This is a genomic window from Enterococcus hulanensis (genome assembly GCF_005405485.1).
Lineage (GTDB): Bacteria > Bacillota > Bacilli > Lactobacillales > Enterococcaceae > Enterococcus_A > Enterococcus_A hulanensis.
In genome coordinates, this window is sequence record NZ_BJED01000004.1 from 1 (window position 1) to 57,671 (window position 57,671).

At 40.6% G+C, this 57,671-nt stretch carries 62 protein-coding genes and 1 other annotated feature (1 of these 63 running past the window's edge); of the genes, 13 read left to right on the forward strand and 49 right to left on the reverse strand.

The genetic code is table 11. The annotated features are described in order from the left end of the window. A partial coding sequence (locus tag FFR60_RS22810) for a helix-turn-helix domain-containing protein (protein WP_212741899.1) occupies nt 1-138 on the reverse strand: 138 nt, incomplete at its 3' end. Between the two features lie 182 nt (nt 139-320). Here FFR60_RS22810 and efaR point away from each other — a divergent pair. Together efaR and zwf are read left to right on the forward strand one after the other, a co-directional pair. Next, on the forward strand, nt 321-968 hold the full coding sequence (efaR, locus tag FFR60_RS05205; protein WP_137663339.1) for a transcriptional regulator EfaR: 648 nt from the start codon (nt 321-323) through the stop codon (nt 966-968). A 145-nt stretch (nt 969-1,113) separates the two neighbouring features. Next, nucleotides 1,114-2,628, forward strand: a complete 1,515-nt coding sequence (gene zwf / locus FFR60_RS05210) for a glucose-6-phosphate dehydrogenase (protein WP_137663340.1) — start codon at nt 1,114-1,116, stop codon at nt 2,626-2,628. 92 nt (nt 2,629-2,720) lie between these two features. Here zwf and ileS read toward each other — a convergent pair whose 3' ends face one another. From ileS to FFR60_RS05295, 17 genes are all read right to left on the reverse strand, one after another. Next, the gene (ileS, locus tag FFR60_RS05215) at nt 2,721-5,507 is read right to left on the reverse strand and encodes an isoleucine--tRNA ligase (protein WP_137663341.1); all 2,787 of its coding nucleotides are present in this window, start codon (nt 5,505-5,507) and stop codon (nt 2,721-2,723) included. Between the two features lie 87 nt (nt 5,508-5,594). Beyond that, nucleotides 5,595-5,808 (reverse strand) — a binding site (T-box leader). Beyond that, complete coding sequence (locus tag FFR60_RS05220) at nt 5,797-6,504, reverse strand: DivIVA domain-containing protein (protein ID WP_088933040.1); 708 nt, start codon at nt 6,502-6,504, stop codon at nt 5,797-5,799. It overlaps the preceding feature by 12 nt. Nucleotides 6,505-6,526: 22 nt before the next feature. Then, entirely contained in the window at nt 6,527-7,309 is a 783-nt protein-coding gene (locus tag FFR60_RS05225) for a YlmH family RNA-binding protein (protein ID WP_088933041.1), read from the reverse strand. 12 nt (nt 7,310-7,321) lie between these two features. Continuing rightward, nucleotides 7,322-7,597 (reverse strand): YggT family protein, encoded by a 276-nt coding sequence (locus FFR60_RS05230; RefSeq protein ID WP_171004873.1) that lies wholly within the window; start codon nt 7,595-7,597, stop codon nt 7,322-7,324. A gap of 13 nt (nt 7,598-7,610) precedes the next feature. After that, the gene (locus FFR60_RS05235; protein ID WP_137663342.1) at nt 7,611-8,246 is read right to left on the reverse strand and encodes a cell division protein SepF; all 636 of its coding nucleotides are present in this window, start codon (nt 8,244-8,246) and stop codon (nt 7,611-7,613) included. Between the two features lie 9 nt (nt 8,247-8,255). Then, entirely contained in the window at nt 8,256-8,933 is a 678-nt protein-coding gene (locus tag FFR60_RS05240) for a YggS family pyridoxal phosphate-dependent enzyme (RefSeq protein ID WP_137663343.1), read from the reverse strand. Nucleotides 8,934-8,947: 14 nt separating this feature from the next. Beyond that, complete coding sequence (gene ftsZ / locus FFR60_RS05245) at nt 8,948-10,186, reverse strand: cell division protein FtsZ (RefSeq protein ID WP_088933044.1); 1,239 nt, start codon at nt 10,184-10,186, stop codon at nt 8,948-8,950. Nucleotides 10,187-10,207: 21 nt separating this feature from the next. Further along, entirely contained in the window at nt 10,208-11,533 is a 1,326-nt protein-coding gene (gene ftsA, locus FFR60_RS05250) for a cell division protein FtsA (protein WP_088933045.1), read from the reverse strand. 166 nt (nt 11,534-11,699) lie between these two features. Beyond that, on the reverse strand, nt 11,700-12,806 hold the full coding sequence (locus tag FFR60_RS05255; protein WP_171004874.1) for a cell division protein FtsQ/DivIB: 1,107 nt from the start codon (nt 12,804-12,806) through the stop codon (nt 11,700-11,702). Between the two features lie 3 nt (nt 12,807-12,809). Further along, on the reverse strand, nt 12,810-13,901 hold the full coding sequence (murG, locus tag FFR60_RS05260) for an undecaprenyldiphospho-muramoylpentapeptide beta-N-acetylglucosaminyltransferase (protein ID WP_137663345.1): 1,092 nt from the start codon (nt 13,899-13,901) through the stop codon (nt 12,810-12,812). A 10-nt stretch (nt 13,902-13,911) separates the two neighbouring features. After that, nucleotides 13,912-15,276: a UDP-N-acetylmuramoyl-L-alanine--D-glutamate ligase gene (murD, locus tag FFR60_RS05265; protein WP_137663346.1), complete on the reverse strand. Its 1,365-nt coding sequence runs from the start codon at nt 15,274-15,276 to the stop codon at nt 13,912-13,914. 14 nt (nt 15,277-15,290) lie between these two features. Further along, nucleotides 15,291-16,253: a phospho-N-acetylmuramoyl-pentapeptide-transferase gene (gene mraY / locus FFR60_RS05270; protein ID WP_137663347.1), complete on the reverse strand. Its 963-nt coding sequence runs from the start codon at nt 16,251-16,253 to the stop codon at nt 15,291-15,293. 16 nt (nt 16,254-16,269) lie between these two features. After that, nucleotides 16,270-18,459 (reverse strand): penicillin-binding transpeptidase domain-containing protein, encoded by a 2,190-nt coding sequence (locus FFR60_RS05275; protein ID WP_088933049.1) that lies wholly within the window; start codon nt 18,457-18,459, stop codon nt 16,270-16,272. Continuing rightward, nucleotides 18,460-18,837 carry a cell division protein FtsL gene (gene ftsL / locus FFR60_RS05280; RefSeq protein WP_137663348.1) on the reverse strand — a complete coding sequence of 126 codons (378 nt, stop codon included), beginning with the start codon at nt 18,835-18,837 and terminating at the stop codon, nt 18,460-18,462. A 5-nt stretch (nt 18,838-18,842) separates the two neighbouring features. Continuing rightward, a complete protein-coding gene (rsmH, locus tag FFR60_RS05285) occupies nt 18,843-19,796 on the reverse strand; it encodes a 16S rRNA (cytosine(1402)-N(4))-methyltransferase RsmH (RefSeq protein ID WP_088933051.1) in 954 nt (317 codons plus the stop codon). Between the two features lie 15 nt (nt 19,797-19,811). Beyond that, complete coding sequence (mraZ, locus tag FFR60_RS05290) at nt 19,812-20,243, reverse strand: division/cell wall cluster transcriptional repressor MraZ (RefSeq protein WP_088933052.1); 432 nt, start codon at nt 20,241-20,243, stop codon at nt 19,812-19,814. 168 nt (nt 20,244-20,411) lie between these two features. Continuing rightward, nucleotides 20,412-20,783: a DUF3397 domain-containing protein gene (locus FFR60_RS05295; protein ID WP_137663349.1), complete on the reverse strand. Its 372-nt coding sequence runs from the start codon at nt 20,781-20,783 to the stop codon at nt 20,412-20,414. Between the two features lie 227 nt (nt 20,784-21,010). Here FFR60_RS05295 and FFR60_RS05300 point away from each other — a divergent pair, with 227 nt between their 5' ends. Then, complete coding sequence (locus tag FFR60_RS05300) at nt 21,011-21,127, forward strand: DUF4044 domain-containing protein (protein WP_088933054.1); 117 nt, start codon at nt 21,011-21,013, stop codon at nt 21,125-21,127. Between the two features lie 26 nt (nt 21,128-21,153). On the opposite strand, the gene recN is transcribed toward FFR60_RS05300, so the two are convergent. From recN to FFR60_RS05385, 17 genes are all read right to left on the reverse strand, one after another. Continuing rightward, nucleotides 21,154-22,824 (reverse strand): DNA repair protein RecN, encoded by a 1,671-nt coding sequence (recN, locus tag FFR60_RS05305; RefSeq protein ID WP_137663350.1) that lies wholly within the window; start codon nt 22,822-22,824, stop codon nt 21,154-21,156. Between the two features lie 29 nt (nt 22,825-22,853). After that, nucleotides 22,854-23,312 carry an arginine repressor gene (locus FFR60_RS05310; RefSeq protein ID WP_137663351.1) on the reverse strand — a complete coding sequence of 153 codons (459 nt, stop codon included), beginning with the start codon at nt 23,310-23,312 and terminating at the stop codon, nt 22,854-22,856. 14 nt (nt 23,313-23,326) lie between these two features. Continuing rightward, entirely contained in the window at nt 23,327-24,142 is an 816-nt protein-coding gene (locus FFR60_RS05315) for a TlyA family RNA methyltransferase (RefSeq protein WP_137663352.1), read from the reverse strand. A 46-nt stretch (nt 24,143-24,188) separates the two neighbouring features. Next, complete coding sequence (locus FFR60_RS05320) at nt 24,189-25,073, reverse strand: polyprenyl synthetase family protein (protein ID WP_137663353.1); 885 nt, start codon at nt 25,071-25,073, stop codon at nt 24,189-24,191. Next, complete coding sequence (locus FFR60_RS05325; RefSeq protein ID WP_010740497.1) at nt 25,074-25,295, reverse strand: exodeoxyribonuclease VII small subunit; 222 nt, start codon at nt 25,293-25,295, stop codon at nt 25,074-25,076. Beyond that, nucleotides 25,295-26,635 (reverse strand): exodeoxyribonuclease VII large subunit, encoded by a 1,341-nt coding sequence (gene xseA, locus FFR60_RS05330; RefSeq protein ID WP_137663354.1) that lies wholly within the window; start codon nt 26,633-26,635, stop codon nt 25,295-25,297. Before xseA ends, FFR60_RS05325 begins: the two co-directional genes overlap by 1 nt. Before the next feature lie 15 nt (nt 26,636-26,650). After that, the gene (locus tag FFR60_RS05335; protein WP_137663355.1) at nt 26,651-27,508 is read right to left on the reverse strand and encodes a bifunctional methylenetetrahydrofolate dehydrogenase/methenyltetrahydrofolate cyclohydrolase; all 858 of its coding nucleotides are present in this window, start codon (nt 27,506-27,508) and stop codon (nt 26,651-26,653) included. Nucleotides 27,509-27,566: 58 nt separating this feature from the next. After that, entirely contained in the window at nt 27,567-28,025 is a 459-nt protein-coding gene (gene nusB / locus FFR60_RS05340; RefSeq protein ID WP_088933060.1) for a transcription antitermination factor NusB, read from the reverse strand. Then, the gene (locus tag FFR60_RS05345; RefSeq protein ID WP_137663356.1) at nt 28,018-28,443 is read right to left on the reverse strand and encodes an Asp23/Gls24 family envelope stress response protein; all 426 of its coding nucleotides are present in this window, start codon (nt 28,441-28,443) and stop codon (nt 28,018-28,020) included. Before FFR60_RS05345 ends, nusB begins: the two co-directional genes overlap by 8 nt. A 122-nt stretch (nt 28,444-28,565) precedes the next feature. Beyond that, the gene (gene efp, locus FFR60_RS05350) at nt 28,566-29,123 is read right to left on the reverse strand and encodes an elongation factor P (protein WP_010745901.1); all 558 of its coding nucleotides are present in this window, start codon (nt 29,121-29,123) and stop codon (nt 28,566-28,568) included. Nucleotides 29,124-29,319: 196 nt separating this feature from the next. Continuing rightward, nucleotides 29,320-30,384, reverse strand: a complete 1,065-nt coding sequence (locus FFR60_RS05355; protein ID WP_137663357.1) for a M24 family metallopeptidase — start codon at nt 30,382-30,384, stop codon at nt 29,320-29,322. Nucleotides 30,385-30,513: 129 nt separating this feature from the next. Beyond that, nucleotides 30,514-30,750 carry a GlsB/YeaQ/YmgE family stress response membrane protein gene (locus FFR60_RS05360; protein ID WP_088933063.1) on the reverse strand — a complete coding sequence of 79 codons (237 nt, stop codon included), beginning with the start codon at nt 30,748-30,750 and terminating at the stop codon, nt 30,514-30,516. Between the two features lie 214 nt (nt 30,751-30,964). Beyond that, nucleotides 30,965-31,666 carry an LCP family glycopolymer transferase gene (locus FFR60_RS05365; protein ID WP_137663358.1) on the reverse strand — a complete coding sequence of 234 codons (702 nt, stop codon included), beginning with the start codon at nt 31,664-31,666 and terminating at the stop codon, nt 30,965-30,967. A 118-nt stretch (nt 31,667-31,784) separates the two neighbouring features. Beyond that, complete coding sequence (locus FFR60_RS05370; protein WP_137663359.1) at nt 31,785-32,564, reverse strand: histidine phosphatase family protein; 780 nt, start codon at nt 32,562-32,564, stop codon at nt 31,785-31,787. A gap of 2 nt (nt 32,565-32,566) precedes the next feature. After that, nucleotides 32,567-33,991, reverse strand: a complete 1,425-nt coding sequence (locus FFR60_RS05375) for a family 1 glycosylhydrolase (RefSeq protein ID WP_137663360.1) — start codon at nt 33,989-33,991, stop codon at nt 32,567-32,569. Nucleotides 33,992-34,003: 12 nt separating this feature from the next. Then, nucleotides 34,004-35,863, reverse strand: a complete 1,860-nt coding sequence (locus tag FFR60_RS05380) for a beta-glucoside-specific PTS transporter subunit IIABC (RefSeq protein WP_137663361.1) — start codon at nt 35,861-35,863, stop codon at nt 34,004-34,006. After that, nucleotides 35,860-36,711: a PRD domain-containing protein gene (locus tag FFR60_RS05385; protein ID WP_088933068.1), complete on the reverse strand. Its 852-nt coding sequence runs from the start codon at nt 36,709-36,711 to the stop codon at nt 35,860-35,862. Before FFR60_RS05385 ends, FFR60_RS05380 begins: the two co-directional genes overlap by 4 nt. Nucleotides 36,712-37,098: 387 nt before the next feature. Between FFR60_RS05385 and FFR60_RS05390 the strand changes: the two genes are divergently transcribed. Together FFR60_RS05390 and FFR60_RS05395 are read left to right on the forward strand one after the other, a co-directional pair. Next, nucleotides 37,099-37,623, forward strand: coding sequence for a PadR family transcriptional regulator (locus FFR60_RS05390; protein ID WP_088933069.1), 525 nt, complete (start codon nt 37,099-37,101; stop codon nt 37,621-37,623). A gap of 109 nt (nt 37,624-37,732) precedes the next feature. Next, a complete protein-coding gene (locus FFR60_RS05395; protein ID WP_137663362.1) occupies nt 37,733-38,950 on the forward strand; it encodes an MFS transporter in 1,218 nt (405 codons plus the stop codon). 25 nt (nt 38,951-38,975) lie between these two features. On the opposite strand, the gene FFR60_RS05400 is transcribed toward FFR60_RS05395, so the two are convergent. Beyond that, nucleotides 38,976-39,821, reverse strand: coding sequence for a MurR/RpiR family transcriptional regulator (locus tag FFR60_RS05400; protein WP_137663363.1), 846 nt, complete (start codon nt 39,819-39,821; stop codon nt 38,976-38,978). Further along, a complete protein-coding gene (locus tag FFR60_RS05405) occupies nt 39,805-41,250 on the reverse strand; it encodes a glycoside hydrolase family 1 protein (protein WP_137663364.1) in 1,446 nt (481 codons plus the stop codon). The genes FFR60_RS05400 and FFR60_RS05405 overlap by 17 nt, the downstream gene beginning before the upstream one ends. Nucleotides 41,251-41,547: 297 nt before the next feature. Here FFR60_RS05405 and FFR60_RS05410 point away from each other — a divergent pair, with 297 nt between their 5' ends. Then, nucleotides 41,548-42,264 (forward strand): glucosamine-6-phosphate deaminase, encoded by a 717-nt coding sequence (locus FFR60_RS05410; protein WP_137663365.1) that lies wholly within the window; start codon nt 41,548-41,550, stop codon nt 42,262-42,264. A gap of 138 nt (nt 42,265-42,402) precedes the next feature. On the opposite strand, the gene FFR60_RS05415 is transcribed toward FFR60_RS05410, so the two are convergent. From FFR60_RS05415 to FFR60_RS05450, 8 genes are all read right to left on the reverse strand, one after another. Continuing rightward, nucleotides 42,403-43,113 carry a glucosamine-6-phosphate deaminase gene (locus tag FFR60_RS05415; RefSeq protein WP_137663366.1) on the reverse strand — a complete coding sequence of 237 codons (711 nt, stop codon included), beginning with the start codon at nt 43,111-43,113 and terminating at the stop codon, nt 42,403-42,405. 68 nt (nt 43,114-43,181) lie between these two features. Further along, nucleotides 43,182-43,994, reverse strand: a complete 813-nt coding sequence (locus tag FFR60_RS05420) for an RnfABCDGE type electron transport complex subunit B (protein ID WP_088933075.1) — start codon at nt 43,992-43,994, stop codon at nt 43,182-43,184. A 12-nt stretch (nt 43,995-44,006) separates the two neighbouring features. Beyond that, on the reverse strand, nt 44,007-44,597 hold the full coding sequence (locus FFR60_RS05425; RefSeq protein ID WP_088933076.1) for an electron transport complex protein RnfA: 591 nt from the start codon (nt 44,595-44,597) through the stop codon (nt 44,007-44,009). Further along, nucleotides 44,597-45,274, reverse strand: a complete 678-nt coding sequence (gene rsxE / locus FFR60_RS05430) for an electron transport complex subunit RsxE (protein WP_088933077.1) — start codon at nt 45,272-45,274, stop codon at nt 44,597-44,599. The genes FFR60_RS05425 and rsxE overlap by 1 nt, the downstream gene beginning before the upstream one ends. Before the next feature lie 12 nt (nt 45,275-45,286). Further along, nucleotides 45,287-45,850, reverse strand: coding sequence for an RnfABCDGE type electron transport complex subunit G (locus FFR60_RS05435; RefSeq protein ID WP_137663367.1), 564 nt, complete (start codon nt 45,848-45,850; stop codon nt 45,287-45,289). After that, nucleotides 45,847-46,788, reverse strand: coding sequence for an RnfABCDGE type electron transport complex subunit D (locus FFR60_RS05440; RefSeq protein WP_137663368.1), 942 nt, complete (start codon nt 46,786-46,788; stop codon nt 45,847-45,849). Before FFR60_RS05440 ends, FFR60_RS05435 begins: the two co-directional genes overlap by 4 nt. Next, the gene (rsxC, locus tag FFR60_RS05445) at nt 46,785-48,110 is read right to left on the reverse strand and encodes an electron transport complex subunit RsxC (protein WP_137663369.1); all 1,326 of its coding nucleotides are present in this window, start codon (nt 48,108-48,110) and stop codon (nt 46,785-46,787) included. Before rsxC ends, FFR60_RS05440 begins: the two co-directional genes overlap by 4 nt. A gap of 292 nt (nt 48,111-48,402) precedes the next feature. After that, the gene (locus FFR60_RS05450; protein ID WP_137663370.1) at nt 48,403-49,779 is read right to left on the reverse strand and encodes an adhesive domain-containing protein; all 1,377 of its coding nucleotides are present in this window, start codon (nt 49,777-49,779) and stop codon (nt 48,403-48,405) included. A gap of 341 nt (nt 49,780-50,120) precedes the next feature. Between FFR60_RS05450 and FFR60_RS05455 the strand changes: the two genes are divergently transcribed. From FFR60_RS05455 to FFR60_RS05480, 6 genes are all read left to right on the forward strand, one after another. Next, entirely contained in the window at nt 50,121-50,504 is a 384-nt protein-coding gene (locus FFR60_RS05455; protein ID WP_249354957.1) for an LPXTG cell wall anchor domain-containing protein, read from the forward strand. Then, nucleotides 50,501-51,127, forward strand: a complete 627-nt coding sequence (locus tag FFR60_RS05460; protein WP_137663371.1) for a WxL domain-containing protein — start codon at nt 50,501-50,503, stop codon at nt 51,125-51,127. The genes FFR60_RS05455 and FFR60_RS05460 overlap by 4 nt, the downstream gene beginning before the upstream one ends. 162 nt (nt 51,128-51,289) lie before the next feature. Continuing rightward, nucleotides 51,290-52,306, forward strand: a complete 1,017-nt coding sequence (locus tag FFR60_RS05465; protein ID WP_171004875.1) for a WxLIP family cell surface protein — start codon at nt 51,290-51,292, stop codon at nt 52,304-52,306. Between the two features lie 246 nt (nt 52,307-52,552). Further along, a complete protein-coding gene (locus FFR60_RS05470) occupies nt 52,553-53,077 on the forward strand; it encodes a PadR family transcriptional regulator (RefSeq protein WP_088933090.1) in 525 nt (174 codons plus the stop codon). A 426-nt stretch (nt 53,078-53,503) separates the two neighbouring features. After that, the gene (locus FFR60_RS05475; RefSeq protein WP_137663372.1) at nt 53,504-54,124 is read left to right on the forward strand and encodes a TetR/AcrR family transcriptional regulator; all 621 of its coding nucleotides are present in this window, start codon (nt 53,504-53,506) and stop codon (nt 54,122-54,124) included. 4 nt (nt 54,125-54,128) lie between these two features. Beyond that, nucleotides 54,129-54,908 carry a M23 family metallopeptidase gene (locus FFR60_RS05480; protein WP_137663373.1) on the forward strand — a complete coding sequence of 260 codons (780 nt, stop codon included), beginning with the start codon at nt 54,129-54,131 and terminating at the stop codon, nt 54,906-54,908. Between the two features lie 232 nt (nt 54,909-55,140). On the opposite strand, the gene FFR60_RS05485 is transcribed toward FFR60_RS05480, so the two are convergent. Further along, nucleotides 55,141-55,524, reverse strand: coding sequence for a hypothetical protein (locus FFR60_RS05485; RefSeq protein ID WP_088933093.1), 384 nt, complete (start codon nt 55,522-55,524; stop codon nt 55,141-55,143). 277 nt (nt 55,525-55,801) lie between these two features. On the opposite strand from FFR60_RS05485, the gene FFR60_RS05490 reads away from it, so the two are divergent. Continuing rightward, nucleotides 55,802-56,215 carry a GNAT family N-acetyltransferase gene (locus FFR60_RS05490; protein ID WP_137663508.1) on the forward strand — a complete coding sequence of 138 codons (414 nt, stop codon included), beginning with the start codon at nt 55,802-55,804 and terminating at the stop codon, nt 56,213-56,215. A gap of 41 nt (nt 56,216-56,256) precedes the next feature. Here FFR60_RS05490 and FFR60_RS05495 read toward each other — a convergent pair whose 3' ends face one another. From FFR60_RS05495 to FFR60_RS05505, 3 genes are all read right to left on the reverse strand, one after another. Then, nucleotides 56,257-56,865 (reverse strand): DUF3267 domain-containing protein, encoded by a 609-nt coding sequence (locus FFR60_RS05495; protein WP_171004876.1) that lies wholly within the window; start codon nt 56,863-56,865, stop codon nt 56,257-56,259. Further along, a complete protein-coding gene (locus FFR60_RS05500) occupies nt 56,855-57,076 on the reverse strand; it encodes a hypothetical protein (RefSeq protein WP_137663375.1) in 222 nt (73 codons plus the stop codon). The genes FFR60_RS05495 and FFR60_RS05500 overlap by 11 nt, the downstream gene beginning before the upstream one ends. Before the next feature lie 457 nt (nt 57,077-57,533). Further along, nucleotides 57,534-57,671, reverse strand: the final stretch of a protein-coding gene (locus tag FFR60_RS05505; protein WP_137663376.1) for a PTS sugar transporter subunit IIB. 177 nt of this gene lie beyond the right edge of the window; the window shows 138 of its 315 coding nt (coding positions 178-315); its start codon lies beyond the right edge, outside the window — the gene reads right to left on this strand; it ends in the stop codon at nt 57,534-57,536.

Below are 57,671 nucleotides of genomic sequence, written 5' to 3' on the forward strand. Positions count from 1 at the left end.
ATTTCGATTCATTTCTCGGCTAATTGTAGAAGGGTTCCTTCGAAGTTGACGGGCAATCTCTCTTATCGTGTATCCTTGCGCATGTAATTTCGCTATTTCTTCTCGTTCGAAAATGGTAAGATGAGTATACTGACTCATAGATATCCTTCCTTTCAATAGTTATCTCGCAATTACTATTTTACAAGGAAATCATCTATGAGTCTTTTTTGTGTTGCACTTAAAGTGTAAATCCGCCAAAGAAAAGACCGATCAAATGGAAAAAACAAAATTTATTTGGTAAACTTAATCTGATATGCTTCGTTATGAAAGGATGAACATCAATGACACCAAATCGCGAAGATTACTTAAAATTAATATTAGAATTAGGTGGCGATAAAGAAAAAGTTAGTAATAAAAAAATCGTTGCTGGTTTGTCCATTTCCGGAGCTTCTGTCAGCGAAATGATCAATAAGCTAGTAAAAGAAGGATTAGTCGAGCATTCTCCTTATCAAGGGGTTCAACTAACACCGGCTGGTCTTGAAAAGGCCAGTACCCTTGTCCGTAAACACCGTTTGTGGGAAGTTTTTCTCGTTGACCATTTAGGCTATTCATGGAACGAGGTTCATGATGAGGCAGAAGTCTTAGAGCATGTGACATCTTCACAATTAGAACAAAAATTGGATAATTACTTGAAGCACCCGACTTTTTGTCCTCACGGCGGAATGATTCCGCAGCAAGATCAAATCGTTCACGAAAAAGATCGTCAGACCTTAGCAAATTACCCGGAAGGTACAATTGTCCGAATCGCTCGTGTCTTGGATGAGAAGGATCTGCTGGATTATTTGATGGATCTTGGTATTAAGATCCACGAAGAATACACGATTACAAATATTGCTGCTTATGAAGGGCCGATTACTTTAGCCAACGATCAAAAAGAAGTGGCTATCAGTTACAAGGCAGCATCAACAATATTTGTCGATACTTTATAAGACGAATCAAAATACCAAACCAACTTTTTGCAGTTATCACAATATAAGTGATAAACTCTTGGGGAAACCTCTTAATTGGATGATTGTAAATTAAACTCGTTTTCCACTTGAAAAATGTAGATACTTTGAAATAGGAGTGAACCATATGGAACAAGCAGCATTATTCACCATCTTTGGTGGAACCGGCGACTTGGCGCAGCGGAAACTTTATCCCTCGTTATTTCGTCTTTATAAAAAAGGCAACCTAGCAAAGCATTTTGCTGTAATCGGCACTGCAAGACGGCCATGGAGCGATGACCATTACCGTGAGATTGTTCGCGAAACCATTAAAGATATCGCGGCGACCGATGAAGAAGCACAGGATTTCTCTGAACACTTTTACTATCTATCACACAACGTCAACGATACAGATCATTATGATCAATTAAAAGTTTTGTCTGACGACTTGGATGAAAAATATGGTCTAGAGGGCAATCGGATATATTACTTAGCCATGGCACCTCAATTTTTCGGTACGATCGTGAATCATTTGAAGTCACAAGAAATTTTAACCACAACTGGCTATAACCGATTAGTGATCGAAAAACCATTCGGCTTTGATTACGATTCTGCCAATGAGCTGAACAATCAAATTCGAAATGTTTTCCCTGAACAAGATATTTTCCGGATCGATCACTATTTAGGAAAAGAAATGATCCAAAATATTTCGGTGATTCGTTTTGCCAATAATATCTTTGAATCTCTTTGGAATAACCGTTATATCGAAAATGTGCAGATCACGTTTTCTGAAGCACTTGGTGTGGAAGATCGCGGCGGCTACTATGAACATAGCGGTGCGCTAAAAGATATGGTGCAAAATCACATTTTACAGGTTGTTGCTTTATTAGCGATGGAAGTGCCGACCTCTTTTTCAAATAAATCAATTCGTGAAGAAAAAGTAAAAGTTTTACAAGCGATTCGCCGCTACAATTCTGAAGAAGTTCTGCAAAATTTCGTGCGAGGTCAATATGACGTTGGTACGTTAGATGATAAAGAATTTGCTGCATACCACGATGAGCCAAATGTTGCCAAAGATTCCCTGATGGAAACCTTCGTTGCAGGAAAATTTTTGATCGATAATTTCCGCTGGTCCGGCGTTCCCTTCTACGTTCGAACAGGTAAACGCATGACTGAAAAAGGAACGCGGATCAATATCGTCTTCAAGCAAGTCCCTGTCAATGTTTTCAACTTTGAACAAGAAGAAGTTGACGGAGAAGAATTACCGCAAAATATTTTAACTATCTATATTCAACCAACTGAAGGATTCTCTTTAACTCTAAATGGAAAGAAAATTGGGCAAGGTTTGAATACTGAACCAGTTAAATTAGACTTCCGTCAAAGCGCTGAGGTCACTGAGAATAGCCCAGAAGCCTATGAAAAATTATTGCTGGATGCCTTAAACGGTGACGGAACAAACTTCTCTCACTGGGATGAAGTGGCCAACTCTTGGGAGATCATTGATCGAATTCGCAATACTTGGGATCAAACCACCCCAGGTTTTCCAAACTATGCTGCTGGAACGATGGGGCCACAATGCGCCTTCGATCTTTTAGCAAAGAACGGACATGGATGGGCTTGGCAGCCAGATCAATGGTACCGTGAGCGTGGAAAATTAAAATAGTTAGATAAGGGCTGGGAGAAATTCTCAGCCTCTTTTTTATACAAAGAAGCCCGTGCCGGTAATTCGACACGGGTTTCTTCTATTATATTATCTTATTCTAGCCCTTCAGCTACTGCTTCTGGATAGTTTTCTTCCACAATATGAGCACATGAAGCACATAATGTTGGCAGCTTTTCATCTTCACCGACTGTTGTACGGACTTGACGACAACGATCGCAGACTTCCCCTTCAGCTTTTTCCACTAGGATCGCCACATCATCAAATGCCAGTGCATTTTCCGGCGCCGCATCCTTCGAGATACTAAATGAATCTGGTGATACGATCAATAATTGAGCTAAGTCAGCATCCAAAGCAGTCAGCAATACTGCGACTTGTTCATTTGGATAGATCGTTACCTTAGCCTCCAAAGATTTACCGATTACTTTTTCGTTACGAGCTTCTTCTAAGGCCTTCAATACTTTATCACGGAAATCCATAAAGGCTTTCCATGTATCTAATAATTCGCCTTGATTAGGATATTCCTCATAGCTTGGCAACTCTGCTAATTGAACATACTCTTCTTCCTCTTTCAAGTATGTCCAGATTTCTTCTGTTGTATGCGGGATGATCGGCGTCAATAATTTCGTCAATGCGACTGCTGCTTGATAGAAAACAGTTTGCATGCAACGACGTTCATAGCTGTCTTCTGCTTGGATGTAAACTACATCCTTCGCAAAATCCAAATAGAATGAAGATAAATCTACGGTTAGGAAGTTTACAACCGTTTTATAAATTTGCGTGAAGTCGTATTTTTCATACCCTTCTTCACGGATCGTTTTGATTACTTCGTTCAAGCGAACCAGCATATATTTATCCACGGAGCGCAATTCATCATAAGCCACCGCATGTTTAGCCGGTTCAAAGTCTGTCGTATTCGCTAACAAGAAACGCATCGTATTGCGGATCTTACGATAAACTTCTGAAACTTGATTCAAGATGTCCATTGATACCCGAACATCCGCTTCATAATCTACACTGCTGACCCATAGACGTAAAATGTCGGCGCCCATTTGTTTGATGACTTTATCAGGAACGATCGTATTCCCTAAAGATTTACTCATCTTGCGGCCTTCGCCATCCAACGTAAAGCCTTGAGAAAGCACAGACTTATAAGGAGCAACTCCATTGATCGCCACACTAGTAGTGATACTTGAGTTGAACCAGCCGCGATATTGGTCAGAGCCTTCCAAATACATGTCAGCTGGGAACGTTAAGTTGTCACGTTGACGCAACACTGCTTCATGAGAAGAACCTGAGTCAAACCAAACATCCATGATATCCGTTTCTTTTGTGAATTCCCCATTTGGTGAGCTTGGATGTGTAAAGCCTTCTGGCAATAAATCCTTGGCTTCACGTTCAAACCAAACATTTGAGCCATGTTCAGCAAATAATTGTGCTACATGCTCTGTTGTTTCCGGTGTGATGATCGCTTCCCCATCTTCACCATAAAAAATTGGCAACGGCACACCCCAAGCACGTTGACGAGAAATTACCCAATCGCCGCGGTCGCGGATCATATTGTAAAGACGTGTTTTACCCCAAGGAATAATCCAGTCGACTTTTTCGATTTCATCTAAGATATCTTGGCGGAATTTATCGATCGAAGCAAACCATTGCGGTGTTGCCCGATAAATAATTGGTTTCTTCGTCCGCCAATCATGCGGGTAGCTGTGAGTAAAGAATTCCAACTTCAACAATGCCCCATTTTTCTCTAACAGCTCTGTCACCATCGGATTGACTTTATCATAAAAGACACCCTCAAATCCGGGAGCATCAGCAGTCATAACACCGCGGTCATCAACTGGCGAAATAATGTCATTACGGTATCTCTTCCAAGCAAAGTAATCATCTTCCCCGTGTCCAGGAGCAGTATGAACTAAACCAGTACCCGCATCTAGCGTGACATGATCCCCTAAAATAACTAATGATTCGCGATCATAGAATGGGTGTTGCGCAGTCATATTTTCCAAATCTTTGCCGCTGACTTCGTTAATGATCTTAGGCTCTGTCCAATCCAATTCCTCCGCAACATTGTCCAGTAAATCTTTCGCAACTACATATTTTTTGCCCGCTGCTTCCACAACCACGTAAGTATAGGCAGGATTAGCAGAAATCCCTTGGTTCGCAGGTAAAGTCCAAGGCGTCGTCGTCCAGATAATGAATGACGTATCAGTATCTAAGATTCCTTTACCATCTTTAACTTTGAATGCCACAAAAATTGACGGCGATTTAACATCTTTATACTCAACTTCGGCTTCGGCTAATGAAGACTCACTTGATGGTGACCAGTAGATCGGTTTCAAGCCTTTATAAATGTAGCCTTTTTCCGCCATTTTTCCAAATACGCGAATTTCAGCAGCCTCGTAATCTGGTGTCAATGTAATATATGGATTGTCCCATTCACCAGCGATCCCTAAACGCTTGAAATCATCCCGCTGCTTATCAACTTGTGACAATGCATACTCTTCACATTTTTTACGATACTCAGCCATTGTCATTTCTTTACGCTTGATTCCTTTATTGGTAAGGACTTGTTCAATTGGCAGTCCATGTGTATCCCATCCAGGAACATAAGGCGCACGAAATCCTGACATTGATTTCGAACGAACGATAATATCTTTACTGATTTTATTTAGAGCATGGCCAATATGAATATTTCCGTTAGCATATGGAGGTCCATCATGTAAAACAAAGGTTGGCTTGCCTTCATTCAATTCCTGACGTTTTTCGTAAATTTTATTTTCTTCCCATTCTTTTTCCCATTGGCCTTCACGATTTGGTAAATTACCGCGCATCGGGAAGCCGGTTTTCCCTAGTTGAAGGGTTTCTTTTGTCTTCACTATCAATCGTCTCCTTTTATCTTAAATTACTAGTAAATATTCCTTGATAAATCAAGAATGAAAAACACAAAAAAACAAGCTTATCCGCAAAGGGACGAGCTTGTCGTGGTACCACCCAAAATTTGAAACTGAAAAAGTTTCCTCTAATCATCGTTAACGTAATGACACGTCGACTGCTACTGATGGTTCACAATCGAATGATCTAGAGGATCTTTCCAACTAGAGGGTCTGCCGAACTCTCACTACCATCGGCTCGCTTAAAGAATCTAATCAGCTTTTCTGTTCTAGATTAATCTTCGTCTGATTTAATTAATTCAGGAATATCAATCGTTAATCCCATATCTTCCTCGTGGGGTTCAGGGGTAATAATTGGTTCATCTGAGTCTACTGCAACCTCAGCATCATTGTCAAGTTCATTAGCCAAAACTTCTCTCAAGACTTCATGGCCATCACCAACATATGAAGACATTGGTTTCAATACTTCTTCCCAGTCGCCGCTGCGTGCTTGATCGATTTGTGTTTCTAACAATAATAGTAATTGTTGATGGAACACACGCGTCTTCTTCTTCAAGTCGTTTGTTTCAGCAGCTAATTGACGTGCTTTAGACGTAGCATCAGTTAAAATCTCTTTAGCTTTGTCTTCAGCAGTTGTTGTCAATAGGTTCGCTTTTTGCATAGCGTTTGAGATTAATTCATCTGCACGATTTTGCGCAGAAGTCACAATTACTTCAGATTCTTTGCTTGCCGAAGATTTTACCTTGTCGGCAGTATCTTGTGCCACGACGATAGATTGGTTCAAGGCTTCTTTCAATTCATTGAAATATTCTAATTTCTCTTCTGAATGCTTCAACGCTTTTTCTAATTCGCGATTTTTTGCAATACTATCCTCGTAATCACGAACAATCATATCTAAGAAATCATCGACTTCATCTTGATTATAGCCACGCATCTTGGTGGAGAAACTCTTGTTTTGGATATCTAATGGAGTTAATGCCATTTTTTTGTTCACCTCATAAAATTTATTTTCGTAAAACGCCTAAGCGTAAACGGAATTTTTCTTTCTTTGTTTTTCCCTCTAAGCCCTGGATTTGGATTCGACCAAACCCGCGAACTGAAACGACATCTAATAAATCAAGCAAGTAATCTGGTCGTTCATTAACTGACCAGTTAACCTTTACCTTGCTAGCTTCAACTAACTGTTTGGAACGCTGACGAGAAATATTATAAACCGTTGAAATAATTGCATCCAATCGCATCGAAGTTGCTGTAGTAGTTTCTTCTACCCAACTATCTTTAGGAATAATAATATCCGTATACGGACGTTCCTCTAAATGAACTGTTACACGACCAATCTTAGTTACCTGATTTACAATATAGCTGGCAGAATCCTTCGCTAAAAAAATTTGCCAACGATCCCCATCAGAAATAATATCACCAAAATAATCGCGTTTGATTCCCGCATTCATTAAAGTTCCCAGAATCTTCCCATGAGATAGTTCTGTAAATTTTTGCGGATAATTAATCTCAATCATCACAAGTTCAAAGTCATCGATTTGCGGTTCATAATAATCCGGATAGATCATACAGCGACAACGTTCAGCATGTTCATAACCGCCATAAAAAGAAAATTTTAATTCGCTATTTTCACGAATCAAAGTCTCTACGATATAAGCTTGGCGCGGGTCTAAAAAATTCGTCAAATAAGGAGCGTACTGGCTTTCAACTTGTTCTAACCAATCGCCAACACTGTCAACAAATGGATGCTCTTCTGGTCTAAAATGTTGATAGACATTTGCATTCATATTGCCACCTCCTTAATAAATAATATTAATCAGAATTTTTTGCAAGACCTCCATTGCAATATTCAATGCTAAAATTGCGGCCATCACTGAAAAATCGATCCCGCCAAACTGTAAAGGCAAGCGCCGAAACAAATCAAGAAACGGCTCACAAATCCGGCCTAAAAGTTGACCAAATTTAGATTGATAGGCTCCAGGGAACCATGACATCAATGCATAAACAACTAAAAGTATCGTATAGAGATAAACTAAACGATTTAAATAGTAAAAAAGTGTAATAAGTAGATTCAACTAAGCGGCTCCTTTACATTCCTAATCCATAAATATCTTCATCAACCATCGAACTCAATGTCGAATTAGTGATTTCAACATTCGTTGGTGTACATAAAAACATTTCATTCCCAACACGTTTGATATCACCATCGATCATAAATACTGCGCCAGTTAAAAAATCCACTACGCGGCGTGCTTTCATTTCATCTAACGATTGGAAGTTGATTAAAACCACTTCACCTTGACCTACACGTTTTGCAATAGTCATTGCTTCGTTGTAAGCTTTTGGTTCCACCACCGAAATGCGGTCTTTTTTCTTTTCTTCCATTCTTGGTGTAAGTCGCTGTGCCCGACTGGTGTTGTTGGGCATTGAGACAACTTTTTCATTTTTCTTAGGCATACTTTCTGCCTTTTTCATAACAGCTTCAGCACGTCGATTTGTTTGAGTCTCAACGACTGGCTGTACTCTTTCTGGTGTTTTTTTCTGCACTCTTTCTTTTGGTCGTTCTTGTTTTTGATATGTAGAACGTGTCGTTACTCGTTCTTTTTTAGGCGCGCTTTGTGGGCGGCTAACCTGCTTCTTTGGGGCAGGTGCTGCTGCTTCTTCATACATATCATCATCTGCTAAACCAAAAAAATCAGTGATCTTTGCTAGACTAATTCCCATTAACTTTACCTAACCTTTCCTAAATAGTGCCGTTCCGATGCGAACAAACGTGGCACCTTCTTCAATTGCCGTTTTGAAGTCTTGGCTCATTCCCATGCTTAATTCTGTACATGGCGCATACCGCAAGTTTTGTTCTTTCACACTTTCTTGAAGTTTTTTCAAGGTAGAAAAAATAGTTTGTACTTCTTGCTGACTAGCCTCATAAGGAGCCATCGTCATCAAACCGATCACATGTATCTTATCTAATCCTTCTAGTTCATTGATAAAGGAATGAAGTTCATCTGGCTTAATGCCATGCTTCGATTCCTCCCCAGAAACATTTACTTCAATAAAACACTTTATTTGATGTTCCGCACGTTTTTGAATTTCTTGTGCCAAACGTAAACTGTCTAATGCATGAAAGTAGTCGATTTCATTTATAATCAATTTTACCTTGCGACGCTGTAAATTACCAATAAGATGCCATTTAATCTGCTGATGTTGTGAAAGACTTTGCCTTTTTTCTAGTAATTTATCTACTCGATTTTCAGCTAAATCCGAAACACCTAATTCGACGAGTTCATTTGCTGTTTTGGAGTCGACACTCTTGGTCACCGCAACCATAGTAATCTCCTGTGGCTTACGTGAAACAAGAGCACACGACTCCTGAATTTCTTGCTCGATTTTATGCAAGTTTTCAGCGATCATGTGCTCTCCCCCTCTTATTTTCTACGGCGAAAGAATGGTGGTGTATCTAGTTCTTCGTCTTTTTCAGGTTTTACTTCTTCACGATTGAATGTTTCGAAATCTTTTTTTTCGATATTATCAAATTGCGTTTCCTCAACTTTTGGACGAATATTTTCTTCTTTACGAATATCCCATTCACCAAAAGCAGATTGACCTTCATTATTTCTTGCAGGTTCAATATCTAAATTTTGTTTTTGTGGAACTGATTGGATTTGACTAGCACGCTGTGTGTTGCGAGTAGCCTTACGCTCCTTTTTTGTTGGATCAATTCCTGTCGCAATTACTGTAACGCGAATTTCATCACCTAATTCTTCGCTGATTGATGTACCTAAGATAATATTTACATCGCCTGTGGCTGCACTTGCAACAATATCAGAAGCATCTTGTGCTTCGAATAAAGTCATATCTAAGCCGCCAGTGATGTTTAACAATACTTGTTCCGCACCATCAATAGATGTCTCTAACAATGGAGAAGAGATCGCTTTTTTCGTTGCTTCAACTACACGGTCTTCACCGCTGGCAACACCGATACCCATCAAGGCAGTACCTTGATTGGCCATCACTGTTTTCACATCAGCAAAGTCCAAGTTGACATATCCAGGAGCTGTGATCAAGTCTGAGATACCTTGAACTCCTTGACGTAAAACATTATCCGCTTCACGGAATGCTTCAAGCATCGGAGTTTTCTTATCAACAACTTCAAGTAAACGATTGTTTGAGATGATTAATAATGTATCAACATTTTCCTTTAATAAGGAAATACCTTCAGCTGCAAAGCGTCCGCGTCTCGGTCCTTCGAAGCTGAATGGACGTGTAACAACACCCACAGTTAATGCACCAAGATCTTTTGCGATTTTCGCAACGATCGGAGCAGCACCTGTTCCTGTTCCACCACCCATACCGGCAGTGATGAAGACCATGTCTGCACCTTCTAATGCATCGCGGATTGCTTGTTCACTTTCTTCAGCTGATTTTTGACCAACTTCTGGCTGTGATCCAGCGCCTAAACCACGAGTATATTTAGGACCTAATTGAATAACTGTTTCTGCTTTTGAATTTTTAAGGGCTTGTACATCAGTGTTTGAAGCGATAAATTCTACGCCTTTGACGTTTTCCTCGATCATGCGGTTGATGGCATTGCCACCGCCACCGCCAACACCGATAACTTTAATAACTGCACCTTCGTTAATATTGTTATCTATTGAGAATTCCATATTTTCTATTCCTCCTACAAATTAGTCAAAAATATTAGAGAAGAAGTCTTTAATCTTCCCGGTAACTTTTTCTTCATTTTTTGGTTTTGTTTCTTCTTCATAATCATTTGATGCTTCATAATCGTCATATACAGGTGCTGTAGAAACAGCGTTTGGTTGTGGGGAAGCAGATAAAGAAACCTTTTCCCCTGTTACAGCCGATTTTGCCAAATGATAAACATCGTTTAACTCAGCTGAGTAATTGACGATACTAATGACATTTGTAAAGACTGGATTTCTCAACCCCATTTGATTTGGCACGTGCAGTTTTACTGTCGTTCCAAAAATATCTTCAGCCAAGTCGACTACACCCGGCAAACTTGCAGCACCACCGGTAAGTACAACACCGCCTGGCAAATCAAGAGCTTCGATTTCATCTAAAGCTTCTTTGGCTTTACGGAAAATTTGTTCCAAACGTGCTTCAATAATTTCAGCTAAATAGCGTTCATCCACTTTCACCGGATCAGTTTTCCCAATCACATCAACTGGAAAGTCCTCATCAGCTGATGTTCTGCTTGGATAGGCATCTCCGTAATTGATCTTTAACGCTTCCGCATTATTAAATGAAGTGTTTAAAACGATCGAAATATCTTTAGTAACAAACTCTCCGCCCTCTTGATCTACATGGGTGAATTTTAATTGTTTGTCATGCATAACTGACGTCGTTGTTTGTCCTCCGCCCATATCAATAACGATCGTACCAAAATCTTTTTCACCATCAGATAGAATAGACTCAGTTAAGGCTAAGGATGTGATCACTGTTTCAGCAACGGATAACCCTGCCTTTTCCACACATTTTGTGATATTATGAATGATTGTTTTAGGACCAGTAAATACTAATCCGAACATTTCCAGTCGTACACCAATCATTCCTCGTGGATCCTTGATCCCTTCAAAACCGTCAACGGTAAATTCTTGAGGTAATAGTGCAACTATTTGTCTTTCAGGAGGAACCGAACGAACCATTGCTGCTGAAGCGACATTACGAACATCATCATCCATAATTTCTTTCGATTCATTGTTTACAGCGATCATACCTTGACAAGGCTCAACTTCTAACAAGTTGGCAGGTAGTCCCACGCTGACACTTTTGATCTGAATCCCAGCTTTTTCCTCGGCCTGTTTTACTGCTCGTTGAATCGCCTGTACTGTTTTATCGATGTCTACGATAATCCCACGATTGATTCCTTCTGATTTTGCGTTTCCAACACCAATGATATTCATTTGGCTATCGATGTACTCGGCTACAACAACTTTTATCGATGTTGTCCCGATATCAAGGCCTACATACATTCCTGCTTTTGCCATGAATGGGATTCCCTCCTATTTTCAAATAAAATGCTTTATTCAGATTTAATATTTTAAGTTACTGTTAAGCATGAAATATAATTTTTTGCAAGTAATTCACTGCTTTCAATTTTAACACATTTTGCCCAGAATGAAAAAGAAGATTCAACATTTTCTTGTAATAAATTTAATCATTTCCAATTGGCGTTTCAGTTTGGTCTGTTGAGACTTGTGTCGAATCCTCAGTAGCTGAATTTTCAGTATAAGGATAGCTGTAAATTCCTGCTTCCATATCAACAACACCCTTAATCTCTTTATCACTCATTTCCTTAGCGATTTGAGGATAATACTTCATTTTACTTGCTAAGTCATTGATACTTATCAAGACCTTATTACCATCATTCATGAAAATTTCCAATAGTTCCTTGTTTTCACTAGTTGGGGCATATTTTATCTGAGAAATACCTTGTTTGACTTCTTCAGATAGCTTTTTATAGCCTTCAAGTACCTTTAATATTCTTTTTGATCCGGTAAAGTTTTCTAAAATAGGCAACTCACCATCACTTTTTTCAACTTCAATCGGAATAATCTTTCCATTTGATATAACGGGAGAATACTTTCCATTACTTTCCAAATAGGCAACTTCGGGATATTCTTTAATCTGCACCTCAAAATGATTAAAGCCATCAATATGCACTTCGGCGTCCTCAATTTGAAGTTCTTGCTTCTTCAAATTTTCAACATTATCCTTGCGGTCAAAATACTGGCTCCATAGATTATCACCAACAGTAAAATTGAGTTCTTTTTTTATTATCTCCGTCGAAATCTTCTCGTTGCCTTTTACACTCACTCCACCTAACTTACCTAACGGTGATATGTAATATAATAGTAATAACGCCGGAATTGAAAATAATCCAATCAAAACTGCGGCTCTTCGTACAAGGCGCTGATTTCGTTCATGTTTGATATTGGGGAGTCGATCTAAAAATGAACCATTTTTGGGTCCTTTTACAGGCTCTTCTTCGTTTTCATCCACTTCATTTTCAATAGCTGTTAGATTTTTTTCATCTGTCTCTTCATTTTTATCGCCGGCAGGTTCACTAGTGTCTATAGTTTCAGCCGTCTGTTCAGAATTATTTAGGAGTGATTCTGGTTCTCCTTTTTCAAGAGCTTTTTGTTTCAAATACTCCATATTGGCTAATTGCCAAGGAGTTAAATTCTCGTGTTTTGGCTTGTCTTCTTGTGTTTTGTTTTCTTCTGGAAACTCTTCACGACTAATGATCCTCACCTCCAAAAATTAATTGACGAGTTCGTTTACCAGTGTCCACAGACGCTCAGCAGCATCAGGGATTCCTTCTTGACGCGAGGCCTTCGCCATCCGCTCTCTTTTTTCCGGATCATTCATAATTTCATCTACTGCTTCTACTAATTTATCACCAGTTAAATCAGCGTCAGCTATCATTTTGACAGCTCCTGCATTAACAAGACTTTGAGCATTTTTTGTTTGATGATCATTCGTAACATAGGGACTTGGAATTAAAATTCCTGGTAATCCCAAAGCAGTAAACTCTGCGATTGATGTCGCACCAGCACGAGCTATCAATAAGTCTACATTTGCCATAACATCAGTCATATTTTTAATATACGGTTGAAGCGAAAGGTTACGACTAATTTTTTCAATATCAAACTTCTCTGATATCTCGTTATAATAACGATCCCCGGATGCATATAACACCTGATATTCTTTTTGAGAAAACTGGGGTAACGCTTGAATAACGGCTTGATTTATTTTAAGCGCACCTTGACTTCCTCCAAAAATCAGGACTGTAGGGATATCCGGCAACAAGCCATATTGTTCCAAAACCTCGGATTTCCCACTAGTGACAACCTCTTGTGCTCGCGGATTTCCCACTAAGACCGTTTTACTTTCTGGAAAATATTGTGCCGCATCAGGAAAACAGATACCAACTTTATCTGCAAAACGACTCAAAAATTTATTGGTAATTCCTGGAACGCTATTTTGCTCATGAACGATTGTTGGTATTTTCATCCTAGCCGCTGCATATACCACTGAACCAGATACATACCCGCCGGTTCCAATCACCACATCTGGTTTGAATTCACGTAAAATTTCTTTTGAACGTTTAATACTTTCAACGAATAATTGAACCGTCTTAATGTTTTCAAACGAAAGCTTCCGTTTAAAACCTTGAATTTTGATTGTTTTAAAAGAGATGCCTGTCTCAGGCACGATTTTATTTTCCAATCCGCGATGTGTTCCTACATACAAGAATTCAGAATCAGGTTGGATTTTTTGGACGTAGCGGATAAATGCTAAGGCTGGATAAATATGTCCGCCCGTGCCACCGCCTGTTACAAGTATTCTCATTTTTATTTCCCTACTTTTCTAATTGCTTCACCGCATGCATGAATTTATCTCCGCGAATCTCAAAGTTCGGATATTGGTCCCAACTTGCATTTGCGGGAGACAATAAGATGCTGTCTCCTGCCTCGCTTTGTTCATAGGCCAAAGGAACAGCCGTTTCAACATTTGAAGTTAAAATAATGGTTTGGATACCTGCTCGTTTTGCTGTATCAGCGAGCTTATCTTTGGTTTCACCAAAGAGTATGATTGCTTTTAGTCCTTCAAGCGAAGGGATTAATTCATCAAAACCATTTCCACGATCTAAGCCTCCAGCCAATAGAATCAAACGCTCATTATCAAAACCGCTTAAGGCCATTTCAGTCGCCAAACTGTTTGTTGCTTTTGAGTCATTATAAAACTTACGGCCGTTGATTGTATCTACATATTGTGTTCGGTGAGGTACACCATGGAAATTACTCAATGCTGATCGGATTCCTTCATTAGTAATACCTTTTAATTTTGCCACGGCGATCGCTGCTAAGGCATTCTCAATATTATGGGTGCCAGGCACTCCCAGTTCAGAAGTGTCCATAATCTTTTCTTCTTTATAATAGATACTATCATCAACTACATAAACACCATTTGCTAATTTTTCCCTCGTCGAAAAAGGAACAATCTGCGCGTTTGTCTGTTTGCTCATTTCCTGCAATTCTTCAGAATTCCAGTTTAAAACCAAATAGTCATCAGCAGTCATATTTTCTTGAATTGCCCATTTGGCCGCAACATAATTTTTACGAGTTTTATGATAATCCAAATGAGCTTCGTAGATATTCGTAATAACAGCTATCTGCGGCTTGAATTCCCTGATGCCCATCAATTGAAAACTTGATAATTCCATAACGATATCATCATCCGCTGACGCTTTAGCAGCTACTTCACTAGCTGGGAAACCAATATTACCCGCCAAATGTGCTTTGCCTGCTGTCCGCTCTTGATTCAACAATAGACCGATCATGGTAGTTGTTGTCGTTTTACCATTCGTTCCAGTAATACCAACGATAGGACATTCTGCGACTTGATAGGCCAACTCCACTTCGGTCAAAATTGGGATATGCAATTCTTCGGCTTTCGCCACTAACGGATTGTCATAAGGGATTCCAGGATTTTTTACCATCAATGAAAAATCTTCATCCAATAATTCAATCGGATGGTGTCCAGTGATTACTCGTACTCCTTGCTCTAATAAGCCTTGTGCTTCTGGATTTTCTTCAAAAGGCTTTCCATCATTTACCGTAACAAGTGCGCCCAAGTCATTCAACAACTTGGCCGCACTAAATCCACTCTTCGCTAATCCTAACACTAGTACTTTTTCATTTTCATATTGTTTGATTTGTTTCATTTCCTAGTCATCTCCTACAGTACGATCAATAAAACAATAATAGATGCAATCAATCCAATTGCCCAGAATACGGTATCTACTTTCCATTCCGACCAACCTGACATCTCAAAATGATGGTGCAATGGTGACATTTTAAAAACACGTTTCCCTGTCATTTTAAAGGAAGTAACTTGAATAATCACGCTTGCTGTTTCAAAAATGTAAACCAGACCGACCAATAGTAACGTCCACTCCTGATGTAAGACGATCGAAACGGCTGCTAATAGCCCGCCTAATGCAAGAGAACCGACATCACCCATAAAAATTTTTGCTGGTTTTTTATTATAAGGAAAGAAACCGACTAACCCTCCCATTACTGCCAGACAGATAATTAGAACTTCATACTGTTGCTGGTTCCACGCGATAATTCCATATGTTGCAAAAGAGATTGTTCCTAAACCGGAAACTAAACCATCTATCCCGTCTGTGAGGTTGACTGCGTTAGAGAAACCAACCAGCCAAAAAATCACGAACAAACCATATATAATATTTAGCGGTAATTCAATACCGAAGAAATTCAAGGTATTAGGATAACCTTCCATTCGAAAGATGACATAAAAGATGATAGCCACAACAACTTGCGCAATAAATTTCTGACTTGAGGTCAATCCTTCATTTTGCTTCTTCGCCAGTTTAATAAAATCATCTAAAAATCCTATGATTCCATATAGTAATAGTACAAATACTAAAATCATCAGCGAAGTTGTCATTTGATGAGTCCAAAGGCTAAACCAAATTGCAGTAATCACTGCTGCAGCTAAAAAACCTAATCCCCCCATTGTTGGGGTCCCAGCTTTGGAATTATGCCATTTGGGCCCTTCATCACGAATTTCTTGTCCTTGTTTCTTCATTCTAAAATAGCCAATTATAAAAGGCATGCCTGCAACAGTAATTGCGAAACTACTGGCAAAAGCGATAAATAGTTGTGCCGGTTGCATTTTATTCTCTCCAGTCCTAACCTAACGTAATTTTCAATTTCTTCTTTGATACTTCTGTGTAAGGAGCAATGTTTTGTTTCGTACAATAGCCATCTCCCTTAAAGCTCACATCAATATCTAGCAGATTAGTCAATTTTAAGATATCTGCTTTCGACCATCCTCGAACATCTGGCATCTCTTTCTTGCCATCTGTTAACAAGATCAAGTGCTCATTCGCCATAACCTGCTCGCCAGGTTTCGCTGATTGTTCGGTGATTTTATCTCCATCACCAACCACTACAGCTGTAAATCCGCGTTTGTTTGCATCTGCCGCTGCTTTAGATGTTGAAAGATTTCGATAATCTTCTACAGTAACCTTAGTATTGCTTTCTTCGTCCGCCGAATCAGTATCATTGTTTTGAAATTCCATCGCACGACTCAACAATGGGTTCGCGATTTCTCCCAAAATACCTTCTTTATTTTCTTGCGGTTGTTTCAACGTTAAATACAAAATATATTCAGGATCCTCTGAGGGAAGCATCAATGCAATTGAATAAATATAGTTTGTTTCACCTGTTAAATATCTGCCATTCTCTGCAATTTGTGCTGTACCAGTTTTAGCAGAAATATTATATCCAGGTACTTTGTATTGATCATAAGCAGAGCCATAGTTTTCACTTTCAACGGTGTCCCGCATATATTCACGGACTTTTTGAGCGGTTTCAGCTGTAATAGGCTCACCAACTACTTCTGGTTTTGTAATAATTTCTTTGCCATTATTAGGATTAGAAATTTTTTCGATATAATGAGGCTGCAACATTTTTCCGTCATTTGCTACAGCAGTAAAACCACGCATCATTTGGAAGTTAGTCACTCCAATTGCCTGTCCATAAGAACTCATCGCCTGGTCAACAATATTACTTGTAGGTAACGTTCCTTTTGACTCGCCTGGTAAACCAGAATAGGTACTTTGGCCAAAGCCGAAACGTTTCACATATTCAGGCCAGCGATCTCCCAGTCGCTCTTCTAATTTGACCATACCAACATTACTAGACCAAGAAAGCGCCTGACGCATTGTCAGAATCCCTTTTTTCCCTAGATCCCAGTCATTAATGGTCGCATCCGCCACTTGTATCTTCCCTGATACATAGCTTTCATTTTCATTAAAGATACCTTCGTTAACTGCCGCGGAAGTGGTAAAAACTTTCATTGTTGACCCTGGCTCATAACTATCTTCTATTAAAAAGTTCCGCCAAGCGTCAGACTCTCCTAACCCTTCTTTAGTTTCAGGATTGAACGTTGGGCGCTGAGACATCGCAAGGATATCTCCTGTTTTCGCCTGCATCAGCATTGCAGTCATCTCAGTAGGCTTAGCTTCTGAATTAACCTTATCCATCAATGTTTCCAAATAACTTTGTAATCCTGCATCTAAAGTAGTATAAATATCCTCACCGTCTACCGCCTTCTTTTCTTCAGCGACACTGCCTGGGATTGGACGTTGGTTTTCATCTTTTTGATATACTACCTTGCCATCTTTTCCTTTTAAGACATCATCATAAGCTGCTTCAACACCCATCATTCCAACTAATGTTTCTTTCTTATCTGGTTGGGCATAACCAATAAAATGAGAAGCAAAGTTTCCATTTGGGTACATCCGATCAGTATGATCGGTAAAATAGAGACCTTTTATTTTGGCCTTTTTCATCGCATCTTCAATATTTTGTTTGGTTTCTTCAGAGATATTTTTCCCCTTATTACCAAATTCAACTTGGTAATACTTACTTGTTCCATCACTATTTATGCCGCTTTCCAGAGTCTTCAACGCTGATTTTTCTTTGATTCCTAAATACTTATGTAAAATAGAAGCTAACTCATCAAAATTTTTCTCTTGGGCATACAGTTTTTCTTTTCCTGAAACATAGCTTTCTGAAAGAATCGCATATACTGAGTAAGAAGTCGCATCTTCTGCTATTACCTCACCATTACGATCGTAGATTGTTCCCCGTTTAGCCTTGACAACTTCACCACCGTGATAAAGTTCTTCGGTTTTAGCTTTTAACGAGGTTCCTGCTACATGACCTCCTGCCACTACATAAATCATGCGAACGGCAAATAAAAAGAACAATCCAATACTCGTAGCAAACAAAATAACGCCTACTTTTTTGCGATTGTTCATCGGAGTCAAATTCTTTTTTCGGATTTTTCTTCTTAGCCTTTTAAAGCTCATTTACTTCACTTTCCTTAAATTCGCGTCATTGATCGAAAGTCCTGCTTTTTCAGCAACTTCTTTTAAACGATCCGAACGAGACAATTCACTTTTTTCTTGTTGTAATTGTGTCGCTGTTTTCTCTTTCGCATCAATATCGGTTTGAATACTAGTAATTTCGTTTTGGGTTTTGCTGATTTCATTACGGTAATTAACCATCACAATCGATAGTCCAATCAACATCACTAAGAAGGCTAACACGGCAAATTTTTCCACTCGTGTAATTTTCTTTAAACGATCTCCAGGAGAAACGAAGACTTTGAAAGAATCTGGCGTTTGGTGAATCTCTTCTTGCTGAGAATCAAATTGAAACTGTTGTTTATTCTTTAATTCTGCCATAATTCCTATCCTTTCTTCACTTTCTCAGCGATCCGTAATTTTGCACTTCTCGCGCGATTATTCTCTTGTAATTCCTCATCTGAAGGAATAATTGGTTTTCGATTAACTAACTTCAATATTGGTTGGAATTCTTCCGGCACCATCGGCAAGCCTGGCGGCATGTCTTTAGGTGTACTAAATTCTTTAAACATTGTCTTAACGATTCGATCTTCTAATGAATGAAAGGTGATCACGCTGACCCTTCCTTCAAGATCCAATATATCGATTGCTTGCTCTAACGAACTCTCAATCGCACCCAGCTCATCATTCACAGCGATGCGAATAGCTTGAAAGACCCGTTTAGCAGGATGTCCGCCTTTTCGTCTTGCCGGAGCTGGGATAGCTTCTTTGATTACGTCGACAAGTTCGCCAGTCGTTTCAATCGGCTTTTCAGCTCGCTTGCGTTCAATCAAACGGGCGATTTGTTTAGAAAATTTCTCTTCACCATAGCGAAAGAAAATTTTTACTAACTCATGATATGAGTAATCATTTACCACTTGGTAAGCACTCAATGAAGCGTCTTGATCCATCCGCATATCTAATGGTGCATCTTGATGGTAGCTAAACCCGCGTTCAGCTTCATCTAGTTGTGGAGAAGAAACACCTAAATCATATAAAATCCCATCAACTTTCGTCACACCTAAGAAATTCAATTCTGTTTTAAGTTCTCTAAAATTAGCTTTAACAAAGGTCACTTGTTTTTTTGCGACATATTCATCTAAACGAACTTTCGCATTATTAATAGCTTTTTGATCTTGATCAAAAGCATACAGATGTCCATCTGCATTCAGCTGACTCAGTAGATATTCACTGTGACCAGCTCCACCTAATGTACAATCAACATAAATACCGTTGGGTTTGATTGCTAGACCATCAACTGTCTCGCGAAGCAAAACGGTTGTATGTTGAAAGTCTGTCATTGATAATCCTCTTCTCTAAAATCCAAAATCGACCATTGTTTCTGCAATGTCATCAAAACTAGCTTCTGTTTCTTTTGTAAATTCATTCCATCGTGCTTGATTCCAAATTTCAATACGGTTAGCTACACCAATGATCACACATTCTTTTTCAAGAGAAGCGTGGTTACGAAGTGACACCGGTATATTAATTCGACCTTGTTTATCAATCTCACACTCGGTAGCTGCGGAGTAAAAGAAACGAACAAATGCACGCGCATCTTTTTTAGAAAGCGGCATTTCATTCAACTTTGTTTCTAATTCGTTCCATTCGGTTAAAGGGTAACCAAATAAGCACCCATCCATACCACGGGTAACAACAAATTTTTCGCCTAATTGTTCACGTAACTTTGATGGAACGATCAATCGTCCTTTTGTATCAATGTTATGTTGAAATTCACCCATGAACATTTAGACTTCACCCCTTTTTACCACCGCATGAGATTAGTCTACCACAATCCCCCACAATCTACCACACTTTCCAAAAAACAAAAATAACAGTTTCCTGACCTTTCCTAACCAAACTGTTTTATTAGGAATTACAGCGGTAATAAAGAGTTTTTTTAAAGTTTTTTTCAATTATAAGGCATTAATAACACTTGCGATAATCAAAATGAAGTAGACTAAAACCGACAACAAAAACGTTAAGCGCCAAAACATTTTAAAGAAGCGGCCGTACATGATTTCGCGATAGCGATAGGCTTGAAAAACAACTACACTAATGCCCAATAATAGAATAGTTAATAAAAAATATGGTAAAATCGAAAACGAACTGATACTTTTTGAAATTTCGTGCATTCCTACAATTAAAAATGGCACAGTGATATCTGGCGTTTTCAAATTGAAGCGTTGTTTTAATTTGAAAGTTGTTACGATATAATCAGACGCTAAAAAGACGATAATCGGAAAAATGTACCATAACAATAATATTGGTGAAAATGATGCCAACAAACACAGTCCTTCCTCTTCAAACTACTACTCTCACTATACTGCATTATCGTTACATTCGTGTTTCAATTCATTTAAAATATAAAGGATTTAGCAAGTTTTAACAATTGAATTCGCGATATTGACGCGAAAAGATTTCTTAGTATTCTTTAAAAGTTTTTTCAGTTATTTGCGGAGTTTTGAAAAATGAAGTATGATGGATTTGACATTTTTTTGAGGACGGTGACGGTATGAATAAAAAAAAATCCACGAGCACTTTTTCTAAAGTTACCAAGGTTGTTATTTGGACCATGTTAATTTTAACAATTGGTTCATTAGTTTTGAGTAGTCTACTAAGTATTATGTAAGCAAATAGCCGGAGCAGCAGCTCCGGCTATTTTTTGGCTAATTGCAATAATTCCTTCGCGTGTCTAACAGTCAAGTCTGTAATTTCAGTCCCAGCTAGCATGCGAGCAATCTCTTCAGTACGTTCTTTTTCCGTTAATTCTTCCACTTTGGTCAATGTCCTGCCATCCACTATCTCTTTGCGAATAAAAAGTTGGTGGTTAGCCTTCGCTGCTACTTGGGGCAGATGGGTGATACAAAGTGCTTGTGAGTTCTTCCCAATTTGATAAATTTTATCCGCAATTGCTTGAGCTACGCGTCCGCTCACACCTGTATCCACTTCGTCAAATACAATACTCGTCAATCCCTGTGTTGTTGAAAAAATTGTCTTTAAAGCCAGCATGACCCGAGAAATTTCCCCACCTGAGGCTACTTTGACTAACGGCTTCAATGGCTCACCGGGATTTGTCGTTATATAGAATTCTGCTTCGTCAATTCCTTCAGACGCAAAGTTGATTTCTTTGAACTTCACTTCAAAACGAGCATTTTCCATATACAAGTCCTTTAATTCATTTTGGATAGCGGCTTCCAGTTTTTTAGCCATTTTTTTTCGTGATACCTGTAATTCCAAAGCCAATTTATGCAACTTTTCTTCCTTTAAAATCAATTCTTTTTCCAATTTTTCAAGTTTATCACCAGAAAAATCTGAATCTAAAAGTTCTTGACTGATTTTATCATAATAATTCAAAATAGCCTCAATTGAATCTCCATATTTTCTTTTCAACTGATGAATTAATTCTAAGCGCTCATTAACCAAATCTAGACGCTCCTCGTCCAACTCTAACAGATCTAATTGACGACCGATTTCAGTGACCGCATCTTGCAATAGATAATAAGCACTGTGAACATTATCAGAAATATTTTCGTAATCCTTATCCAAGGAAGCAATCGTTTGGAGTTCTTGGCTAGCCGAACCGATCGCATCTAATGAACTCGACTCTTCATTAGTCATTGCCTGGTAACTATATGAAAGACTATCAACGATTTTTTGATAATTCGTAAGTTTTTCACGCTCTTCTACTAGGCGCTCTTCCTCGCCAAGAGATAGTTCTGCATTTCCGATTTCTTCTTGCTGAAAAGTTAGCATATCAATCCGTTGAACAAAAGATTGTTCATTTTGCTTAAATTTCTTTACTTGATTCACCAAATTATTGTAGCTTCGATAAGCTGCTTGATAGACAGTTTTTAACTCTTGAAAATCCGCATCACCAAAACTATCTAAAAGTCGTAAATGGGATTCCGGATGCATCAATTCTTGATGATCGTTTTGCCCTTGAATGTCAACTAGGAATTGGCCAATTCGTCGCAAATTCGCTAAGGTAACAATTCTTCCATTCACTCGTGAAACGCTTTTCCCCGAAATATTCAGATCTCGTTGGACAATTAATCCAGCTTCGTCAACTTCAATTCCAAGTTCTTCCATTAAAAATTGAAACTCTTGCTGCTTTGGTAAATCAAAGAGACCTTCGACTAAGCATTTATCGCTGCCTTGACGAATATACTCCATTGAAGAACGAGCTCCTGCCAGCAAACTAACCGCATCAATAATAATTGATTTTCCGGCACCAGTCTCACCAGTCAAGGCTGTCATTCCGTCAGTAAAGCCTAAATGCAATGAAGAAATGATCGCAAAATTTTTGATTGTCAGTTCTTGCAACATTTTTTATATTCTCCTTTTAATGAGACATACTAAACATTCTGACTTTTCTCAGTGATGTCCTGTTGGATACGCACAGCATCTTCCTCAGTTCGCGCTATCATCAGGACACTATCATCATCATTCAAAGTCGTAAACAAGCTCTTCATAAATTGCTTTTCTAATAAATTTGCACATGCTGAAGCATTTCCCGGTAAGGTTTTGACGCTAATGAACTTTTCCATGCGATCAACGGCAATCACTGCTTCTTTTAAAAGATCAGTTAATTTTTCGTTCACATCTTCTTGCTCTTTACGGGGAATACTGTAGCGATACCCACCATTTTGTGCAGGAACTTTGATTAACTTCATTTCCTTGATGTCTCGTGAAATTGTTGCTTGAGTTACCGTCACACCTTGTTGCGCAAGAATCTCAACAAAATCTTCCTGTTTCTTCACATCATGCTCACTCAATAACTGAGTAATAATACGGTGCCGCTCTTTTTTACGCATTTCTTCTCCTCCGATTATTTATCTAGTTGTTGATGTGCTTCCGATACAACTGTTTCTAAATTAATTTCTGGATTTAATACACCCGTTTCCGCTACTTTTTTCAAATGGGCTAGAAATTCAATATTTCCTTCACCGCCAGTAATGGGAGAAAAAGTTAATTCTTGCACATCAAATCCATGTGATACAGCAAAATCTGTAATCTCTTCTAACACCATCAAATGGATTTTAGAATCCTTAATAATCCCCTTTTTCCCAACATATTCTTTTCCAGCCTCGAATTGTGGTTTGATTAATGCAACCACATCGCCATTCTCTGTTAGGATTTCATGTAATGGTGGTAGAATTAATTTCAAAGAGATAAAGGAAACATCAATTGTCGCAAAATTTGGCTGTCCTTGATCAAAGTCAGCTAATTTAGAATAGCGGAAGTTCGTTCGTTCCATTACAACTACTCGTTCATCTTGTCGTAATTTCCATGCCAATTGGTTATACCCAACATCTAAGGCGTAACTTAATGTTGCGCCATTTTGCAACGCAACATCTGTAAACCCACCCGTAGAAGAACCGATATCTAATAAAATTTTTTGCTCGATATCTACATCAAATTCCTTCAAAGCTTTTTCCAATTTCAACCCACCACGAGAAACATACGCTAAACGTTGACCTTTTATTTGTAAAATCGTCTCTATTGAAATTTTTTCACCTGGTTTGTCTAGACGTTCATTTTTTTGATCATAGACCAAGCCAGCCATTACGCCGCGTTTCGCCTTTTCTCTAGTTTCAAAAAGTCCCTGATTAAAAGCTAACACATCGACACGTTCTTTTTTCATGTTGTCCCCTACTTTTTTAATAGATTTAGTTTTCAGCCGACATATTTTACTTCTCCAAGGTAAAAAGCGCTAGTAATTCTTCAAATATTTCAGGTTGAAATTCCGTTGCTTCCATTAATTGTTGAATCGTGGTTTCCGCTTGTCCTAATTCATCAGCTAATGCTTGTTTAGCACCTTCAATACCTAACAACGCTGGGTAAGTACTTTTATCTGATTTTTCATCCTGACCAACCTGTTTTCCTAATTCTTCGGTGGTACTTACAACATCTAATAAGTCATCACGAATCTGAAAAGCTAATCCGACATGACCACCAAGTTTTTCAAGAAGTTCAATCACATACTCAGTCTGATTTGCCAAAATTCCCCCAGCTACAAAAGCATAAGTTAAAAGAGCACCGGTTTTTCCGCGATGAATTGCTTTTAAATCCTCTAGAGGAACATGATGCTTTTCTGCAGCCATATCCCCTGCTTGGCCTGCAACCATGCCGCTGATACCAGCAGCTTTAGCTAATAACTGTATCAATAATACATTCTCTGCTGAATCTAAAGTTGTCTCACTAATTAATTGAAAAGCCCCAGTTAAAAGTCCATCGCCAGCTAAAATTGCTAAGGCATCTCCAAAAATTTTATGATTAGTTGGTTTTCCACGACGTAAATCATCATTGTCCATCGCTGGAAGATCATCATGGATCAATGAATAGGTATGAATCATCTCAAGTGCTCCAGCAGTTTGATAAACAGGAACTGTCAATTCTTTTTGAAAAGCTCGCACAGTGGCTAAAACAATCAACGGGCGAATTCTTTTACCACCTGCTTCAATTGAATAAAGCATACTCTTCTTTAGTTCTTCATGAGTGGTGCAAGTGTTGATAAAATCGATGACTTCTTTTTCAACTTTAGGCAATTCTTCAGCAGAAAGCTGCTGTAACATTTAGGCTTCCTCCTCACCAGTAAATGGCACTTCTTCATCTTCACTCATCATTTTAGTTAATGTTTTCTCTGCTTTTGTCAAAGTATCCTGACATTGCTTGCTTAAAACCATTCCTTTTTGAAAAGCTTCTAATGCTTCTTCTAGCGGAACATCGCCGCGTTCTAACTGTGTTACGATAGTTTCGAGTTGAGCAATTGATTCTTCAAAGGTTGTATTTTCCATTATTTTGTCCCTTTCTCAATTTCAATTTCTAAAACAGATGCTTTTACGGTACCATCGGCAAAATGTACCGTCATTTCTTTTTCTTTTAAATCTTTTACCGAGCGAATCACGTGATCATCTTGAGTCGTATAAGTAAAACCACGTCCCATCGTTTTCAATGGACTTAGTAAATCAAGGGATGTGACTGCTTGTTGAAGGCGTCGCTGTTGATTTTCTAAGTAATTCTGCATTTGCTGCTGTAACCGTTCTTGCAAATAGTCCATTTGTTGCTGTGCTTGTTTAACACGATTAATAGGATTGGCTTGGGCTAAGCGATTACTATACTGCATCAATTCTCGCTCACGTTGATTAACTAAGACAGTCATATTCTGCTGTAATTGTTGGATTAATCGATCTAATTGAACGCTTTGGGCTTCATACAAGCGATTTGGTTGTCTAAAAATGTATGACTGCTGTAATCGTTCAAAACGCTCTTTTTTTCGTTGCAATTGATATAAAAAAGCTTGTTCCAAACGTGCCTGCTTTTCTTTTATTCGTAAGATTTCTTCTGATAAAACCGGCACAGCTAATTCCGCAGCAGCCGTTGGCGTGGCTGCACGAACATCTGCCACTAAATCAGCTATCGTCGTATCAGTTTCATGACCGACTGATGAAATTATCGGTATGGGAGAAGCAGCTATCGCTCGTGCGACTATTTCTTCATTGAAGGGCCACAAATCTTCGATTGATCCTCCACCACGTCCAATAATCATAGTATCGAAATCTAAGTTTTCGGCTTTTTTAATATTTTTAACGATATCAGCCGCGGCTTTATCACCCTGTACAAGCGTTGGGAATAGTACCAACTGTGTGATTGGATAACGACGTTTCACTGTCGTGATGATATCGCGAATAACAGCTCCGCTAGAACTTGTTATCACGGCTATTCTTTTAGGATAGCGCGGCAATGGTTTCTTAGGTTGTGAAAACAGACCTTCTTTATCCAACTTTTCACGCAGTTCTGCAAGTGCTTGGTATAAAGCGCCGACACCATCGGGTTCCATATGATCAATATAGATTTGATACATCCCGCTTGCTTCATACAAAGCTACGCGCCCCACTACTAAAACCTTCATACCTTCTTTAGGAGTGAACTTGAGCTTTTGGAAAGCTCCCTTGAACATGATCGCGTTGATTTTTGAACGTTCATCCTTCAAACTGAAATACTGGTGATTATTCGGACGCATGCGGAAATTTGATATTTCCCCGGTCAAATAGACCCGCTCTAAATAGGGGTCTACATCGAATTTTCGTTTAATATATTTGTTTAAAGCACTGACAGTTAAGTACTCTTGTGCCATTTAAACACCTCTTTGCTATTCGTGATTCAATACTTGGCGTTTGCAACATTCTACTGTTTGTTGCATTAACATTGTAATGGTCATAGGACCTACACCACCAGGAACAGGCGTGATGTAGCTAGCAATCGGTTCGACTTCATCAAACTTCACATCGCCGATTAACTTGCCTGCTTCATTACGGTTCATACCAACATCAATTACAACTGCTCCTGGTTTAACAAACTCTTTCGTAACAAAATGACCTTTACCGATTGCTACGACTAAAATATCTGCTTTGCTAGCAACTTTTGCTAAATCTTCAGTTTTTGAATGCGTTAGTGTCACCGTTGCATCGGCGCCTAAGAGTAAGATTGCCATGGGCTTACCGACAATATTGCTACGTCCAATCACAACCGCTTGTTTCCCAGCTAATGGAATATCATATTCTTCAAACATTTTCATAATACCGTATGGTGTACAAGGAATCGTATGCGGCATCCCTGCAAATAATCGACCCATGTTCATTGGATGGAACCCATCAACATCTTTTAATGGATTGATTGCAAGGAGCACTTTTTCTTCATCAATATGTTCTGGTAATGGCAACTGCACTAAAATCCCATGAAATTCATCCGATTTATTGAAATAGTCAATTTCTTTAATCAAATCAGCCTCTGTGATCGTTTCAGGGTAACGTTTGACTTCAGAATGAATTCCGATTTTCTTCGCTGCCCGCTCCTTATTTCTCACGTATATTTGACTAGCGGGGTTCTCTCCGACCAATAATACGACTAAACCTGGATGAACACCTTTTTCTGCCAATGTTTCAACTTGTTTTGCTGTTTCTTGTTGGAGCTTTTCTGCTAATTCTTTACCATTAATAATTTGTGCCATATTCATTCCCCGCTTCTTTCTCTATATAGTTTAAATGAAGCTGGGAAAAATAGCTTTATCAGCTATTTGCCCCAGCTTCATCGATCTCTTTCATTACATTAGATAAGATACCATTGACGAACTTTCTTGATTGGTCATCACTGAAAGTTTTGGCTAATTCGATTGCTTCATTTAGAACCACTCGATTGGGTACTTGAGTGTTATACAACATCTCATAAATTCCTAGTCGTAAGATAATCAAATCCATTTTTGCAATTCGTTTAATCGACCAGTTAGAACGTAAATGTTTTTGAATAATTTCATCTAGTTCTGCTTGGTGTTCTACGACCCCGCCAACTAACTCATCAAGATAGACTGGAACAAAAGCTTCTTCGTCTTCACTGACGAACTCTTGTTGGTCAATACTCAATGCATGGTTAATGGCATCTTTTTTCGTTAATTCTTGGTTAACGTCTAATGGGAATAACGCCTGTAAGGCTTTTTCCCGAATCTCGTGTCGTGATAATTCTTTACTCATTATTTTCCTCTTCATCATTGAATAATTCTTCTAAGGTTGGTTGTTCTAATTTTTCAGCAACAACACCAACTACATGGATGTTTACTTCACTTAAAGCTACATCTGTCATAAACAAAACCTGTTGTTTTACTCGTTCTTGCATGGCCATGGCCACTTTTGGTACAGAAGTACCGTAGTCAAAGTAAGAATAGATATCGACTTTCAAACCGTCTTCATCATTTTTAAGATAAACACCTTTTCCGTGAGCTGCTTTGCCAAGCAACTCATTCACGTTGCTGGCTAAAGAACCACGCATGCCATAGACACCATCAACTTTAGAAGCCGCGATTCCGATAATTACTTCGATCACTTCTGGTGCAATGATAATTTCACCAAGTTCAGGACTTTCGCCTAAAACCAAATTTTTTTCATCTGCCATCTTACTCTCTCCTTATTACTCCAATGTACTTATCTTTTCTATAAGAAAAAATAAGTCTGATGTTCATGTATCTTCATTAGATATACTTTTATATTTAGCTAACTTCTTGGAACACAGGCTATTTAAGCTCGGGACACATAACTTCCATCTTGTGTGTTAACAATCAGTTTGTCTCCTTGATTTACGAAAAATGGTACGTTGACTGTCAAGCCAGTCTCCATCACAGCAGGTTTTGAGCCGCCTGACGAAGTATCACCTTTAATGTTTGGCTCCGTTTCTGCAACTTCTAATGTTACCGTGTTTGGAAGGTCAACACCTAAAACTTCATTGCCATACATAATAACCGTTAACTCTGTATTTTCTAATACGTAAAGCATTTCTTCTGCCACTTGTTGTTTGGGCATTTCGATTTGTTCATAGCTTTGCATATCCATGAAAACATAATTATCTCCGTCATCATAAAGATACTGCATTTTTTTATTGTCAATTTGAGCTTTCGCTACTTTTTCGCCAGCACGGAACGTTTTTTCTTGCACAGCTCCAGTACGCAGATTTTTAAGTTTTGAACGAACGAAGGCCGCACCTTTACCTGGTTTCACATGTTGGAAATCAACTACGCGCCAAATGCCGCCGTCCACCTCGATAGTCAAACCAGTTTTAAAATCGTTTACTGAAATCATGATACTTCCTCCTAATTCAATGAAAGGTAATCAATGGATTTTTATGTCCAGTAAAATTGATTACCTGCACGTTGCACCATCTTTACAGATTTGGTTCTAGTTTATCATTTCTTGTTTACTTACGCTACCACTACTCGATCACGGATAGTTCTTTTTAATGAAACTATTTTTTAAGTCGTTCATTGCCCTGATCTTACTATATAATAATCAAATCTTTCGGTGAGTGCGTTAAAATCCGATTGCCCCCAGCTAAAATCACTAGGTCGTCCTCGATCCGGACACCGCCAAGACCAGCTATATAAATACCCGGTTCGTCAGTAATGATGCTGCCGACTTTTAAAGGTTCATCATTGAAACGAGTAATGTTTGGTCCTTCATGAATTTCCATCCCAATACCATGCCCCGTAGAGTGACCAAAAGCCTCGCCATAGCCAGCTTCAGTAATAAAATCTCGGGCTATTGCATCCAGTTGTGCACCGGTAACTCCAGCTTGCGCTACATCAATAACTTTTTGTTGTGCCTCTAACACAATTTGATAGATGTCTTTTAACTGCTGTCCCGGATCACCTATTGCAAAAGTACGTGTGATATCTGAAACATACCCTTGATAGACACAGCCAAAATCAAGCGTGATCAAATCGCCTTGCTCGATCGTTTTTGTACTAGCAACACCATGAGGCAAAGCAGACCGAACTCCACTAGCTACGATCGTATCAAATGACGTTCCCGTTGCACCCAGCGAGCGCATAAAGAAGTCTAATTGGTTTGCAACCTCGATTTCTGTCATTCCCGGACGAATCATTTTTAAAACATGCTCAAATCCTTCATCAGCTATTGTACAAGCCTTCTCAATGATGGCAATTTCTCCATCGTCCTTCTGCTCACGCAACGTTTCAATCAAACCGCTGGCCGGAGCCAATTCCGCATCAATTACTTCTTCAAAAACAGAGTACTCAGCATAAGTCATGAAAGCATCCTCAAACCCAAGAACGTTGATACCTTCACTTTCCATCAGCTTGATAATTTCTCCTACGACATCTCCTTGTTGTTGGACGATCGTCATCGCTTGAACTTGCTCACCAGCTTGCTCAGTGTAACGAAAATCAGTAATAAAAAACGCTTTTTCTAAAGTAATAAATGCTAAGCCTGCTGTTCCTGTAAAATTTGTCAGATAGCGAAGGTTCGCTGGACTCGTTACTAAGTATGCATCGATTACTTCTTTTTTCATCAGTGCACGTAATTTTTCAATTCGTTTTATCATTCTTATCACCCACTCTCCATTATAACAAAGAGTTTCAAAAAGCAGAACGAACACGACTAGAAAAACAAAAAAGACTACTTTTGAACACGAAAAAACAGAAGCCTTTTTCAAGCTTCTGTTAATTAAATCTTATCGTCGCCCTGTTAAAAATGAGGCAACTGCCACAACGACTACTGCCCCTAGAATCGATGGTACTAGAGCCATTCCTGCTAAGTGCGGACCCCAATGTCCGAAAATCGTTTGGCCGATATACGATCCTGCCAAACCTGCAATAATATTAAAGATACAGCCCATTTGCTTTCCTCGTCCAGAAAGGCTTCCGCCGATCGCTCCGATCACGGCACCTACTATTAAAGTCCAAATCATAATTATCCCTCCATTTTTAAATGTAACAAAGTCCTTTTTTTATTCCTAAAACAAAAGCGTCAATCGCAAATGTCAAGTACCTAACAATAGTTTATCCAAAAAGTTTCGCAGTTGTGAAACTTAGAAAAAGACTGATATGATCGCTTTTATGCCTATGTAAGCGGCTAATCCGAGCAATAAAAACGCTTTTTCACGACTACCTGTGAATAACTTTTTATTCAATTAAATCTGATCGAAGTTTCACCCTGTTTTTCTCCCAATCGATCCTATCTAAATGATAGGGAAAATTTCCACTTAATGAATAACTTCCATTTTCAGGCACATTGGTTTTGTTCATCCTTGCATTGCCTTTGGCCAAATAACCTGTTCCCAACTTTAACATATCTTTTAAGTTGAGATTGCTGCCTGAATGCTCTTTGACTGTTCCATAATTATTGGTGATAGCAGACAAACTCGGACGAACCGTTTTGCGTTTCATTAAGCGAATAATATCTTCTTGCCGTTCAAATACATCGATGCGACCATCCTGATCAATCTGATAGCTGATGTAAGCATCAATTTCATCCAACGTTAGCCGCTGTTCGCCTTTTATAAACTGCTGTCCATTTTTTAAAGCGATAAAGTCTTTGTAGACTGTTACTGGCATTTTTCCATCCTCATCGAGACCTGCTTCTTTCACACCAAGCAAACTGTTTTCTTTTTTTAAGATTAGATATTTTTTTACTTCTATAGAAAAGGCAACTGAAAAATAAGCTAAAAACTTTTCAATTGGCACTTGCGTGTACAATTCACCAAGTGTCAGTTTCTGAATTTTTATTTCAGGCGAGACCCGCAACAGACTATTTACTCCGCTGGTCAAATCATAAACAAAAAAACTTGAATACTCTTGGTCATCAAATACAAATAAAACTTTCATGACGATCTTCCTCTCTGAAATAAGTTTATTAAAGATTGAAAGAAAAAACATCCGCCGTAAGTCTGAGGTTTAAACGCAAAAAACTTTCGATAGATTGCTATCGAAAGTTTTTTTGTATTTACTCTACATATTGAGTGTCATTGATTTTATCTACAGAGTATTTATTGTCATGGTACTTAAGTGTAGTTACACTGCAGTTATCGATTGCCTCTCCTTGATATTCGCCAGGAACTAACATCTCTAATAAAGTAGGAATCATACTGCCAGAAGAAACGATTAATACATTCTTGGCCTTTTTCTTTTTCGCGTTGGCAACTACTTTGTCCATAGCAGCTTGACCTCTTGTAGTGATTTCTTCGTACGTTTCCGCTACTTTTAATGAATCACTTTCTGCTATGGCGTCCGCTACACCCTCATCACCTAATTTGTTCACCAATTTGTCATAGTCAGTCCACTCTTCATCGAACTTAAGACCATTTGCCTCAAAAATTGGTGTCCACATCTCTGCATTTGTTTTTCCTTCAAAGCCGCCGTAATTCCATTCTTTAAAACCATCGTGTTCGCTTATTTTAGGTGTCTTATTTTTGTTTTGCGCAAGAATCAATTTCGCTGTATTTCTTTGACGACCTAAATCACTTGAATAAGCCAAATCAAATTTAGTATTTTTCAATCCTTTGCCTACTTGCTTCGCTTGTTCGATCCCTTTATCGGTCAACGGTGAGTCCGCAAAGCCTTGGACCTGACCGGTTGTGTTGAAAAAAGTTTTCCCATGACGAACAAGATAAATCGTTATTTCGTCCTTTTTGTCTGCTGCTTTTTCCTTCGCCTGTGCAGAAATTCCACTAGTCAGGCTAAGTCCTAGTAATGCAACGAATAATAATCGTAAAATTTTTTTCATTCCTATAACTCTTCCCCATTGCTCTTGATAACTTTTTGATACCAATCAAAGGAATCTTTTTTAGAACGTTCTAAACTTCCTTTACCCTCGTTATCTAAATCAACATATATGAACCCGTATCGTTTACTCATTTCTCCCGTAGTTGCACTGACCAGATCAATTGGTCCCCAAGTTAGATATCCAAAGCATTCTACATAATCTTCATCTACGGCTTGCTTAACTGCCTTAATGTGCTTTTTCAAATAGTCGATACGATAATCATCGTGAATCGCTCCATTTTCTATTTGATCGACAGCACCTAAGCCATTTTCAGTAATTATGATTGGCAATTCATATTTTCGATACAAGTAATTCATCACATAACGAATTCCCGTTGGATCAATACCCCAACCCCATTTTGATTGTTCTATATGAGGATTTTGAATACCACCGAACAAGGCTGTTTCTGCCTCAACTGGTGTGTTCGGTTCTGAAATGCTGGACATGTAATAATTCAGACCAATAAAATCGATCGAACCTTTAGCAAAATCCTCTACATCATTTGGTTGATTTTCTAAATCAATATTCAATGATTCATATTGCTTCAATTTATATTTAGGAAATTTGCCATTGCACATAGCATCAACTTGATAGTAATCTCGATCGTTGTCTAAGAATCCTTTCAAGACATTATCTGGCTGGCAATCATATGAATAGATTGGATTCAATCCGAAAACGCAGCCGATTTTGTTTTTTGGATTGATTGTTCGTCCTAAACGAGCCGCCTTAACACCTGCTAGAGTCATGTTGTATCCGATTCGTGCTAAATCTTCTGCAGGATTTTTCATCTCACTATATTTTAGACCAGCAATTAAGTAGGTAAATATATCCGATTGCTCAGATTGCGGATCAAGATGATTCATCTCATTAAAGGTGATCCAATATTTTACTTTGCCGTCATAAGCGCGCATAACTGTTTCGCAATAATGCAGATAAAAATCGATGACTTGCCGATTTTTCCAAGAACCATATTTTTGAACTAAATGGATTGGCAGCTCAAAATGATAAAGTGTCACAATCGGTTCAATCCCATTTGTTAGCAGTTCATCAATAACTTTCTCATAGTAATCAAGTCCATTTTGATTTGGCGCTTGTTCATCACCATTCGGAAAGATCCGTGACCAATCGATCGAAATACGTAATGCGTTGAAGCCCATTTCTTTAAATAATTGGATGTCTTCTTTGTAATGATGATAAAAATCGATCCCTAGATGGGAAGGATAATCTAGCTTTGGATCAATCGATTCAGTAATCAGTCGCGGTTCATTATTTGACCCTTTTGTAACAAAGTCCATAATCGCTGGTCCTTTGCCGCCTTCTTGCCAAGCTCCTTCACATTGATGGGCGGCGATGCTGCCGCCCCACAAAAAATCTTTTCTTAATGTCATAAACTGCTCCTTTTATAAAATCACTGTTAGTAATTCTTCGTCTTGATCATTGCTCGCTGAAATTACATCAAGGTAATCATTTGAATTTGTTACAACCACAATGATTACTGGATCAAAACCGGCTTCTTGTACTTTATCTGCTTGATATTTAGCTAAAATATCACCTTTTTTCACTTCTTGACCTTGCTCTACAAACCCTTCGAAGTATTTTCCTTCCAGATTCACAGTATCAACGCCGATATGAATCAGCAGTTCTACACCGTTTTTAGTTTTGATGCCATATGCATGCTTCGTTGGAAAAGCAACCGTGACAGTTCCTTCAACAGGAGATACAATTGTCTCTTCGGCATTAGCAGGTAAAATACCGACACCTTTTCCTAATGCACCTGAGGCAAAGGCCTTATCACTGACTTCGCTCAATGGAATCGCTGTACCTTCAGCAATTTTTCCAATACAAATCTGCTTTAACCCTTGATTGCTTTCTAATGCTTCCACTAATTCTTTTTCTTCAAGTTCTTCTTCAGAAACTTCTTTTGGAATACCGACACCGTAAGCTACTGCTGCTGCACCGACAAAGCCAACAATGACACTGACCAACATCCAAATAAAATTGCTGGTCCCACCAGCTAAATAAGTTGGCAAGGCAGCTAAGCCCCAAACAAATCCCATTGTTCTTACACCAGTTAAACCAGCGATCAATCCGCCAAGTCCACCGCCGATAATAACGGCTAAGAACGGTCGACGATATTTTACAAAGACACCAAAAACCGCTGGCTCTGTAATCCCCATTAAGGCACTAAAGCTTACTGTACCGAACATTTGTCGTTCATGACCTTTTTTCGCACGTAAGAAGTAGCCAAACATAGCACCACAAACCGCAATGTCAGAAATCGTTGCTGCGTGGTTGATGATTGGATCATAGCCTAATGTTCCCAAGAAATTCAACACGATTGGATAGGTAAAATTCGCTGCTCCTAAAACGATCAAGAATGGTTGGAACGCCGCGTACAGCATTACTACGATCCAGTTTCCGATTGTATTCATCAGTATGCTGAAGAATGCATTTACTCCGTCACCGATCAATGTTCCAATCGGACCAAAAACTACTAAGATGACTGGGAAAGTCAAGACAAGCGACAAAGCTGGTACTAAGAAATACTGCAATCCGCTTGGAATGATTTTCTTCAAATATTTCGTCACTACACTTAAAAACCACACGCCAAGTAAAATAGGAATAAATGTATTGGCAGAACCGATCGTCGGTAAATTATAACCGAACAACTCTAGTCCTTTGACACCATCAATACTGGTTGAAAGTAGAGCCACCGCTAAGGCCATTGCTACATACTCATTCAGCTTCATTCGTTTAGCTGCGGAGGCCGCAATAAAGACTGGTAAAAAGTGGAAAACCCCGCCGCGTAATGTGTCAAAAATCATATAAGTTGAGCTATCTTTTGAGACCAGCCCTGTTAATGAAATAATTGCCATAATGCCGGCAATCATACCTGCCGCCAGTAATACCTCAATAATCGAAGTCATTGTCTCCGAAATCATGACTAGAATCGATGAAGCGATACCCTTGATACCTTTTGCTTTTGGTTTTTCGGCTTCCTCACCGTCGGGCTTTAAGCCAAGCATTGCCATGAATTCATTGTAAACGTCCGTTACATGTGTCCCAACGATGATTTGATACGCAACGTCATTGGAAACAACATCGATCACGCCATCTAAATTTTTGATTTCTTCTGTTTTAGCTAGACTGCGGTCATTTAGTGTCAAACGCAGGCGTGTCACACAGTGCGCGACTGCTTTGATATTATCTTTTCCGCCGACCAACTCGATCAGCTGTTTGTTTAATTTTTCATAACTCATTTTTTGTCCTCCATTCTTTCTGTCACACGATTGATATGAAGCATCAAATAGGTCTCTTCATTGATGGAAATTTCTAAATTAAATTGCGACTGCACGTAGATTTTCATTTTTTGAACAGCCTTAAAGGATTCTGGATACAACTGACAAACCTGTTTGTACAGTTCTAAGGTTTCTGATCCATCATTAAAAATTTCACCATCAATAATTCGCTGCACAAAATATTGCAGGTGTGTGGTAAATCGCATATAGTTCGTTGATTGTTCATCTAGATTCACATTGAAATGATGCTCCACAATTGAAACCAAATCGCCTAATGTACGCATCTCCAATACATGATCCTTACGACCTTCGCGACTTTCCTCCATGTTGACAAAGTGTAAACATAACGATACTGCTTCATCTTCAGGCAGCTGCAGCCCCTTTTGCTCCTCAATCATTTTTAATGCTTTAAGTCCAACTTTGAAATAATCCGGATAAAATCGTTTCGTATCCCAAATCAATGGACTTTTAATAAATTGTTGTTTCTCTACTCGCTTTAAAAGGAACTCCAGGTGATCAAGAAGAGCCAAACTCAAATAGTCACTTGCTTTGATGCCAAGTTGTTCCTCCCCATAGGAAATAATTTTGCTGATCAAAAGAATATCGTTGGGGTCAGAATGAGATAATAAATAGCTGAAATGATCCAACATATCAAAGGAATCGAGAATATACATTTTTTCGACTTCCTCTTCTGATATCTGCTGCCCCTTTTTCTTTTTGAAACCAATTCCTTTTGCAACGACGAAGACCTCATTTCCTCCACGCTTCACCAATGCAACGTTATTATTTAAGATTTGGCTGATCTTCATTTTTTCCTCCTTTCCAGAAAAAAAACCCAAGAAAGTATACAGTGAGACCTTGGTCTCCTGATTAGCTTCCTTGAGTTCTGCCTGATTATCTTCAGTAACATACTCACAATCATGACTCCAGCGCCATGATCGGTCTTTTCTCTTTATTATTTAATAACTTCATTCTAAGGGATGCACATATGAATGTCAACGCTTTCTTCAAATGTTGCTAATTCTATTTTTTTAATGTATCGATCAACAAATAAAATCTTTTGTTATTTAAAACGAAATTATTCCAACATTGATTGACTCCGTTAGCAAAATTATTAAACAGTGATACAATAGATTCGGAGAAAAGTTTCATGGAAAAAATATTTAAACAAAATCCTTAATGGAAAGGATCACAGGATGAATACGATTAGTTATGTTGTTCTAGCGATGCTTGTACGTTCGCCTTTGACCGGTTACGAGTTGAAACGCTTCTTGAATCTTTTTTGGGAAGCCCATCATAGTCAAATCTACCCAACCTTAAAAGAGCTGCGAAAACAGGAGTTGATCGAGATCATCGATATTCCTGATGGTAAGCGAAAAATCTATGACATTACGCCAGCAGGAAAAGAATTAGTAAAGGAATGGGTCTTTACGAAGAGTCATGCGCCTTCTCAGAAGGATGAATTCTTAGCCAAAGTTTTTACGATCTCTGCTTTGGATCGAGATACATCGAAATTTTTGATCATGGAGCGAAAACAATATTTCCACGAGCAGCTTAACGAATATTCACAGGTTTTAGCCAGCGTGGAGGAATTAAGTGCGGAGGAACGTCGTAAAAATTTTGGCCGCGAGCTGATTCTTGAACGAAAGATTCGTCTATGCAAAGAAGAACTTGCTTGGTGTGCTTGGGCCGAAGAGAAAATCGATGAATACTTCAAATAGTAACGAGCAGAAACAGATCATTTGCGATCTGTTTCTTTTTTTCTGGAAATATATGTAAAAATATTTATGTAAATATTGACACAAATAAAATTTGTGATTAAACTGTTGGATGGAAAGTGGTGACTTAATGGAAAATTTAAACGAAAACTTAGTTACGGAAAAAGAAAATGGCAAGGCTGCTTATGTTGTCGCCTTTGCCTGCATGATCGCCTTCATGGGGATCGGATTGGTGGATCCTATTTTAAATTCGATCGCAAAATCCTTACAAGCAACGCCTGCACAAACAACGCTATTATTTACCAGTTATATGATGGTGACGGGAATCGTTATGCTGTTCACTGGATTTGTTTCTAGCCGGATCGGGACCAAGCAAACCTTAATGTTGGGACTATTTATAATTATTTTATTCGCACTTTTTGCTGGCTTGTCCAATACAATCGATGCGTTGATCTACTTCAGAGCTGGCTGGGGCTTAGGTAATGCGCTATTTATTTCAACAGCATTATCAGCGATCGTCAGTGTTTTGATCGGTCAAACGGAAAAATCGATCATGCTTTATGAAGCGGCAATGGGACTAGGCATGTCGATTGGCCCGCTAGTCGGTGGATCACTTGGTTCGATCTCTTGGCGCTGGCCTTTTGGCGGTGTATCGGTGTTGATGCTGATCTCATTCCTATCAATTTTGATCATGTTCAAGGAACCTAAAGGCGCAAAAGAAAAAATTGAATTTTTTGCTGGGGTCAAAGCATTGAAAAATCATAAACTGCGTTCAGTTGGTTTGATTGCGCTGCTTTATAATTTTGGTTTCTTCACTTTACTAGCATATGCTCCCTTTTTAATGCCGAACTTTTCAGAAATGGAAATTGGGATGACCTTCTTCGGCTGGGGAATTTTATTGGCGCTTTCTTCTATTTTCTTGGCAACACGCTTTGAAAGAAAAATCGGGACTTTTTATACTTTAATGATTGGCTTTATCGGATTTGTTATTTGCTTACTGCTGATGGGAATCAATGCGGATCAACCTGCGCTTGTAGCGGCCGCTTTGATCGTCGCGGGTTTCTTTCAAGGGATCATCAATACCTTGATGACTACGATCGCGATGGAGATTCCGGGGATCAAACGGAATATCGCTTCATCAACGTACAGCTTCGTCCGTTTCTTCGGCGGTTCCCTTGCTCCTTTTGTCGCTGGTCTGATCGGTGCCAGATTCGGCGGGAATTATACCTTCTATTTTGCCAGCGCGATGGTCTTTATTGGGATTATCTTAGTTGTGGTTCATTCGCAATATTTTGAAACAAAAGAAGAAGAGCTTGAAGAAAATGCGTAAAAAAAGAGCGAGTAATCGCTCTTTTTTATTGCATTAATTGGCGGACTTTTTTGGCTAATACTTCGATCATGTAGATGACGGGTATCTGAGTCGTGGTGTCAATCAAGTATTCATAGGACTCGATCGTTTTCTTTTCCTGTTGAACATAATAGGCCAAGTTGCAATCCGAGATTTTGGCTAACGGATTGTTGCGGCTGTTGGTGATCGAAATAATTTTTGCTTCGCTGGCTTTGATCAAGGGCAATGTTTTCAAAAACATTTCTCCTGAAACAGAGAAGAAAATGAACACAGTGTCTGATGAAGTCGGTATATCGATGGCGAACATTGGATTGTCAACATTGACCGCGAATTTTCCTAATGAAGAAAAATAGCGGGCCGCATAAATCGCCATTACTCCAGAATTTCCTGTCCCGACACAAATAATCATACGGGCATCTGCGAGAACTTGAGCGGTTTCGTCTAATTTCTTTTGAAAATTTGTTTCCTTCGCCCGCGCAAAGAAGGCCTCGGCAACGGAGATGTCATCGACTATCTCCGCTTCGGTTTGAGTTTGTTCCTTTTTGAAAAGCAGCTTGAATTCGGTGAAGCCGCCGCATCCGACTTTTTTAGCAAAACGTGTGATAGACGCTGTGGAAACATGGGTCTCGGCAGCTAGTTCTCGGATGGTCATATAAGGAATTTTCGCTGGATTTTCAATAATAAAATTATAGATTAAGTAGTCTAAATCATTAAAACTTGATAGCTGTTCGACTGAAAACATCGGCATCTCCTCCAGTGCAATCTCAAATAGATTGTACTGGTTGGAGCTAGCTAATGCAATCGGCAAAAAATTGTTGGGCAAATATAATTGGTTATTATAGATTGGCGCCATTTTGCTGAATCGTTTGTTGGAACCAAGCAAAGCTGTCTTTTTTCAGTCGCTTTTTACTGCCTTGGCCGTAGTCGTCAATGTCCACATAAATGAAGCCGTAGCGTTTACTCATTTGATGTGATGAGGCGCTCACGATATCAATCGGTCCCCAGGCATAATATCCTCGAACATCTACACCATCATAAAGGGCTTCCTTCACCTGCTTCAAATGCTCCGCCAAATAGTAGCTGCGATAGTCATCATGAATCTCGTCTTCCTCAACGATATCAGTGGTTCCCAACCCATTTTCTGTAATGTAGATTGGACATTGATAACGATCATAAAATTGATTCAAAGCGATCCGCAAGCCAACTGGATCGATCGACCAGCCCCAAGGTGTCTTTTCCAATTCGGGATTACTCAAGAAAGAGCGATTATTTTCATTTGATTCCTTAGAAACTAAACTTGAATAATAATAGGAGAAGGAAAGAAAATCAGTGGTGTTTTTCAGGACTTCTTCATCCCCTTCATAAAACGCGATATTAATCCCCTGTTCCTCAAAATATCTAAACGCGTAATTAGGATACTTGCCGCGAAGCAGCACATCGCTATAAAAATAGTCCATTTGCGAATATTGCAAGGCCGCCAGTGCATCCTCTGGTTTGGTCGAAGCCGGATAAACTTGATCGGCAAAGACCATCATTCCGATCTCCATGTCAGGATTGATCTTTATCGCAGCTTCCTTAACCATGGCGCTGGCTACCATCATATTGTGCAAGCCTTGATATTTTGCTTCAAGCAAGTTTTCTTGGGTATCCTCTGTTACCCCCAGATGGCAAAAGGATTGATAGCCGATCAAGTTGATTTGATTGAAGACGATCCAGTATTTCACTTTATCTTTATAACGCTCTAAAATAACCTTGCTGTATCTCACAAAATGCTCGATCAGTTCTCGTGAGTACCATCCGTGATAATGAGTGGTCAAAAAGATCGGCATTTCATAATGGGACAATGTGAGCATCGGCTCCATCCCGTTTGCAAGAATCGCATCGATCAGCTGATCGTAGAATTTTAAGCCCTCTTCATTGGGCGCTTCCTCAACACCGGTAGGGAAAATCCGTGACCAATCAATTGACGTTCGGAAAGTGTTCAGACCTAGTTCCTTTAAGAGTTTCAGATCTTCTCGATACGTATGATAAAAATCAATCCCCCGCAGCTTAGGAAAATTACGGCCTTCGTGGTTTTTGATACTCTCGATCGCTTCGTTGACAAAGGTTGATGTCGTGTCTCGTTCCATCCGATTGGCTAATGGAATATCAGCGACAAACTCATTGATGTTGGAAACATTCAAGCCTTTGCCGTCAATATCATATGCTCCTTCTGCTTGATTGGCAGCAATCGCGCCGCCCCATAAAAAATCTTTAGGAAATTCACGTTTATTTTTTTTCATTTTTCCTGCTCCCTTCCTTGCTTATCCCGAGTATAGCTGGCCGCTGGATAAAAAGTAACGGCATTGGGGCTTTCGGTTACAGGAAACAGCATCAGATTCTTGTGACGATCCTGACACAGGGTGTAACAATTGCTGGTTTATTAGGAACGAAAGTAGTCATTCATTAAAAACTTTATGGGTTTTTCCAGTGTCTTTATGCAAATGGGCGAGAATCATGGTATGGTTGTTTTGAAAGCGTTTTTAAACTGACGACTTGATTGCTTTTAGTCAAAATAAAAAAGAAGCGAGGTTCGTTTGATGAAAATTACGACAGTGAAAACCTATGAGGCGATGAGTGAATTAGCGGCAGCCACTATTTGGTCGAAAATGAATAGTGATCGGCGCGTCAATTGCGGAGTGACCATTGGTGCGGCGCCAAAAAGAGCATACGAGTTAGTGATTGAAAGAATGAAGTGTAACAAGCATTACTCCAATTTTCATGTCTATACGTTGGATGGCAGTCCTCTTGAGCATACTCAGCACACGACGACCTACGCTGAGATGAAGAAAATATTTTTTGAGCCGGCGAGAATCAAAGAAGAAAATATTCACGAAATAACGCTGCAAAATTATTCGATGTTTGATCAGCAAATCGAAGACGATGGTGGGCTGGATCTAGTCATTATCGGCTTAGGCAGTGACGGACGTTTTTGCGGCAACCTGACTCAAACAACCGATTTTAACAGCTTGGCTTATGAGGTTGAGATTAAGCCGGACTATCCGTGGTATGAATTTTTCGCTGAGCTGTATCGTTCTTACAATCAAGCGGTTCCGAAATCCTTTGTCACGCTGGGACCGCTAAGTATTATGAAAGCTAAGGAAGTCCTGTTGATCGCTCATGGGGATAACAAAGCCGAAGCTCTGGCAAAAATGCTGAAGGGGCCGCTGACTGAAGACTTCCCTGCTTCTTTTTTAAGGCAGCATTCAAATATTACTGTGATCGCTGATGAAGATGCCGCGAAATTAATCAGCTAAATTAGAAAGGCTTCGCGAACTCGCTCAGCTGGACATCGTTAAAGCTGTTGATTCAATATTTTACTTTTGAAATTTTTATACTTGCTTTAAAATTGACAAAAAGACAGAGAAACGTCGGACGTTTCTCTGTCTTACTTTTTATGATAATTGACTTGCGGCTGCGCGATCTAAAATCACCGTCAAGTTAGGATGCAGACGCAAGACTGATGCTGGTACATCCTCTGTGATGGGACCTTCCAATGCCTGCTTGATAATCCCCGCTTTCTTTTCGCCGTTTGCGATCAGGACTAATTCTTTTGCGGCTAGAACCGTTTGCGGACCAAAAGTTACCATTTCTTCGCCCGGTGTATGGGGGCTGGATTCATCAATCATTTTATACAGCTCATCCTCTGGAGCCATCGGCACTCGATAGACACCGTAATCAAAGGAAGTGAACTCCGGCAGATTCCCGCAAAAATGGCCATCGCTGCCAATCCCCATCAAGACAAAATCTAACCCCCCATCTGCGGCGATTTTCTGATCATAGGCCTGATACTTTTTCGAATCCAGCACTTCAATATTCTCTTCTTCGATTCCTAATGGCAGAAATAATTCTTCTGTCAAAGCTTGCATAGTCAGACCATATTCCTGATCCTTTAAGGTGATCTCATCAAAGTTATAAAAATGCGCCAAGCTTTGATCAAAGTCCACTTGTTTTAAACGATCGGCTAAAATTTCATAGGCGCGTTTGGGTGAAGAGCCAGCGGTCAAGGCTAAGTTCACTCGGCGACTTTCTGCCCACTTCATTAAAACGATATCTGCTGTGATTTGACTTAAGGTCTCATAATTTTCTGTGACTAATAATTTCATTTCAACACCTGCCCTTTTCTTTTAATGATAGCATAAATTTTGAAAGGGCTTCCTATTTTTTAAGATACTCAGCTAGGAATTTTTTCTTTTGCCGGCATTTTCAAAATACAGTTTTGCGGACAGATTTCGATACAATCTCCGCAGTTGATACAGAGCTCTGGATCGATCACTGCCACATTGTTTTCTATCTTAATGGCTTTTTGCGGGCAGGTCTTCACGCAGCGATTACAGGTGATACAGCCGACATCGCAAATTTTGCGAACGCCGCCGCCTTTATCCTGATTCGAACAAGCCACGATCGACGTGTTCTCCGCTGGCAGCATCTTAATCAGATTCTTGGGACAAGCGGTAATACATTTTAAGCAGCCGACGCATTTGTCAGGATCGACCTTGGCTACTCCGTCGACGATATGGAGCGCGTCGTACTCACAAACCGCTTCACAATCGCCAAAGCCCATGCAGCCAAAACGACATTCCTGCGGACCGCCAAAAAGCTGATTTGCTCCATAACAAGTAGTGGTTCCAGCGTAGTCCATTTTGCTATTAGTGAACTCGCAGGTTCCGTTGCAGCGCACAAAGGCCGCGACCTTCTGTACATCACCGACTTCGACACCTAAAATTTCTGATAAGGCTTGACGCGTGCTCGCCCCGCCCGGCGTACAGTTAGTAGCTCCTGCTGTACCTTCCGCCATGGCTTTGGCATAGCCGTCACAGCCCGAAAAACCGCAGGCACCGCAATTGATCCCCGGCAAGGCGTCTCGCAGTGCTTCTTCCTTTTCATCGACTGGCTTATGAAAGATGATCGTTGCGAGGGAAAGTATGACGCCTGCGATCAATCCCATACCGCCAACAATGCCGATGGGTATCATGATTTCTGTCATTTTTTCCACCCCCTACTGGAATAATCCTTCTGCCAAGCCGGCAAAACCAAGAAACGATAATGAGACGATTGCTGCTGCGATCAAGGTGATTGGTAACCCTTGAAGCGACTCAGGAATATCATTTCCCTCCAAGCGGCCCCGCACACCAGCGAAAATCACCATAGCAACTAAAAAGCCGATCCCCGCTGCAAATGAATTGACCATTGATTGCATAAAGGAATAATTTTTCGAAAAGTTCAGGATCGTTACTCCTAATACCGCACAGTTCGTGGTGATCAGCGGCAAATAGATCCCTAAAGCATTATAAAGCGGCGTCATGTAGCGCTTCATTACCACCTCCACTAGCTGCACCAATGCTGCGATCGTTAGAATAAAGACGATCGTCTGCAAATAATCCAAGCCTAAAGGCACTAATACAGAAGCATAAAGCGGGTAGGTCACTAAAGTTGCCAAAACCATAACGAAGGTTACTGCTAGTGACATACCGACTGCCGTGTCTAATTTCTTCGAGACACCTAAAAACGGACAGATCCCTAAAAACTGTGACAAAACAAAATTATCCGTTAAGATACCTGCGACGATAATCGTTACAAAAATCTGCATTATTGCTCACCCGCCTTTTCATCACAAACGACGGTGCAGGCTTCTGCGATTGGACAAGCCGTGCAATCGAGATCCTTCGCTTTGCGGTCGCTTAATTTATTCGCCAGCATGACCAGCATTCCAAAGACGAAGAACCCGCCTGGCGGCAAGAGCATGATCGTCATTGGCGGGATCACACCTGCTGTGATTGGGAAGCCTAAAAATGTGCCGCTTCCTAAAAGCTCGCGAATGCCTCCCATGCAAAGAAGCGTCATGGTGAACCCTACACCCATTCCCAGCCCATCCAAGGCTGAGTGAAGGACCGTGTGATCTTTGGCATAGGCTTCTGCTCGACCAAGAATGATGCAGTTTACTACGATCAAGGGCAAGTAGATCCCCAAGGTCGCATCTAATGCTGGTGCCAAAGCCTTTACTGCCAATTGAACAACCGTTACGAAACCAGCGATGATGGTGATAAATGCGGGAATTCTGACCCGATCAGGAATCACTTTCCGTAAAAGAGAGATCATGACATTTGACCCTAAGAGCACTACTGTCGCCGCGACTCCCATACCTAAGCCGTTCAAGGCCGTGGTCGTTACCGCTAGGGTCGGACAGGTCCCCAAAGTTAGCCGCAGAACTGGATTTTCAGTGATCAATCCCTTCGTGAATATGCGGGATGTTTTTTCTTTTTCCATTCCATCTCCCCCTTATTTCTCTGATTTAGCCACTTGCTCGAAAAGCGCAAGTGCTTCTTTGACCGATGCGGCTACGGCATTGGAGGATTTGGTCGCTCCGGTTACCGCTTCGACTTGGTTTTTACTGGAAGGTTCATTTTTCACAACTTCTAGCGAGTCATTTTGGCCGGCAAATTGCTTCACAAATTCTTTTTTCGTCACATTTTGGCCGAGTCCGGGAGTTTCATTCGAAGCGTCTAACACATCTACCCCCACGACTTTGCCATCCTTGACGGCACTCATGACACTCACATCGCTGCCGTACCCATAGGTTTTGGTGACAAAGAGATACCCCAGTGTCTTGCCGGATGTATCCAAGGCCTTGTATCCTTGGTTGTCTCCTGACACCTTCACTTCTTGAAAATCATCGGCCTTAATCAGCTGACTCATGACACTTTGCGTTTGTTCCCATTCTTGCTGAGCAATCCGATCTTTGAAAACCGAGCGTGTGCCTGCGACCGCAAAGGTAATCACCAGACAAATGATAAATAGGCAAAGGGCATCAGTAAAAATAACTTTGGAGTTTGCTTGCTTCATTTCACCTTCGCCCCCTCACCAAAGACCTTTGGAATCGTCAAATTCTCAATATGAGGAACTAGGATATTCATCAATAAAATGGCATAGGAAACACCTTCCGGCAATGCCGCAAAGAAACGGATCAGCACCGTGACAATTCCGCAGCCGATCCCAAAAATGATCTTGCCGTTTCTGGTGATCGGTGATGTCGTGTAATCTGTTGCCATGAAAATCGAGCCCAGCAATAATCCACCAGACATCATTTGGTACAAAGGATTTCCACCTAATAAGGTAGAGAAAATAACGACAGTCCCGATAAAGCAAAGCGGAATGATCGGCGAGATGACCTTTCTAGCTACTAGGTAAACGCCGCCGAGAAGGAGCGCTAAAGCACACGTTTCACCTAAGCTTCCTGCACGGATACCTAAGAACATATCCAGCAAGGAAGGGATTTTTTGACCCGTTTGAGAAGCGGAAAAATAGGTCGCCGACGAAATAACATCCGGCCGAAACATATAATAATTAAGCGGCGGCTGCCAAGTCGTCATCTGAGAAGCAAAGGACATCATCAAAATGATGCGGGCAGTAATCGCCGGATTGACAAAGTTTTGACCAACACCGCCGAAGAATTCCTTCACGATGACGATCGCGATCACACCGCCTAAAATCGCCATCCAAAACGGCAGTGTAACCGGCAGATTTAAAGCGAGTAATATTCCTGTCACGACCGCCGTCAAGTTGTGGATCGTATCTGGTCGTTTCAATATTTTTCGCGTTAGGTATTCGCTGCCTACACATGACGCAACGGTGACTAAAATCAAGATAAGAGCACGAAAACCAAAAATAATCGTCGAAGCGATAATAGCTGGAATCAAAGCGATGATCACATCCAGCATGATACCGCGGCTGCTTCGTCCGCTGTGGAGATGGGGCGAAATGGAAACAGGTAATTTGTTCATTGGGCAGCCTCCCTTTCTAACTGTTTTGCTCGTTTCATGGACTGAACCAGTCGGCGGCCGGCAGGACAAACAAAGGCGCAGCACCCGCATTCCATACAGGCGGAGACGTTCAGCTTCTGCAACCCGGCTACGTCGTTATTCCGTGTGCAGCGTTCGATCTGAACAGGCAATAATGACATGGGACAAGCCTCCACACAACGCCCGCAGCGAATACACGGAGACTCTTCAGGCAAGCTTTGAGCTTCAGATAAAATCGTAATCGCATTGGTCTGCTTGGTGATCGGCAGCTCCGTAGAAAATTGTGCGATTCCCATCATCGGCCCGCCGAGGATGATCTTGCTAGGCTCGTCAATCAAACCGCCGCAGTATTTGATAACATCGCCGATTGGTGTCCCCACTGGAACGACCACATTTTTCGGCTGCGCGACATTTCCATCCACCGTGATTCGTTTGTGGGTCAGCGGCATCCCAATCTCGATGTACCGCTGCAAGAGTGAAACTGTCGAGATGTTGGTGATCAGACAGCCCACCTCAGAAGGCAGCTTGCCAGGCGGGATCTTCCGGCCAGTCGTGGCATAGACCAGCATTTTTTCTGCCCCTTGGGGATATAATGAAGGAATCTCCATCACATCAATACTGGGATCAAGATCAGCCAATTCACTCAAATGCTTCCGCAGACTTCTTAGTCCCTTTGGCTTATTGCTTTCGATCCCTACTACGCCATGAGCAATATTCAAATGCTTCATGATCGTCTGCATCCCCGCGATGATCCGCTCCGGATACTCCAAGCTTTCACGATAATCCGAGGTAATAAAAGGCTCACATTCCGCCCCATTGATTACTAATGTGTCGATCGGTGTATCTTCTTTAACATTCAGCTTCACATGCAGTGGAAAACCGGCTCCGCCGATCCCGACAATGCCACTTTCACGAGCGGCTTTTAAAAGGTCTTCTTTAGAATTGATTGGAACAGGATTTGGCTCGGGAAATTCCACCGGCAACCCGTCGCTGGCGATATGAACAGCCTCACACATCTGACCATTCGCCATCAAAACCGGTTTGATCCCTTTGACCTTCCCTGAAACAGATGCGTGGATCGGTGCCGAGACAAAGGCTTCAGAATCACCGATCACTTGTCCGACTGTAACGACATCCCCCTTCTTGACCGTTGGCTGACAAACTCCGCCGATATGTTGCTGCATCGGAATCGTCACAATTTTCGGCGGCTCCATAAAAACGCTTTCAAATTCGGCCGTGTTTTTATTATGGGGGACTTTGACACCTCCTTTAAATTTTGCGATTGCTTTCGTTATTGTATCCATAGACAAACCTCCTCAGTGGTCCAATAAAATCATTGTTGATCATCAGTTTGCGACAGTTCTCTTTTCTAATAAAATAAGTTCACTCAAAAATAATCATGATACGAATAAATGCGGTGGCTGCTCGGGTCGCTCCATACGCCTTTTTTCACAAATTGATTCACAAACTTCAACGACGATTTTATCAGTATACTTCTATGTTTATGATAGCACAGTGAAAAACAAATGTAATTAGTTTTCACAAAGTCACAAAAAAAAGTACCTAGTTTCCTAGGCACTTTTGACTGTTCCTCTTTCAGGGCGTATTAGAAAGCGTCCACTGCAGGGTTGTTTGGTAACTTCCTGTCTGACGCGGCGTGTTTTTCGGTACCAGAAGCTGAAATTGATTCAGCGGCAGTTCGACATAGCCGGCAGCCGTCGTACTGTCGAGAGTCATCAGTGTGACCTGATTGCTGGGAAGCATCTGGATCGTTTGATTCGCTACAGCGGTGTAATTTTGAAAGTTGGTTTTCAATGCTCCTAAGGAAATAGCGAGACGCGTATTGGTCAAACTTTTTTGCCCGCTCATCCAGTTATTCGCCTGAGCTACTTTTAACTGCCAAGCCTTGGCGGCGGTGCGGGTATCATCAATGCGAATCGTTCCTGTTTGAAGCGGGTTGGCACTATTGCCGCCGACATGGGCATTCCAGCTCTCGTCTACTTTAGTTTGGATCGGATGAGTCCCGAAATTCAAATTCGTCGGCAGCAGCTCACTTTTCATCGCTAAATCCCCCGCATCAAAATAAATATTCGTATTGCCGCCGAAGTTGCTCAAAAGCTGAATCGTCAGATCATCCGTTTGAACGATCCCGCCGCGAATCAACGCTGTGTAGTCTTGGGTCAAGCCGCTTGGACTAGTCACAAAAGTCGGAATGGAAACGTCGGTTTTGCCTAAAATTGAGGCTGATACAAGGTTCGTGCTGATCGCTGAGTTTGGATTTCCCAAAGAGGTAAGCAGACCGCTGACACTGGATAATACCTGTGTCAGCACTAACCCAATCAATCCGAGGGGCAGCGTATTAAGCACATTGTTCAAATCAGTCAGCCGGTTAGACAGCGTACTAGTCAAAATCGGCAGCAGGCCTTGGCTGATATTGACTCCCAGCAAGGTGGCGGACAATTGTTCAGTCGTTATCGGCAGATTTTGATTGCCGTAGTTCTCATTTTTCAAATTGTTGATGGCTTGGTTGAGGCTGTTCAAAGGTGCCTGCAGCGAAGGATTCAAGGGCAGCAAAGTACTAATCGTCGTAACCAGTGTTGATAACAGCGTCAGCAGACCTCCGATCGGCAAATCCGCCAGCGGGATCGTCACAGTAGTCATTACTGTCGCAGTTCCATTCGGTGTGACCTTACTTGAAAGCTCTGACGGGACCGAGATCAACGCGTACTTTTTCCCCGTCTTAATCAGGCCGACCCCGGTGGTTCTTCCATCGATGGAAAAGGTCACCGGTTGTTGACTGACATTTAAATAAGGTGCTGCCGCAGTAGTTCCGCTATTGTTACTCACCTGAGTATTGGCAAATAAATCCACCGAGACTGCGCTTACAATAATATTGGAGCTGGTTAAAAATAAAAACAAGGCGGCTCCTGTGATGCAAATCTGCTGGAACAAACGCGTGCGTTTTCTTTTCATATTGCTTCCCCCTCTATCTTTGATTTTACTTAACCCATCAAAATTTTCCTTTGCGAGAAAATAATCGACGACTGCCCCTGCTTGGTAAAAAAATCGTTCCTTTTCCGTGAAATAAGCCCTAATTACATCAGAAAAGAACCGTTAATCCTGTTGTTTTCTTCCTTAATTAAACACAGCGGAGGTAAATGCGAAAAATATTTTGCTTAACTGTGAAGAAGCTATGAGCGCTTTGATAACGCTTTTTTGGAAACCGGCTATATAATCCCTGCATAAGATTCAAACTCTTTTCTGCGCAGAAAAGAACCGCTTTTTTTACTAGGGACTGAGAAAGGGGGAGGCAATTGAAGAATCTGATGATTTTCATCTTAGGTTTTCTACCGCTCTTCGTTGTTCTTTCTTCACAGGCCGAAGCCGCCGTCACCAATGGCGAGGTTCAGTATTATTACCAAAGCAGTACCGCAACTAGCAACAGCTCCACTTCAGAAACGCAGGAAAACAATACTACAAGTGATTCTCATCCTCTCCACACTACAAGTGAAGAGGTGAATCGCGAGGGCGAATCCGCTTCGTTAAATCATCGCGGCGGCAGTTCACACTCAGGCATCACACGCTTTCTGCAAACAAACGATCAACGCAATCCCTTTTTAATCGTCGTTGGAATACTGATTCTCGCGATTGCTTTTTTAGGGTGGCGAATCGTCAAAAATAGGAGGAAAAACGAATGAAGAAACAAGGTGCTCTACTCATAGCTGGACTTTTTGCAGGCAGTCTGTTCGCCTTTTCAACTGGTGCTCATGCTGTGGATACGACTGGTACGGTCGACTATACTGATGGCGGTATCACGTTTGACCCTCAAGATCCCGAAAATGCAAGTGCTTCATTACCTAAAGATTTAAACTTTGGTTCACACGCTATTCAAACGACTGCGGATGAAACTTGGACCGCTACCTCAGATGGTGTTCAGACATCGCCTGTAACTACCGGTCAAGTCGCAGTTAGTGATAATCGCGGCGATTCCAGCACAGGCTGGACGGTCAAGGTAAACGAGCCGACTCAATTCACCGCTAATTCGAAGCCGTTGACTGGTGCCGAATTAAGCTTCACAGTAGGTGCTTTGACAAACAATGTGAACTCCCTGCCAACCGGTACCCGTATCGCAGATAGTGCCAAAACAGCCTTGCTGGTCAACCAAACAGTCACCGTTTTGACCGCGCAGCCAAATGAAGGTGCCGGCGAAACCGCTCTGCCGATCACTAAATTTGAACTGAACGTACCAAAAAACACTGCTAAGGAACAGGCACAGTACCAAACAACCTTAGTCTGGACCTTCTCAGCAACACCAAGCTAAAAAACTAGGATGGAATCCCGTCAGCAGCCTCGCCTACTGTGAAGGCGGCTATAGACTGTCAGACCATGGTTCCTTCCTTTGATCTATAGATATAGGGGAATAAGAAAAGAGAGAGACTCTTCCATTACGCGAAAAAATACAATTGAAGTAAAGGGGCTGAAAATGCTGAAGAAACGATCGAAATCATTTATACGAGGCGTGTTCCTCGTTTTAGCTCTTTCATTTTTACCAATTGTCGCTCATGGAGAGTCGTTGGATACCTTCGATGCAGTGATCCATCCATCGGAGCAGCAAATTGATAAGGATCAGCTTTATTATGATTTGCAGTACCAGCCCAATGCTGCCGAACGCCTGACGGTGACCCTGACCAATCGGACAGATCAGCCGCTCAAGCTGAAAGCATCATTCAATCGAGCAGTCACCAACAGTTTGGGAGTCGTGGAATACTCGGGGATGAATAAAGATGAGAGTAATTTCGGACCCAACATCACCGACTACGTCAAACTAAGTGACCAAGAAATCGAATTAGCTGGCAATCAATCAAAGGATATTTACTTAGCTGTAAAAATGCCGGAAAAAGAATTTGAGGGAATCTTAGCCGGCGGTTTATATCTAGAGCAAGCAGCCTCTGGAAAAGTCGATGGGAATATCAGAAATGTGTTTTCGCGAGAGATCGCAGTCTTGCTGCAAAATAAGACTGACGAGGTAAAACCCGTTCTGAAAATTACCAAGGCCAAAGCCGTCCAAGCCAACAGCCGCAATGCAATAAACGTGACTGTTGACAACGAAAAAGCGGCCTATGTCAAAGACGCCGCACTTGAGTATCAAGTCGAAAAGGATGGCAAAACGATTGCCAAAGACAAAAAAGAAAAGTTAACACTAGCACCAAGTTCACGCATGCCCTACCTGATCCAAATGAACAATACAGAATTTTCACCGGGTACTTATACCGTCAAAATGACGATCCGTGCCGGTGATCAAAAATGGACCGGTCATCCGACCTTCACCATTGATCGAAAAAAAGCCGCAGATTACAACGCGAACGACGTTTCGATCAAAAAGAAAACAACGAATCCTTGGATCTGGGTCGGACTTGCTGTGATCCTCATTCTGCTAGCCATCGTGATCTTCATGTATAACAGAAACAGGAACTTGAAGAAGAAGTTAGATGGGAAATAATAAACTAAGCCAGTGCTTCGATCAAGAAGCACTGGCTTTTTTGCGTAATTAACAGTTGATAATAAGAACTATGACCTGCTTCAACACACTCCTTATTCGTCACGAGCTTAATTTTACTGCTGAATGAAGCGTACTCATTTAGCTTGACCACCCCCTTAAAACAAACTACTATAACAGATAGTAGTATATCAGCTATCACTTGTACATATAGTATACAAAAAACATGATAGGAAGAAGGTTTTACTGATGCGAACGATTGACTTGATTGTATTAGGTATCCTAAAAAAAGAGTCGCTAAGCGCCTATGATATCCAGAAATTGGTGGAATACCAGAACATCTCCCAATGGGTAAAAGTCAGCACGCCTACGATCTATAAAAAGATGCTGCAATTAGAAAAGCAAGGCTATGTTAAAAGCACCGCGAAAAAGAATGGCAAGATGCCGGAGAAAGCTGTCTATTCTTTAACAAAAAAAGGAAAGACCGAATTCGAAAAGTTAATGCTGGGGATCGCCGCTCGTCCCATCAATATTTTCCTAGACTTCAACGCTGTCATCCTTAATCTGGATAGTCTAGCCCCAGCTGATCAAAAAGCCTGCATCAGTATTATCGAAGCCAATGTTAAAAAGATGACGACCCAATTACAGGACAGTCTTGCTGACAATCCCAATTCAACAAACCTGCCGGCCACAGGTAAAGCCGTGATGCAGCAGCAGTTGTTCTTATTTGAAGCGATCGAAAAATGGATCAAAAGTGTGCGGGAAGGTTTTTGAGCGCTGGCTCTTTGAAAGGAGTATCTATGCTAAATAAAGAAAGCATCACCAAAAGTTCTCTGCCTAAAGTCAGGCAGGACTACATCGTCGTAGCTCCCCATCAGTTACTGCGTCCCTACATCGCCAACTACACCTTCACCAATCCCAGCACAATGTCCGAACAGCAAACGATACTGCCTACGATCAGTACAACGCTGGTTTGCACCTTTCAGGATGGTCAATTTACCGCCCGATGACAACAGTATCAGTGGTTGTGTCGAGGATAGTTTCGGCGTGACTTGGATTATTTCTGCTAGAACAAATTAGAAGCTACGTTCGGACCAATAACAAAAAAACGTTATTGGTTTTTTATTAGGATTCTGATTGACCTATCAGGTAAGTCCTGTTACACTCAGATTGACCTAATAGGTAAAGGAGTGAGCATTTTTGACTGAAATCAATACGGAAGATGCTAAGATTCAGGGAATTATCAACGCGGCGTTAAAGGAGTTTGCGCAAAGAGGATATGAAGAAGCGTCCACTAATCGAATCGCCAAAGCGGCTGGTATGTCGAAGGCCTTGATGTTTCATTATGTAAAAAGTAAAGAGGAATTACTTTTGATGCTGCTGGATTATTGCCGAAGAACGATTGCGGAGGACTATTTAAATAAGATGGATTTGCAGGAAAAGGATATTTTTACCCGCCTGCTGCAATCCTACACTTTGCAAGTTGAATTAATGAAAAAAAATCCGTGGATCTTTGACTTCACCAATTTGAAGATTGAGACAAACTCGGTGGCGATCAATCAAAAAATAGCTGCGATGGAAAAAACACAGCAGTCACTTTGTGCCGATGAGCTGTTCGCCTCCATCGATGAATCAAAATTCCGTCCAGAGCTTGATGTTGAGCGCAGCAAACAATTGATCCTTTGGGGAAATATCGGCTTCACCAACGAGATTCTTGCAGAACTGAAAAATACTGACTACGAACAAATCGATTATCAAGCGATCAGCACCAAACTGACACAATACCTCGATGATCTCAAGACCGTTTTCTACAGGCACTAATTAAATGAAGAAAAGCCTGTTCTTAGTTGGAGCGATCTTGATTTTAGCGATGATATATTCGAAGCAGCCCACGGCAAATACCCCTCTGCAGAAAGAAGGTACTACGATGGAAAAAGCTAATATAGCTATCGCGTTTCCTTTGCGCGGTGAATGGTACACCCAAACAAGCCCAGTTGATCGGGTTCCCAGTCATGGGACAGATCGTTTTGGGTTGCGATACGCCTTCGATTTTATTCAGAAGGACCAGCAAAACAGCTCTCATACTGGAAAAGCGGCAAACTATTTTTTAGGCGGCATCCCGCTAGAAAAATATTATTGTTTTGGTCAATCTGTTTTTGCGCCATTTGCCGGTGAGATTGTCACGGTGAAAAATAATAGCTCTGATGGTGAAAAGGCCTCTTGGATTCACGATCAAACGACAGCCATTCGTCACTCCCTCTTTTTCAATCCAAAGAAGGACGGCTTTGAAGCAATCGCAGGAAATTATGTCGTCATCAAACAAGCCGCGGGCATTTACGCAGCTTTTTGCCATTTGCAAAAAGCTTCGATCGAGGTTATCGAAGGCCAGTCAATCCAGCAAGGAGACTACCTTGGCGACGTTGGACATACTGGGAATTCTACCGAGCCCCACTTGCATTTTCAGTTAATGGACTCTGCAATCATCGAAGCAGCAAATGGTCTGCCCTTCGTCTTTGCAGCCTATGAAAAATACAATGGACACGCTTGGGAGCTTGTTAAAATGCAATTGCCTGCCGCAGGTGAACGGATTCGTTCCCTGGACTAAATCTATATAAACCTCAGAGTCAGTAAGCCCTGAGCGATTGAGTGATTAAGAAGTTGAAACTGATGGGATCACGCGTATTCGTGATCGGCCAAAGCTGATAGCTTACCAGAAAATTTGGTATATGGGCCGCGTCTTCTGAACAGATCGCAGCTGCTCGACACCACAGCAAATAAGCTTTTGATGTACTTTTATGCTAAAGCTATTCTTTTGACCCTGCATCAATTGATCCGTTTCAAGAACCTGCTAATCCTTCTAAGGGTTCCTTGATAAACTGCGCGAATAATTTTTTCGCTTTTTCGGCGATGAAAGAAGTTGCTGCAAATAAACGAGAAGTCAGCTGTTTCCATTCCTTCTTGTCAAAATAACTTTCAAAATAAATATAATAGCGGCGTAATGCGCGGGTTGTTTTCGTATGCAGCATGATCTTACGAACGACGTCCTTTAGGAAAAATGAAAAATCGGCCGTTCCTAGTTCGTCACGAACCTGAAGCGCTATCAAAAGCTTGATCGTTGTATCTTCATCATGGGTTTCTTCGTAATAGTTCCGAATTCGTTTTTCTAAGGTTTTTCTTTTTAGTGAAAATATTTGCTGGTGTGTTAAAAATGTTTCTGTCATAGTACTCCCTCTCTTTCTTTGTTTGTGATCACGCCTAGACTATAATCCTAAGAAATCCCTCCTGTCAAACCCCCTTTTTCTTGAAAAGGACATTTCACAAGCTCAAAGCAGGAGGATGATTGAATTCTGTCAGCAAGATTTTTATTTTTTTAATTTGCGATTAAAAAAATAAAAAATGTTAAATCTATTCACTTGCGTATCTTATTTTTTGCTTACGCTGACAAATAGCGTAGAATAACACCTATACAGTGATTCAAGGAGGAACGGTATGGACAATTTGGAGAATTATAGCATCAGAATCGATATTCCTGAAGTGGATGAATACTTGGCCCTGCGCAAGGTTTGCGGGCTGTCTGATCGCGGAAAAGATGCCAGTAAAATGGGACTAAGCAACAGTATTTATTCTGTTATCATTAGAAGAAGCACGGATCAGGAGCTTGTCGGAATGGGCAGACTGATCGGCGATGGCGGGACTGCCTATCAGATTGTTGATATTGCCGTTCATCCTAACGAGCAAGGAAAAGGACTGGCAAAAAACATCATGCAGCTATTGATGACACACATCGAAAATGAAGTTGATCCGCAAGCCTATATCAATCTGATCGCCGATTGCCCGGCAGATAATCTTTATAAGCAGTTCGGCTTTGTGGAGACCGCACCAGAGAGCTTAGGCATGTATTTGAAGCGATAAAAAAACAGGATTCCTATTTTTTAGGAATCCTGTTTTTCGTTTTATTTAGTAAATACCACAAACCCCGGCAACTCAGGATGATCGATCACTAACCCCATGCGAACAGACCGCGCACCCCAAAAGATCAGCAAATCACCGGCTGACATGAAGATGTTAAAGGCCGCCAGTAAGATCAGCTCCGTATTTGGATACAGTAACGATAAGAAATAATACCCGCCTCCCAGTATCGCAACTGGTGCCAATACACCGATTTTATAGGCTTTTGCTTCCAATGCCTCTTTACAATGACAATACGGCATCAGCTCTTTGACGTTAAAGCCAAAGCGGATACTTTTCATCCGGCTCTTGGCGTAATTCGCCCAAGCCAGCCCATGAATCAACTCATGAATCGGAAGTGACAAAAGCAATAGAAAAATGAACCTGCGAAAATTGATCTCCCAAAGAGATGTGGCATCCGCTCCCCAGCGCCAAAAATAACCAATCACCACTAATACGATAAAGGGCAGCGCCACCAGCATTCCCTGTGAGTCGGTTTCCTTTATCGAAATCGTTTTGTCCTCCTTGCGATAATTCTTTTCCTGCATTTCCTGACAAAGAGCATCAAATCGTTCGTACCTCTGATTCTTTTTCCGCCTTTTCCTAGTCTCCATAATTCTTACCCCCGTTTCCTATGTCCCCACATAGATCAACACTTTTTCTAACACCCTTTCCGTCATAATATAGGCAGAGTTCCGCTCCGTCAAAACCTAAATTCAAAAGATATTTAACAAAAATAAATTGAAGAATAAAAAAACAGCTAGAAGCAATCTTTCGATCAAGAATTCTAGCTGCTGCTTTAGTATTGTTTTCAGGATCTTCCATAAAATCAAGGGGCTCGCTAGGTCATTTTGCTTCTACTTAAATTCCTGTCATTTCCGCCAAATGAACATCTGGAACCATCGAATGTCTAACTTGCTGCAAGAAAATGGTTTTAGTGACCGCTTCTAATTCTATATAAAAACCAATCTCCCCTTACCTTTATTATAAATGATTGCTCACTTTTTCACTTGCCATATTTTTGATGATTTCGCAAAAAATTGGGTTTTAAAAAACAAGAGCGCCTCTTTTAACTCCACTCAAAAAGTCGAATAGGTACACTCATTTAAGTGTCTCCATTCGACTTTTGGGGATGAGCCGACTATTGAGGTCCGCTTACCCTATTGAATAAATACAAGATTGGGTATTTCTAATAAGTCCGCCCTTCCTATTGGGGTGATCGGGGCGAACGCGCCAACTTTCCATATACCACCTCCTCGACACTTAATAAACAAGGTTTTCGTTAGTTTTCTTCAATACTTGCAATGATGTTTTCAATATTCATATAACGAAAATCTTCTTGTTTGATAAAAATAATCTGTGCGGTACATTTTTCTCTTTTGATGATTTCTTTTACTTTCTCTTCAGAACGGGCGACCTG

Excerpts from the sequence above, each read along its gene's own strand:
- efaR (WP_137663339.1), top strand. The coding sequence starts at position 321 with ATGACACCAAATCGCGAAGATTACTTAAAATTAATATTAGAATTAGGT.
- zwf (WP_137663340.1), top strand. The coding sequence starts at position 1,114 with ATGGAACAAGCAGCATTATTCACCATCTTTGGTGGAACCGGCGACTTG.
- FFR60_RS05220 (WP_088933040.1), bottom strand. The coding sequence starts at position 6,504 with ATGGCATTAACTCCATTAGATATCCAAAACAAGAGTTTCTCCACCAAG.
- FFR60_RS05225 (WP_088933041.1), bottom strand. The coding sequence starts at position 7,309 with ATGAATGCAAATGTCTATCAACATTTTAGACCAGAAGAGCATCCATTT.
- FFR60_RS05235 (WP_137663342.1), bottom strand. The coding sequence starts at position 8,246 with ATGGGAATTAGTCTAGCAAAGATCACTGATTTTTTTGGTTTAGCAGAT.
- FFR60_RS05240 (WP_137663343.1), bottom strand. The coding sequence starts at position 8,933 with ATGATCGCTGAAAACTTGCATAAAATCGAGCAAGAAATTCAGGAGTCG.
- ftsZ (WP_088933044.1), bottom strand. The coding sequence starts at position 10,186 with ATGGAATTCTCAATAGATAACAATATTAACGAAGGTGCAGTTATTAAA.
- ftsA (WP_088933045.1), bottom strand. The coding sequence starts at position 11,533 with ATGGCAAAAGCAGGAATGTATGTAGGCCTTGATATCGGGACAACATCG.
- murG (WP_137663345.1), bottom strand. The coding sequence starts at position 13,901 with ATGAGAATACTTGTAACAGGCGGTGGCACGGGCGGACATATTTATCCA.
- murD (WP_137663346.1), bottom strand. The coding sequence starts at position 15,276 with ATGAAACAAATCAAACAATATGAAAATGAAAAAGTACTAGTGTTAGGA.
- mraY (WP_137663347.1), bottom strand. The coding sequence starts at position 16,253 with ATGCAACCGGCACAACTATTTATCGCTTTTGCCAGTAGTTTCGCAATT.
- FFR60_RS05275 (WP_088933049.1), bottom strand. The coding sequence starts at position 18,459 with ATGAGCTTTAAAAGGCTAAGAAGAAAAATCCGAAAAAAGAATTTGACT.
- ftsL (WP_137663348.1), bottom strand. The coding sequence starts at position 18,837 with ATGGCAGAATTAAAGAATAAACAACAGTTTCAATTTGATTCTCAGCAA.
- rsmH (WP_088933051.1), bottom strand. The coding sequence starts at position 19,796 with ATGACAGACTTTCAACATACAACCGTTTTGCTTCGCGAGACAGTTGAT.
- mraZ (WP_088933052.1), bottom strand. The coding sequence starts at position 20,243 with ATGTTCATGGGTGAATTTCAACATAACATTGATACAAAAGGACGATTG.
- FFR60_RS05300 (WP_088933054.1), top strand. The coding sequence starts at position 21,011 with ATGAATAAAAAAAAATCCACGAGCACTTTTTCTAAAGTTACCAAGGTT.
- recN (WP_137663350.1), bottom strand. The coding sequence starts at position 22,824 with ATGTTGCAAGAACTGACAATCAAAAATTTTGCGATCATTTCTTCATTG.
- FFR60_RS05310 (WP_137663351.1), bottom strand. The coding sequence starts at position 23,312 with ATGCGTAAAAAAGAGCGGCACCGTATTATTACTCAGTTATTGAGTGAG.
- FFR60_RS05315 (WP_137663352.1), bottom strand. The coding sequence starts at position 24,142 with ATGAAAAAAGAACGTGTCGATGTGTTAGCTTTTAATCAGGGACTTTTT.
- FFR60_RS05320 (WP_137663353.1), bottom strand. The coding sequence starts at position 25,073 with ATGTTACAGCAGCTTTCTGCTGAAGAATTGCCTAAAGTTGAAAAAGAA.
- FFR60_RS05325 (WP_010740497.1), bottom strand. The coding sequence starts at position 25,295 with ATGGAAAATACAACCTTTGAAGAATCAATTGCTCAACTCGAAACTATC.
- xseA (WP_137663354.1), bottom strand. The coding sequence starts at position 26,635 with ATGGCACAAGAGTACTTAACTGTCAGTGCTTTAAACAAATATATTAAA.
- FFR60_RS05335 (WP_137663355.1), bottom strand. The coding sequence starts at position 27,508 with ATGGCACAAATTATTAATGGTAAAGAATTAGCAGAAAAGCTCCAACAA.
- nusB (WP_088933060.1), bottom strand. The coding sequence starts at position 28,025 with ATGAGTAAAGAATTATCACGACACGAGATTCGGGAAAAAGCCTTACAG.
- FFR60_RS05345 (WP_137663356.1), bottom strand. The coding sequence starts at position 28,443 with ATGGCAGATGAAAAAAATTTGGTTTTAGGCGAAAGTCCTGAACTTGGT.
- efp (WP_010745901.1), bottom strand. The coding sequence starts at position 29,123 with ATGATTTCAGTAAACGATTTTAAAACTGGTTTGACTATCGAGGTGGAC.
- FFR60_RS05355 (WP_137663357.1), bottom strand. The coding sequence starts at position 30,384 with ATGATAAAACGAATTGAAAAATTACGTGCACTGATGAAAAAAGAAGTA.
- FFR60_RS05360 (WP_088933063.1), bottom strand. The coding sequence starts at position 30,750 with ATGATTTGGACTTTAATAGTAGGTGCCGTGATCGGAGCGATCGGCGGA.
- FFR60_RS05365 (WP_137663358.1), bottom strand. The coding sequence starts at position 31,666 with ATGAAAGTTTTATTTGTATTTGATGACCAAGAGTATTCAAGTTTTTTT.
- FFR60_RS05370 (WP_137663359.1), bottom strand. The coding sequence starts at position 32,564 with ATGAAAAAAATTTTACGATTATTATTCGTTGCATTACTAGGACTTAGC.
- FFR60_RS05375 (WP_137663360.1), bottom strand. The coding sequence starts at position 33,991 with ATGACATTAAGAAAAGATTTTTTGTGGGGCGGCAGCATCGCCGCCCAT.
- FFR60_RS05380 (WP_137663361.1), bottom strand. The coding sequence starts at position 35,863 with ATGAGTTATGAAAAATTAAACAAACAGCTGATCGAGTTGGTCGGCGGA.
- FFR60_RS05385 (WP_088933068.1), bottom strand. The coding sequence starts at position 36,711 with ATGAAGATCAGCCAAATCTTAAATAATAACGTTGCATTGGTGAAGCGT.
- FFR60_RS05390 (WP_088933069.1), top strand. The coding sequence starts at position 37,099 with ATGAATACGATTAGTTATGTTGTTCTAGCGATGCTTGTACGTTCGCCT.
- FFR60_RS05395 (WP_137663362.1), top strand. The coding sequence starts at position 37,733 with ATGGAAAGTGGTGACTTAATGGAAAATTTAAACGAAAACTTAGTTACG.
- FFR60_RS05400 (WP_137663363.1), bottom strand. The coding sequence starts at position 39,821 with ATGGCGCCAATCTATAATAACCAATTATATTTGCCCAACAATTTTTTG.
- FFR60_RS05405 (WP_137663364.1), bottom strand. The coding sequence starts at position 41,250 with ATGAAAAAAAATAAACGTGAATTTCCTAAAGATTTTTTATGGGGCGGC.
- FFR60_RS05410 (WP_137663365.1), top strand. The coding sequence starts at position 41,548 with ATGAAAATTACGACAGTGAAAACCTATGAGGCGATGAGTGAATTAGCG.
- FFR60_RS05415 (WP_137663366.1), bottom strand. The coding sequence starts at position 43,113 with ATGAAATTATTAGTCACAGAAAATTATGAGACCTTAAGTCAAATCACA.
- FFR60_RS05420 (WP_088933075.1), bottom strand. The coding sequence starts at position 43,994 with ATGACAGAAATCATGATACCCATCGGCATTGTTGGCGGTATGGGATTG.
- FFR60_RS05425 (WP_088933076.1), bottom strand. The coding sequence starts at position 44,597 with ATGCAGATTTTTGTAACGATTATCGTCGCAGGTATCTTAACGGATAAT.
- rsxE (WP_088933077.1), bottom strand. The coding sequence starts at position 45,274 with ATGGAAAAAGAAAAAACATCCCGCATATTCACGAAGGGATTGATCACT.
- FFR60_RS05435 (WP_137663367.1), bottom strand. The coding sequence starts at position 45,850 with ATGAAGCAAGCAAACTCCAAAGTTATTTTTACTGATGCCCTTTGCCTA.
- FFR60_RS05440 (WP_137663368.1), bottom strand. The coding sequence starts at position 46,788 with ATGAACAAATTACCTGTTTCCATTTCGCCCCATCTCCACAGCGGACGA.
- rsxC (WP_137663369.1), bottom strand. The coding sequence starts at position 48,110 with ATGGATACAATAACGAAAGCAATCGCAAAATTTAAAGGAGGTGTCAAA.
- FFR60_RS05450 (WP_137663370.1), bottom strand. The coding sequence starts at position 49,779 with ATGAAAAGAAAACGCACGCGTTTGTTCCAGCAGATTTGCATCACAGGA.
- FFR60_RS05460 (WP_137663371.1), top strand. The coding sequence starts at position 50,501 with ATGAAGAAACAAGGTGCTCTACTCATAGCTGGACTTTTTGCAGGCAGT.
- FFR60_RS05465 (WP_171004875.1), top strand. The coding sequence starts at position 51,290 with ATGCTGAAGAAACGATCGAAATCATTTATACGAGGCGTGTTCCTCGTT.
- FFR60_RS05470 (WP_088933090.1), top strand. The coding sequence starts at position 52,553 with ATGCGAACGATTGACTTGATTGTATTAGGTATCCTAAAAAAAGAGTCG.
- FFR60_RS05480 (WP_137663373.1), top strand. The coding sequence starts at position 54,129 with ATGAAGAAAAGCCTGTTCTTAGTTGGAGCGATCTTGATTTTAGCGATG.
- FFR60_RS05485 (WP_088933093.1), bottom strand. The coding sequence starts at position 55,524 with ATGACAGAAACATTTTTAACACACCAGCAAATATTTTCACTAAAAAGA.
- FFR60_RS05495 (WP_171004876.1), bottom strand. The coding sequence starts at position 56,865 with ATGGAGACTAGGAAAAGGCGGAAAAAGAATCAGAGGTACGAACGATTT.
- FFR60_RS05500 (WP_137663375.1), bottom strand. The coding sequence starts at position 57,076 with ATGGAAGATCCTGAAAACAATACTAAAGCAGCAGCTAGAATTCTTGAT.